This window comes from Ramlibacter sp. P4_H7, assembly GCF_056400765.1.
Map to the genome: position 1 here is coordinate 1 of NZ_JBFUKP010000028.1, position 44048 is coordinate 44048.

The 44048-nt window shown below is 69.3% G+C and carries 51 protein-coding genes; 27 read left to right on the plus strand and 24 right to left on the minus strand.

What is annotated here, in order from left to right:
- The first annotated feature begins 431 nt into the window (after window positions 1-431).
- The 5 genes from AC1DSA_RS24440 (at window position 432) to AC1DSA_RS24460 (ending at window position 2526) form a co-directional block, all read left to right on the plus strand.
- Complete coding sequence (locus AC1DSA_RS24440) at window positions 432-728, plus strand: type II toxin-antitoxin system RelE/ParE family toxin (RefSeq protein WP_477893537.1); 297 nt, start codon at window positions 432-434, stop codon at window positions 726-728.
- The gene (locus AC1DSA_RS24445; RefSeq protein WP_477893539.1) at window positions 728-1057 is read left to right on the plus strand and encodes an addiction module antidote protein; all 330 of its coding nucleotides are present in this window, start codon (window positions 728-730) and stop codon (window positions 1055-1057) included. Before AC1DSA_RS24440 ends, AC1DSA_RS24445 begins: the two co-directional genes overlap by 1 nt.
- A 77-nt stretch (window positions 1058-1134) precedes the next feature.
- Window positions 1135-1611 carry a VOC family protein gene (locus AC1DSA_RS24450; protein WP_477893541.1) on the plus strand — a complete coding sequence of 159 codons (477 nt, stop codon included), beginning with the start codon at window positions 1135-1137 and terminating at the stop codon, window positions 1609-1611.
- A gap of 34 nt (window positions 1612-1645) precedes the next feature.
- Complete coding sequence (locus tag AC1DSA_RS24455; RefSeq protein WP_477893543.1) at window positions 1646-2086, plus strand: DUF3995 domain-containing protein; 441 nt, start codon at window positions 1646-1648, stop codon at window positions 2084-2086.
- A 44-nt stretch (window positions 2087-2130) separates the two neighbouring features.
- Window positions 2131-2526, plus strand: coding sequence for a tautomerase family protein (locus AC1DSA_RS24460; protein WP_477893545.1), 396 nt, complete (start codon window positions 2131-2133; stop codon window positions 2524-2526).
- A 72-nt stretch (window positions 2527-2598) separates the two neighbouring features.
- Here AC1DSA_RS24460 and AC1DSA_RS24465 read toward each other — a convergent pair whose 3' ends face one another.
- Genes AC1DSA_RS24465 through AC1DSA_RS24480 form a run of 4 tightly spaced genes read right to left on the minus strand, consistent with a single transcriptional unit; the run spans window position 2599 to window position 7053 of the window.
- The gene (locus tag AC1DSA_RS24465) at window positions 2599-3813 is read right to left on the minus strand and encodes an ABC transporter substrate-binding protein (RefSeq protein ID WP_477893547.1); all 1215 of its coding nucleotides are present in this window, start codon (window positions 3811-3813) and stop codon (window positions 2599-2601) included.
- A 44-nt stretch (window positions 3814-3857) separates the two neighbouring features.
- A complete protein-coding gene (locus AC1DSA_RS24470) occupies window positions 3858-4631 on the minus strand; it encodes an SDR family oxidoreductase (protein WP_477893549.1) in 774 nt (257 codons plus the stop codon).
- Between the two features lie 9 nt (window positions 4632-4640).
- Window positions 4641-5465, minus strand: a complete 825-nt coding sequence (locus tag AC1DSA_RS24475; protein WP_477893551.1) for an enoyl-CoA hydratase/isomerase family protein — start codon at window positions 5463-5465, stop codon at window positions 4641-4643.
- A 37-nt stretch (window positions 5466-5502) separates the two neighbouring features.
- Window positions 5503-7053, minus strand: a complete 1551-nt coding sequence (locus AC1DSA_RS24480; RefSeq protein WP_477893553.1) for an AMP-binding protein — start codon at window positions 7051-7053, stop codon at window positions 5503-5505.
- A 106-nt stretch (window positions 7054-7159) separates the two neighbouring features.
- Between AC1DSA_RS24480 and AC1DSA_RS24485 the strand changes: the two genes are divergently transcribed.
- Entirely contained in the window at window positions 7160-7963 is an 804-nt protein-coding gene (locus AC1DSA_RS24485) for an IclR family transcriptional regulator (protein WP_477893555.1), read from the plus strand.
- A 17-nt stretch (window positions 7964-7980) separates the two neighbouring features.
- Here AC1DSA_RS24485 and AC1DSA_RS24490 read toward each other — a convergent pair whose 3' ends face one another.
- Window positions 7981-8817, minus strand: coding sequence for a PPK2 family polyphosphate kinase (locus AC1DSA_RS24490; protein ID WP_477893557.1), 837 nt, complete (start codon window positions 8815-8817; stop codon window positions 7981-7983).
- A 38-nt stretch (window positions 8818-8855) separates the two neighbouring features.
- Window positions 8856-10325: a CYTH and CHAD domain-containing protein gene (locus tag AC1DSA_RS24495; protein ID WP_477893559.1), complete on the minus strand. Its 1470-nt coding sequence runs from the start codon at window positions 10323-10325 to the stop codon at window positions 8856-8858.
- A 108-nt stretch (window positions 10326-10433) separates the two neighbouring features.
- On the opposite strand from AC1DSA_RS24495, the gene ppk1 reads away from it, so the two are divergent.
- Together ppk1 and AC1DSA_RS24505 are read left to right on the plus strand one after the other, a co-directional pair.
- A complete protein-coding gene (gene ppk1, locus AC1DSA_RS24500; RefSeq protein ID WP_477893561.1) occupies window positions 10434-12512 on the plus strand; it encodes a polyphosphate kinase 1 in 2079 nt (692 codons plus the stop codon).
- 2 nt (window positions 12513-12514) lie between these two features.
- Window positions 12515-12976 carry a SixA phosphatase family protein gene (locus tag AC1DSA_RS24505; RefSeq protein WP_477893631.1) on the plus strand — a complete coding sequence of 154 codons (462 nt, stop codon included), beginning with the start codon at window positions 12515-12517 and terminating at the stop codon, window positions 12974-12976.
- Window positions 12977-12980: 4 nt separating this feature from the next.
- Here the strand turns inward: AC1DSA_RS24505 and AC1DSA_RS24510 are convergent, their stop codons facing one another.
- From AC1DSA_RS24510 to AC1DSA_RS24520, 3 genes are all read right to left on the minus strand, one after another.
- Entirely contained in the window at window positions 12981-13406 is a 426-nt protein-coding gene (locus tag AC1DSA_RS24510; protein ID WP_477893563.1) for a hypothetical protein, read from the minus strand.
- Between the two features lie 115 nt (window positions 13407-13521).
- Window positions 13522-15006 carry a Ppx/GppA phosphatase family protein gene (locus tag AC1DSA_RS24515; RefSeq protein WP_477893565.1) on the minus strand — a complete coding sequence of 495 codons (1485 nt, stop codon included), beginning with the start codon at window positions 15004-15006 and terminating at the stop codon, window positions 13522-13524.
- Window positions 15007-15108: 102 nt separating this feature from the next.
- Window positions 15109-15357, minus strand: a complete 249-nt coding sequence (locus tag AC1DSA_RS24520) for a DUF6582 domain-containing protein (RefSeq protein ID WP_477893567.1) — start codon at window positions 15355-15357, stop codon at window positions 15109-15111.
- Window positions 15358-15638: 281 nt separating this feature from the next.
- Between AC1DSA_RS24520 and AC1DSA_RS24525 the strand changes: the two genes are divergently transcribed.
- The 7 genes from AC1DSA_RS24525 to AC1DSA_RS24555 all read left to right on the plus strand — a co-directional run bounded on the left by AC1DSA_RS24525 (window position 15639) and on the right by AC1DSA_RS24555 (window position 19629).
- The gene (locus AC1DSA_RS24525; RefSeq protein ID WP_477893569.1) at window positions 15639-15833 is read left to right on the plus strand and encodes a hypothetical protein; all 195 of its coding nucleotides are present in this window, start codon (window positions 15639-15641) and stop codon (window positions 15831-15833) included.
- A 124-nt stretch (window positions 15834-15957) separates the two neighbouring features.
- A complete protein-coding gene (locus tag AC1DSA_RS24530) occupies window positions 15958-16254 on the plus strand; it encodes a plasmid stabilization protein (RefSeq protein ID WP_477893571.1) in 297 nt (98 codons plus the stop codon).
- Window positions 16255-16370: 116 nt separating this feature from the next.
- Entirely contained in the window at window positions 16371-17024 is a 654-nt protein-coding gene (locus tag AC1DSA_RS24535) for a glutathione S-transferase family protein (RefSeq protein ID WP_477893573.1), read from the plus strand.
- Window positions 17025-17163: 139 nt separating this feature from the next.
- A complete protein-coding gene (locus tag AC1DSA_RS24540) occupies window positions 17164-18198 on the plus strand; it encodes a purine-nucleoside phosphorylase (RefSeq protein WP_477893575.1) in 1035 nt (344 codons plus the stop codon).
- Window positions 18199-18326: 128 nt separating this feature from the next.
- Entirely contained in the window at window positions 18327-18575 is a 249-nt protein-coding gene (locus tag AC1DSA_RS24545; protein WP_477893577.1) for a hypothetical protein, read from the plus strand.
- Between the two features lie 32 nt (window positions 18576-18607).
- Window positions 18608-19276, plus strand: coding sequence for a DUF1345 domain-containing protein (locus tag AC1DSA_RS24550; RefSeq protein WP_477893579.1), 669 nt, complete (start codon window positions 18608-18610; stop codon window positions 19274-19276).
- 32 nt (window positions 19277-19308) lie between these two features.
- Complete coding sequence (locus tag AC1DSA_RS24555) at window positions 19309-19629, plus strand: hypothetical protein (RefSeq protein ID WP_477893581.1); 321 nt, start codon at window positions 19309-19311, stop codon at window positions 19627-19629.
- Here AC1DSA_RS24555 and AC1DSA_RS24560 read toward each other — a convergent pair.
- Window positions 19622-19957, minus strand: coding sequence for a hypothetical protein (locus AC1DSA_RS24560; RefSeq protein WP_477893583.1), 336 nt, complete (start codon window positions 19955-19957; stop codon window positions 19622-19624). The two genes, AC1DSA_RS24555 and AC1DSA_RS24560, sit on opposite strands and share 8 nt — an antisense overlap.
- 28 nt (window positions 19958-19985) lie before the next feature.
- Window positions 19986-20585 carry a M15 family metallopeptidase gene (locus tag AC1DSA_RS24565; RefSeq protein ID WP_477893585.1) on the minus strand — a complete coding sequence of 200 codons (600 nt, stop codon included), beginning with the start codon at window positions 20583-20585 and terminating at the stop codon, window positions 19986-19988.
- A 300-nt stretch (window positions 20586-20885) separates the two neighbouring features.
- On the opposite strand from AC1DSA_RS24565, the gene AC1DSA_RS24570 reads away from it, so the two are divergent.
- The 3 genes from AC1DSA_RS24570 to AC1DSA_RS24580 all read left to right on the plus strand — a co-directional run bounded on the left by AC1DSA_RS24570 (window position 20886) and on the right by AC1DSA_RS24580 (window position 24344).
- Window positions 20886-22442: a phospholipase D family protein gene (locus tag AC1DSA_RS24570; RefSeq protein ID WP_477893587.1), complete on the plus strand. Its 1557-nt coding sequence runs from the start codon at window positions 20886-20888 to the stop codon at window positions 22440-22442.
- A gap of 88 nt (window positions 22443-22530) precedes the next feature.
- Window positions 22531-23499, plus strand: a complete 969-nt coding sequence (locus AC1DSA_RS24575) for a threonine dehydratase (protein WP_477893589.1) — start codon at window positions 22531-22533, stop codon at window positions 23497-23499.
- 188 nt (window positions 23500-23687) lie between these two features.
- The gene (locus AC1DSA_RS24580; RefSeq protein ID WP_477893591.1) at window positions 23688-24344 is read left to right on the plus strand and encodes a hypothetical protein; all 657 of its coding nucleotides are present in this window, start codon (window positions 23688-23690) and stop codon (window positions 24342-24344) included.
- 24 nt (window positions 24345-24368) lie between these two features.
- On the opposite strand, the gene AC1DSA_RS24585 is transcribed toward AC1DSA_RS24580, so the two are convergent.
- Window positions 24369-25259: a LysR family transcriptional regulator gene (locus AC1DSA_RS24585; protein ID WP_477893593.1), complete on the minus strand. Its 891-nt coding sequence runs from the start codon at window positions 25257-25259 to the stop codon at window positions 24369-24371.
- A 218-nt stretch (window positions 25260-25477) separates the two neighbouring features.
- On the opposite strand from AC1DSA_RS24585, the gene AC1DSA_RS24590 reads away from it, so the two are divergent.
- Entirely contained in the window at window positions 25478-25753 is a 276-nt protein-coding gene (locus tag AC1DSA_RS24590) for a cupin domain-containing protein (protein ID WP_477893595.1), read from the plus strand.
- A gap of 13 nt (window positions 25754-25766) precedes the next feature.
- On the opposite strand, the gene AC1DSA_RS24595 is transcribed toward AC1DSA_RS24590, so the two are convergent.
- A complete protein-coding gene (locus AC1DSA_RS24595; RefSeq protein ID WP_477893633.1) occupies window positions 25767-26552 on the minus strand; it encodes a YecA/YgfB family protein in 786 nt (261 codons plus the stop codon).
- Window positions 26553-26675: 123 nt separating this feature from the next.
- Between AC1DSA_RS24595 and AC1DSA_RS24600 the strand changes: the two genes are divergently transcribed.
- Window positions 26676-27386, plus strand: a complete 711-nt coding sequence (locus tag AC1DSA_RS24600) for an SgcJ/EcaC family oxidoreductase (protein WP_477893597.1) — start codon at window positions 26676-26678, stop codon at window positions 27384-27386.
- Between the two features lie 4 nt (window positions 27387-27390).
- On the opposite strand, the gene AC1DSA_RS24605 is transcribed toward AC1DSA_RS24600, so the two are convergent.
- Window positions 27391-28119 (minus strand): GntR family transcriptional regulator, encoded by a 729-nt coding sequence (locus AC1DSA_RS24605; protein WP_477893599.1) that lies wholly within the window; start codon window positions 28117-28119, stop codon window positions 27391-27393.
- A gap of 126 nt (window positions 28120-28245) precedes the next feature.
- Between AC1DSA_RS24605 and AC1DSA_RS24610 the strand changes: the two genes are divergently transcribed.
- Both AC1DSA_RS24610 and AC1DSA_RS24615 read left to right on the plus strand, forming a co-directional pair.
- The gene (locus AC1DSA_RS24610; protein WP_477893601.1) at window positions 28246-29235 is read left to right on the plus strand and encodes a Bug family tripartite tricarboxylate transporter substrate binding protein; all 990 of its coding nucleotides are present in this window, start codon (window positions 28246-28248) and stop codon (window positions 29233-29235) included.
- 20 nt (window positions 29236-29255) lie between these two features.
- Window positions 29256-30422 carry an enolase C-terminal domain-like protein gene (locus AC1DSA_RS24615; protein ID WP_477893603.1) on the plus strand — a complete coding sequence of 389 codons (1167 nt, stop codon included), beginning with the start codon at window positions 29256-29258 and terminating at the stop codon, window positions 30420-30422.
- Window positions 30423-30451: 29 nt separating this feature from the next.
- Here AC1DSA_RS24615 and AC1DSA_RS24620 read toward each other — a convergent pair whose 3' ends face one another.
- The 4 genes from AC1DSA_RS24620 to AC1DSA_RS24635 form a co-directional block, all read right to left on the minus strand.
- Window positions 30452-31861: an MATE family efflux transporter gene (locus AC1DSA_RS24620; RefSeq protein WP_477893605.1), complete on the minus strand. Its 1410-nt coding sequence runs from the start codon at window positions 31859-31861 to the stop codon at window positions 30452-30454.
- A complete protein-coding gene (locus tag AC1DSA_RS24625) occupies window positions 31858-32559 on the minus strand; it encodes an SDR family oxidoreductase (RefSeq protein WP_477893607.1) in 702 nt (233 codons plus the stop codon). Before AC1DSA_RS24625 ends, AC1DSA_RS24620 begins: the two co-directional genes overlap by 4 nt.
- Window positions 32560-32633: 74 nt before the next feature.
- Window positions 32634-33230, minus strand: a complete 597-nt coding sequence (locus tag AC1DSA_RS24630; protein WP_477893609.1) for a TetR/AcrR family transcriptional regulator — start codon at window positions 33228-33230, stop codon at window positions 32634-32636.
- A gap of 102 nt (window positions 33231-33332) precedes the next feature.
- Window positions 33333-35399, minus strand: a complete 2067-nt coding sequence (locus AC1DSA_RS24635) for an amidohydrolase (protein ID WP_477893635.1) — start codon at window positions 35397-35399, stop codon at window positions 33333-33335.
- On the opposite strand from AC1DSA_RS24635, the gene AC1DSA_RS24640 reads away from it, so the two are divergent.
- Together AC1DSA_RS24640 and AC1DSA_RS24645 are read left to right on the plus strand one after the other, a co-directional pair.
- Complete coding sequence (locus AC1DSA_RS24640; protein WP_477893637.1) at window positions 35280-36851, plus strand: winged helix-turn-helix domain-containing tetratricopeptide repeat protein; 1572 nt, start codon at window positions 35280-35282, stop codon at window positions 36849-36851. The two genes, AC1DSA_RS24635 and AC1DSA_RS24640, sit on opposite strands and share 120 nt — an antisense overlap.
- A gap of 174 nt (window positions 36852-37025) precedes the next feature.
- Complete coding sequence (locus tag AC1DSA_RS24645) at window positions 37026-37553, plus strand: DUF4148 domain-containing protein (RefSeq protein WP_477893611.1); 528 nt, start codon at window positions 37026-37028, stop codon at window positions 37551-37553.
- A 156-nt stretch (window positions 37554-37709) separates the two neighbouring features.
- On the opposite strand, the gene AC1DSA_RS24650 is transcribed toward AC1DSA_RS24645, so the two are convergent.
- The 4 genes from AC1DSA_RS24650 to AC1DSA_RS24665 form a co-directional block, all read right to left on the minus strand.
- The gene (locus AC1DSA_RS24650; protein WP_477893613.1) at window positions 37710-38738 is read right to left on the minus strand and encodes a porin; all 1029 of its coding nucleotides are present in this window, start codon (window positions 38736-38738) and stop codon (window positions 37710-37712) included.
- 172 nt (window positions 38739-38910) lie between these two features.
- Window positions 38911-39297, minus strand: coding sequence for a cupredoxin domain-containing protein (locus AC1DSA_RS24655; protein ID WP_477893615.1), 387 nt, complete (start codon window positions 39295-39297; stop codon window positions 38911-38913).
- Entirely contained in the window at window positions 39294-40193 is a 900-nt protein-coding gene (locus AC1DSA_RS24660; protein ID WP_477893617.1) for a metallophosphoesterase family protein, read from the minus strand. Before AC1DSA_RS24660 ends, AC1DSA_RS24655 begins: the two co-directional genes overlap by 4 nt.
- Window position 40194: 1 nt before the next feature.
- Window positions 40195-40602, minus strand: a complete 408-nt coding sequence (locus AC1DSA_RS24665) for a c-type cytochrome (protein WP_477893619.1) — start codon at window positions 40600-40602, stop codon at window positions 40195-40197.
- Window positions 40603-40722: 120 nt separating this feature from the next.
- Between AC1DSA_RS24665 and AC1DSA_RS24670 the strand changes: the two genes are divergently transcribed.
- The 3 genes from AC1DSA_RS24670 to AC1DSA_RS24680 are packed head-to-tail and all read left to right on the plus strand — an operon-like array spanning window position 40723 to window position 42415.
- A complete protein-coding gene (locus tag AC1DSA_RS24670; protein ID WP_477893621.1) occupies window positions 40723-41244 on the plus strand; it encodes a sigma-70 family RNA polymerase sigma factor in 522 nt (173 codons plus the stop codon).
- Window positions 41241-41912: an anti-sigma factor family protein gene (locus AC1DSA_RS24675; RefSeq protein ID WP_477893623.1), complete on the plus strand. Its 672-nt coding sequence runs from the start codon at window positions 41241-41243 to the stop codon at window positions 41910-41912. Before AC1DSA_RS24670 ends, AC1DSA_RS24675 begins: the two co-directional genes overlap by 4 nt.
- Window positions 41913-41932: 20 nt before the next feature.
- Complete coding sequence (locus AC1DSA_RS24680; RefSeq protein ID WP_477893625.1) at window positions 41933-42415, plus strand: cupin domain-containing protein; 483 nt, start codon at window positions 41933-41935, stop codon at window positions 42413-42415.
- Window positions 42416-42578: 163 nt separating this feature from the next.
- Here the strand turns inward: AC1DSA_RS24680 and AC1DSA_RS24685 are convergent, their stop codons facing one another.
- Window positions 42579-42800, minus strand: a complete 222-nt coding sequence (locus tag AC1DSA_RS24685; RefSeq protein WP_477893627.1) for a hypothetical protein — start codon at window positions 42798-42800, stop codon at window positions 42579-42581.
- Window positions 42801-42989: 189 nt separating this feature from the next.
- The coding region (locus AC1DSA_RS24690; protein WP_477893629.1) for a serine/threonine protein kinase at window positions 42990-44048 on the minus strand (1059 nt) is incomplete at its 5' end.

The window sequence follows — 44048 nt, forward strand, 5'->3', positions numbered from 1 at the left end:
CTTCCATCACGACTTGTGCGGCCGTGCGGTTGCCAAAGAAGCGCTCGAACTGCGCGCGGGTCAGCCGATGCGAGCCAACGAGGCGCCCTTGCGCATCAGCCTCGGCCACCTGGAAAACAGTCTTTGCAAGATCGACGGCGACGGTTGTAGCATCCATGTCGGACTCCTTTCGTTGAAGACCTGATCCCCACGCCAATGAAGACCAGTGCGCCAATCTGGCGCGAAAAACGAGAGGAGTCCATCCCATCAATCGACACGGACGCGGAGCTTGTATCGGTTTAGTGGACACCTTCACCTAACGGAGGTGCACATGCCCAAAGCGGGAAAGCAGAGGATTCAGAACTAGTCCGCCGGTCTTCGCCGACGTTCGACCGCAAATCCGAGCTCCAGTCGAGTTTGACGGCCTGTATCCCATGGGATACACTCCGCGCATGCGCGTGGAGATGACCGAGGTCTACCGAGATTGGATCAACTCCCTCCGAGACAGAGTCGGTCGCGCGCGAATTCAGGTTCGAGTGGATCGGTTGGTCCACGGCAATCCTGGACAACACCGGGCTCTGACGCACGGCGTGTGCGAGCTCAAGATCGATGTGGGGCCGGGGTATCGGGTCTACTACACAGAACGTGCTGGAGTTCTGATCGTTCTTCTTGCCGGAGGCGACAAGTCATCGCAGCAAAAGGACATAGAGACTGCGATCTCACTGGTGAGTGGTCTGAAGGAGTCGTGATGGTCAAGGCAGTAGTGAAGTCGAAGGTGGCCGCGGCCCCGCGAACGAAAACGGTCACATACGACGTTGCGGAGCAACTTCGTACGCCCGAAGAGATGGCAGCGTATTTGGACGCATGGCTTGAGGAAGCGCCCGAGGACGTCGCGGGTATCACACGCGCACTCGGAGACATTGCCCGCGCCAAAGGAATGAGCCAGGTGGCGCGAGATGCTGGGCTGAGCCGCGAGAGCCTCTACAAGGCCCTGAGCGAGGATGGCAATCCAAGCTTCGCCACCGTCCTGAAGGTGGTCCGAGCCCTCGGCGTGAAGTTCCATGCGGAGGCCGCCTAAGTTGCGGTCGACCAGGTCGTTCGGCACGGACGTCCTGCCTGCCGGTTCACTCCAACGTTAGACGCCAAGGAGCCCTCATGACAGTCAAGCGCATGGACAACGTCGGCATCGTGGTGGAAGAACTCGATGCCGCCATCGAGTTCTTCACCGAACTTGGTCTGGAGCTCGAGGGGCGGGCTCCCGTCGAAGGAGACTGGGCTGACGGCGTCACCGGACTGCGCGGCATGCGCGTCGAGATCGCCATGATGCGCACGCCGGACGGTCACAGCCGGCTCGAGTTGTCCTGCTTTCTCGCGCCGCCCGTGGTCGCCGATCACCGAGTCGCCCCAGTGAACGCTCTCGGCTACCTTCGCGTCATGTTCGCCGTGGAGGACATCGACGATACGCTCGTCCGGCTCGGCAAACGCGGCGCGAAGCTCGTCGGCGAAGTCGTGCAGTACGAAAACATGTACCGGCTCTGCTATATCCGTGGTCCCGAAGGAATTCTCATCGGACTCGCCGAACAGCTGGGGCAGCAGGCTTCCCGGGAGGATCCCATGGGACGTGACCGTTGAGAACCCGAGAATTGGCGGCTAAGCCGGCAGGCGCATGACCACCGCTGTTTCCAGTGCCGTGTCCGTCATCTTCGTGATCCTGGCGCTGTGGCACTTGAAGATGGCGCTGTCCACCGGCGCCAGCAGGTCGGGCTCGGAATCAGGGGCAGTACCCAGCCTGGCGGGTCGGCCCTTGTTCGTTCCCTCGCGGACCTCCACCCTGCTGGTTGCAGTGGCCTTGTTCGTCTTTGCAGCCCTGGTCCTGGCGACGGCGGGGCTGCTTCCCGTCGCGGTGCCTCGTCGCGTGCTTTCCTGGTCGTCCGGCTTGCTTGCGTTCGGGCTCCTTGCGCGCGCCATCGGCGATTTCAGGTACGTGGGCTTCTTCAAGCGTGTGCGCGGGTCGAAGTTCGCGCGGCTCGATACGCTGGTGTATTCCCCGCTGTGCCTCCTGTTGGCGCTGGGGGTTGCTTTTGTGGCCTATGCCGACGCCATCTAGGCTGGCTGTCATCATTGTCACGTCGCCCAACCAAGGAACCCACGATGCCGAGTGCCGTCGTCGAGATCCGACGCAGCTATTCACCTGAACACGAGACGTACCTGCTCGAGAGCGTGCACGACGCCATCGTCCGCGGGTTCAAAGTCGCTCCCGCACATCGGAACGTCACGCTCGTCGTTCATCAACCGCATCGCTTCCTGGGTCGCACCGACTGTCGAAGCCCGGAGTGGCTCACCAACGTCAGCATCTATCTTCTGCCCGGCCGCTCCGTCGAGGCGAAGCGCAGCCTCTATCGCTTCATCACGGAGGCGTTCTCAGTCGTCGGCATCCCCCCGGACTGCGTGCTCATTCGCCTCTTCGAACTGCCCGCCGAGAACTTCGGTGTGCGTGGAGGCCAGGCCCTCTGCGACGTCGAGCTGGGCTACCCCGTCGGCGTGTAGCGACTGCGGGCATGGACCACAGCTCCTGGGCAGCCCAGGCGCGGCCTGACCCCCGCGCCCGCTGCAAGGGCCTCAGCGCTTCACCAGGGGACACGCAGAGCGTGCGAGCGGCTGGAAGGCTTCGTCCCCGGGGATGGTGGCGACGACCTTGTAGTAGTCCCACGGATAGCTCGACTCCTGCGGCCGCTTGACCTGCACCAGCAGCATGTCGTGCACCATGCGGCCGTCTTCGCGGATGGTGCCGTTGCGGGCGAAGAAGTCGTTGATCTTCATGCTCTTCATCTTGGCCATCACCGCCGGGGTGGCGTCGGTTCCGGCTTCCTTCACGGCGCGCAGGTAGTGCAGCGTGGACGAATAGTTGGCCGCCTGGATGGCGGTCGGCATCTTCTTCATGCGTTCGAAGAAGCGGCGCGACCACTGGCGGGTCTGCTCGTTCTGGTCCCAGTAGAAGGCTTCGGTGAGCAGCAGGCCCTGCGCGGCCTTCAGGCCGGCGCCATGGATGTCCGTGATGAAGACAGCCAGGCCCGCGAGGTTCTGCTTGGCCGGATCGACGCCGAATTCCTGCGCGGCCTTGATTGCGTTGATCGTGTCGGCCCCGCCGTTGGCCAGGCCGATGATCTTGGCGCCCGAGGCCTTCGCGCTCACGATGAACGAGGAAAAATCGCTGGCACCGAGCGGGTGGCGCACCGACCCCAGCACCTTGCCGCCCGAGGCGTTCACCACCTCGGTCACGTCCTTCTCGCTCTGCTGGCCGAACGCGTAGTCGGCGGTCAGGAAGTACCAGGTGGTGCCGCCCTTCTTCACGATCGCCTTGGCCGTGCCGTTGGCCACCGCGTACGTGTCCCAGGCGTAGTGCACGCTGGTGGCGGTGCAGGCATCGTTGGTGATGCGGGTCGTGCCGGCGCCGTTGACGATCGCGATGCGGTTCTTGTCCTTGGCCACGCCGATGGCCGCGAGCGCGACGGCGGAGTTGGTCAGGTCGGTGATCATGTCGACCTTCTGCACGTCGAACCACTCGCGCACCTTGCTGGCGGCGATGTCGGCCTTGTTCTGGTGGTCCATCTCCAGCACTTCGATCGGCTGGCCCAGCACCTTGCCGCCGAAGTCCTCGACCGCCATCCGCACCGCCATCGCCGAGCCGCGGCCGGACAGGTCGGACAGCGCACCGGTCATGTCGGTCGCGACGCCGATGCGCACCACGCCGTCGGACACGCCCTGCGCGGGCGCGGCCGATGCAAAAAGCAGGCCGAGCGCGGCCGAAAGCACCTTCAGGTGGAATTGCCTCATGTCTTGGTCTCCAGTGTTTTGATTACGGATCGGGGGCGGCTCGCTCAGATCGTGGAGCGGGTCAGTCCGCCGTCGATGCAGATGTTCTGGCCGGTGATGTAGGCCGCCAGGTCCGAGGCGAGGAAGGCGCACAGCGGGCCGAAGTCCTCCGCCGTGCCCAGGCGCCCCATGGGAACGCCCTGCGCCATCTGCGCCTTCACCTGGTCTTCGGGAATGCCCTGGCGCTGGCTGCGGTCGCGGAACACGCGCTGCAGGGCGCCCGTGTCCATCAGCCCCGGCAGCATGCCGTTGACGGTGATGCCGCTGGCGGCCACTTCGCGCGCCAGGGAACCCATGGCGCCGGTGAGCCCCACGCGCAGGCTGTTGGACAGCGCCATGTTGGGATACAGCTCCTTCACGACGAAGGAGGTGATGTTGATGATGCGGCCGAAGCGCTGCGCGCGCATGCGCGGCAGCCAGTGGCGCACGATCTCCAGCGGGCCGATCAGGTTGGTCTCGTAGCCCTGGCGCCATTGCGCGAGCTCGGTTTCCTCGAAGGGCGCCGCCGGCGGGCCGCCGGCGTTGGTGACGATGATGTCGGGCGCGCCGAGGGCATCGACCCCCGCCACCAGCGCGGCGCGTTCCGCGTCGTCGCCGATGTCGCCTGCGACGAAGGCGCCGCGCGGCAACTGCGCCGCGGCGGCCTGGCCGTGCGCGGCGTCGCGGCCATTGACGATCACGCGCGCACCGGCCTCGGCGAGCGCCTGGGCGCAGCCCCAGCCCAGCCCGCGCGTGCCGCCCAGCACCAGGGCCGTCCTGCCTTGCAGTTGGATGCGCATGCGGCGTTCCTAGAACGGGCAGCCCGGTTCGAAGTTGGGCGGGCGCCGCCCGCGCAGCGAGGCGATGCCTTCGTGCACGTCGGGGCCGGCGAAGCCCATGAACTCCAGCGCGAGCGAGGTGTCGAAGTTCGGGCCCGCCATGCGCAGCCAGTTGTTCAGCGCGTACTTGGTCCAGCGGATGGCGGTGGAGGATCCCTTGGCCAGCTGCTCGGCGACCTGGAAGGCGCGCGGCACCAGGTCGGCCTCGTCCACGGTGAGGGACACCAGGCCGATGCGCTCGGCCTCCTCGCCGGACACCGCCTCGCACAGCAGCAGGTAGTACTTGGCCTTGGCCATGCCGCACAGCAGCGGCCAGACGATCGCGGCGTGGTCGCCGGCGGCGACGCCCAGGCGGGTGTGGCCGTCGATGATGCGGGCGGTCTTGCTGGCGATCGAGATGTCGGCCAGCAGTCCGGCGACCAGGCCGGCGCCGACCGCGGGCCCGTGCATCGCGGACACCACCGGCTTGCTGCAGTTGATCACGTTGTAGACCAGGTCGCGCGCCTCGCGCCAGACCCGCGCGCGCACGTGGAAGTCGCGCGCCATCTCCTCCACCAGGCCCAGGTCGCCGCCGGCGGAGAAGCCCTTGCCTTCGCCGCGGATGAGTGCCACGCGCGTGTCCGGGTCCTTGTCGATGTCCAGCCAGATCGTGGACAGCTCGCGGTGCATGCGGTCGTCGGCGGTGGACAGCTTCTTGTTGGCGCTGCGGGCCGCGCCCATCACGATTTCCAGGATGCCGTGGTCGTGCCGCTTCAGTGTCAGGGCTTCATAGTGTGCGTAGCGCTCGTCGTTCATATGCGTTCGGTCCGGAGGATGAAAAAAATGCCGCGCGTCAGATCTTCTTGCGGCCTTGCCAGTACGGCTCCTTGAGCACGTTCTTCTGGATCTTGCCGATGGGGGTCTTGGGGAAGCCCTCGACGAATTTCACGAGGCGCGGGCGCTTCAGGCGGGCAAGCTTCGCCTCGCACTGGGCAACCACCTCCTGCTCGGTGAGCGTGGCGCCCGCCTTGAGCTGCAGGTAGGCGGCCGGCACCTCGCCCCACTTGTCGTCGGGAATGCCGAACACCGCGCATTCCGCCACCTGGGGCAGTTGGTACAGCACGGTCTCGATCTCCTTCGGGTAGACGTTCTCGCCGCCGGAGATCAGCATGTCCTTGGCGCGGTCCACCAGGGTGAGGAAGCCGTCGGCGTCCATGACGCCGATGTCGCCGGACAGGCCCCAGCCGCCGCCCACGCGGAAGAACTCCGCGGTCTGCTGCGGCTCGTCGAAGTAGCACATCATGAGGTTGTCGCCGCGCGAGGCCACCTCGCCCAGTTCGCCGGGCGCCGCGCGGCTGCCATCCGACCGCAGCACCGTCACGTCGATGTTGAACGGCTGGCGGCCGACGCTCCCCAGCTTGGCGGGCAGGCAGGCCGGCGGCAGCGCCGCGATCACGCCCATTTCCGACTGGCCGTAGATCTGCGTGAGTTGCAGCGCGGGCAGGCGACGCATCAGCTCGGTCTGGACCCAGTCCGGCATGGGAGCGCCGGCGAAGGACAGCTTGGTCCAGCTGGAGAGATCCCGGCGACCGAGTTCGGGATGGGTGGCCAGCGCGTTCGCCTGCGTGGGCACCATGAAGGCGGCGGTGATGCGTTCCAGTTCGACCGCGTCGAGGAAGGCGTCGGGCGACCAGGGCGTGACGAACACCGAGGTGGCGCCCACCAGCACGGCCGGCTGGAACATGATGTTCAGCGCCGCCACGTGGAACAGGGGGGTGACGATGCCCACCACGTCCTCGTCGGTGAGCCTTTCCTCGAAGGCCACCGTGTGCGCCGTGATCGCCCGGGCCCGGTGGTTCATCTGCACGCCCTTGGGCCGGCCGGTGGTGCCGCCGGTGTAGGTCATGCAGAAGGCGTCGCGTTCGTCGATCACCAGCTCGGGCGGCGTGGGAGCGCCCTGCGCCAGCAACTGCGCGAACGGCAGGGCATCCACCTGCGGCGCGTTGCCGATGCAGACGAAGCTGGTGATGCCGGGGCAGTCCTTGCGGATCGCCGCCACCTTGTCGGCGAACTGGGCATCGAAGATGAGGACCTGCGTCTTCGACTTGTTCAGCACCCACGCCAGTTCCTCGGGGGCATAGAGCACCGAGATGTTGTTCTGCAGGAAGCCGGAGCGGGCGACGCCGAAGAACACGGTGCCGTACTCCGCCAGGTTGCGCGACAGCATGGAGACCGTCGCGCCCTTGGGCAGGCCCAGCGCGAGCAGCGCGTTCGCCAGGCGGTTGGCGTCCTCGTCGAGGGCGCGGTATGCGATGCGCCGGGCGCCTTCGGGCCCGCGGTAGACGATCGCCGGCTTGTCGGGGAAACGTTCGGCGGAGCGCCGCAGCATGTCGCCTGTCAGCATTGTTTCCGTCCTGCAGAAATGATTTCCGCCAAATGTAAAAATCTCGGAGGCCCGTTGTCAAGCGAGCAAACACCCGGCCGGCCTTCGCTTACAGTGGCGAGCAGCCATGACACCAACCGCATCCAGGAAGAAGAAAACCGATGTGCAGGGCGGCGTGCAGTCGCTGGAGATGGGCCTGGCCCTGATGCTGGTGCTCGCGCACAACCGGCGGCCGATGAAGCTCACGGCCGTGGCGGACCAGGCCCGCGTCTCCCCCGGCAAGGCCCACCGCTACCTGGTGAGCTTCACGCGCGCCGGATTCGTGACCCAGGACCCCGAGACGGGGCTCTACGGCATCGGCCCCGTGGCGCTGGAATTCAGCCTGTCGTGCCTGGCCACCATCGAGCCGATCTCGTTGGCGTCGCGCGAGGCCGAGCGCCTGTGCGCGGAAACCGGCCACACGGTCGCCGTTTCGGTGTGGGGCAGCTTCGGCCCGACCGTCGTGCGCTGGGAGCAGCCCGCGCATCCGGTCATGGTCAACGTCGGCCTGGGTTCCGTGTTTCCCCTGTACCGCTCGGCCACCGGCCGCATCTTCGCCGCCTTCATGCCGCAGGAACTGGTGCGGGACTACGCGGCGCGGGCCGGCCAGGAGGAAGAGGGGAGTTCGGACGACCTGGAGAGCATCGAGCAGGTGCGCCAGCGCGGCATCGCCCGCGCCCAGGGCGACTTCATGCAGGGCATGAGCGCCTTCGCCGCGCCCGTGTTCGACGATCGCGGCCGGCTGGTCCTGAGCCTCACGGTGCTGGGCTACAAGGGCAGCTTCGACCACCGCTGGACCGGCCCCGTGGTGAAGGCCTTGCGCGAGGCGGCGAACGGCCTGTCGCGCACGCTGGGCCACGAGCACGAGCGGCTGGTGAGCGGCGCAGCCTGAACCGTCGGGCGCCGGCTTCAGACCACCTTGATCGAAGCGATGGTGGGGTCGTCCGGGAAGGACAGGTCCATGCCCTGCAGCACCTGCCGGAGCACCGTGGCGATCATCAGGTTGCGGTGGGTCTTGGAGTCGGCGGGCACCACCGTCCACGGCGCCCAGGGCGTGCCGGTCATCGAGATGGCGCGCTCGTAGGCGCGCTGGTATTCATCCCACTTCTTGCGCACCTCGAGGTCGTCGCGCTGGAATTTCCAGCGCCGGGTCGGGTCGTCGATGCGCTGCTGCAGGCGCTTGCGCTGTTCGTCCGAGGAGATGTGCAGCATGAACTTGACCACCGTGGTGCCGGTCTCGGTGAGCATCCGCTCGAAGTCGTTGATCTGCGCATAGCGCTGCAGCAGCTGCTCTTCCGGCAGGCTGCCCAGCACCCACGGCACGAGGACGTCCTCGTAGTGGCTGCGGTTGAAGACGACGATCTCGCCGGCGCGCGGCACCTGGGCATGGATGCGCCAGAGCAAGTCGTGCGCGCGCTCGGTTTCGGTCGGCGCCTTCCATGCGACCGTGCGCACGCCCAGCGGCGTCATTCGGCTGAAGACGCCCCGCAGCGTGCCGTCCTTGCCGCTGGTGTCGGTGCCCTGCAGCACCACCAGCAGCTTGTGCCGCGCGTCGGCGAACAGCAGGTTCTGCAGGCCGTCGAGTTCGACCGCGAGTTCCTCCACCTTCTGTTCGTCCGCCGCTTTCTTGCCGCTGGAACAGGGCTTGTCGCCGGGGTCGATGGCGGAGAGGTCGAACGGCCGGCCGGGGTCGGCGTGCCGATAGCGGTCCTGGGTCTTCGTGCTCGGCCGTTTGTTCTTGCTCATGCCCCATCCTAGGTCAAGGCATGGCCGCGCGGGGACGGTCAGTCCCAGAAGGGGCGGGCCTTCTTCTCCATCCTGCGGCAGGCGCGGGCACAGTCGCGGGCCAGTTCCTCCTCGCGCAGGGTGAGCCAGCCCACCGCAAACCAGGCGCCGGCGTCGTCCGCGGCGCGCGCCTCGAACAGCGCCCGGCCGGCGCAGGCATCCTGGTAGCGCCCCAGTGCGTCCTGCAGCTTCTTCAGCGACCCGACGTACCGGTCCACCTCGCGGCCGCGGAACAGGGGCCGTGTCAGTTCCGCCAGGTAGCGCAGGCGTTTCAGCCGCTTGCGCACGCGGTGCCGCTGCGCCTGGGCGAGAGCCACGAAGCGGCTGCCATCTTCCGCGCACCGGTCATGCAGTTTCGCCAGCCGCTTGCGCACCACCTTGCGCAGGCCCTTGGTCCCCGCAGCAGCCGTCCCGCCCGCGGCCTCCCGCAGCGCTTCGATGCGGGCCAGCAGCTGGAGCCAGGCCGCCTGCACGGCGGGGCCGCGCACGGCTGCGCCTACGTCGGGGAGCTCGGGCTGCCAGGGGAGGGCGGGGCTGCCCTGCGCCGCGAGTTCCCGCTGCAGCTGCGGCAGCAGCGTCGCGCCGTCCCGGTGCGCGCCGAGCGTCGAGAACAGTTCCTCCAGCGTGCCTTCCACCGCCGGGTCCAGGGGCTCCATCCGCGTGTGCTGCCCCAGTTCCCGCAGCGCGGTGCGCAGCCGGCGCAGGCCGACACGCAGCTCGTGAATGTGTTCGTCGCCGCCGGTGCCCGCGGCCAGTTCGCGGGCGTTCCAGAGCGCCTGCTGCATGGCGGCATCGAGGATGGCCGCTGCCAGACCCTGGGCGGTGTCCGCCGGTGGCACCGCACTCGCTTCCTGCGGCGGCCCGCCTGCGTCGCCGTGCGCGAGCCGCCGGCCGGCACCGGATTTCGACAGGGGGTCCAGCCAGAGGCCGTGCTTCTCGCACCAGGTTGCCGCCAGCTCGAACAGCGCGGACGGGTTGCCTTCCTTCAGTTCGAATTCGACCTCCAGCACCAGCAGCGTGTTGCCGCCGGAGCGGATCTCGCCGCGGTCGAAGGCGACCTCGACGGCGCTGCCGGCTGTCTTCATCGTGCGAGCCAGCCGCGTCACGTCGGTCTCGAACGTGGCCTGCAATTCACCCCGAACACCCTTCAGTGCCGCGCGCAACGCAGCACCGACCGCGTGGCCGTCGTGGCGGGCCGGGTCCGGCTGCGCCGTCTCGCCATCGGCGACCGGTGCGTTGTGCTCCAGCCGGTCGAACGCGCTACGGCCGGGGCCCTTGGCCGTCTGCACCCACTGGCCGCCCTCCTGCCGCAGGCGCAGGACCAGCGCCTTATCCGCCAGAGCCTCGTCGGGCGTGTCGAAGTAACGCGCGCGCAGGCGCTGGCTGTCCGCCTTGCCACGCCGCAGGGCCGCCTCGACCTGGTCGGCCTGGTCGGGCGGAACCTGGAACTTGAGCTCGAATTCGGCCATCGGTCTGCGAGTTTCGCGCGATTCGGCGCCGCAGGGGGCCCTGTCACGATCCTGTCATGACGATGCTCAACACTGTCACGTGTACGTCACAATTCCCACATCTCCCCCATGTGCGACGCCGCCGCATCGGTTGTGCCCTTTCTCGATCGCGATCACAGCATCCTCGCCTTCAACGAGCGGGTGCTCGACTGGGCCCAGCGGCCGGGGGTGCCGCTGCTCGAGCGCCTGCGCTTCCTGACCATCGTCTCGTCCAACCTGGACGAATTCTTCGAGGTCCGTGCGGCGGAGCACCTGTCGGCCGCGATTGCCGGCGGGCTGACGGGCACCTACAGCATCCGCAGCTTCGAGAAGATCTCCGCCACCGCCCACCGGCTGGTGGAACGGCAATACGCGCTCTACAACGACGAGCTCATGCCGGCCTTCGCCAGGGAGGGGATCGAGATCGTTTCGCACGGCGACCGCAACGTGCGCCAGAAGGAATGGGTGGAGGAATACTTCGAGCGCGAGGTGCGGCCCTTGCTGGTCCCGGTCGCGCTCGATCCCGCGCACCCCTTTCCGCAGGTCGCCAACAAGTCGCTCAACTTCATCGTGCGGCTGGCCGGCAAGGACGCCTTCGGGCGTGAAAACGAGATCGCGATCGTCAAGGTGCCGCGCGTGCTGCCGCGCCTGATCCCGATGCCGGCCAAGGTGGCGGGCAAGAAGCATCTGCTGGTGTCGCTCTCCAGCGTGATCCGCGCCCACCTGGACCTGCTGTTTCCCGGGCGCAGCGTCGGCGAGTTCTCGCAGTTCCGGCTGACGCGCCACTCGGAACTCGCGGTCGGCGAGGAAGACGTGCGCAACCTGCGCACTGCGCTGCGCCTCGGGCTGCAGCAGCGGCACTACGGCCAGGCCGTGCGGCTGGAAGTCTCCGCCGGTTGTTCGGAATACCTGTCGGATTTCCTGATGGCGCAGTTCGGGCTGCCGCCGGCGGCGCTCTATCGCGTGCACGGGCCGGTCAACCTGGTGCGGCTGCAGCAGATGATCGACCTGGTGGACGCGCCCAAGCTGCTGTTTCCGCCCCATGTCCCCGTGTACCCGCGCGACCTGGTCCCCGGCCGGCCCATCTTCGACCAGCTGAAGAAGCAGGACGTGCTGATCCACCAGCCGTTCGAAAGCTTCGAGGGCGTGCTCGCCTTCCTGCGCGAAGCCGTGCACGACCCGCAGGTTCTGGCGATCAAGCAGACCATCTACCGCACCGGCAAGGACTCGCAGCTGGTGGACCTGCTGCTGGAGGCGGTGAGCCGCGGCAAGGAGGTCACCGTGGTGGTGGAACTCAAGGCCCGCTACGACGAGGAGGCCAACATCAACTGGGCCGAGGCGCTGGAGGCGGTCGGCGCGCAGGTGGTGTACGGCGTGGTCGGCCTCAAGACGCACGCCAAGATGCTGCTGGTGACGCGGCGCGAAGGCGACGCGCTGGTGCGCTATGCCCACCTGTCCACCGGCAACTACAACCTGGGCACCGCGCGGCTGTACACGGACCTGAGCCACCTGACGGCGGACCCGCAGCTGACGGCCGACATCGACCAGGTGTTCGTCCACCTGGCCGGCCAGAGCAAGCTGCCGAAGCTGAACCACGTGTGGCTGGCCCCCATGCTGCTGCAGCGGCGGCTGGTCGAAGAGGTCGACCGGGTCGGCGCCGCGGCCGGTGGCGCCGTGGAGACACGCATCATCCTGAAGATGAACGCGCTGACCGACGAGCCGCTGATGCAGGCGCTGGTGCGTGCCGGCAAGCGCGGCGTGCGCATCGACCTGATCGTGCGGGGGGCCTGCACGCTGCCCGCCGGCGTGCCGGGGCTGAGCGAAAACATCCGCGTGCGCTCGGTGATCGGCCGCTTCCTGGAGCACACGCGGGTGTTCTACTTCCGCGCGGGCGACCAGGAGGAGGTCTATCTCTCCAGCGCCGACTGGATGAACCGGAACATGCTGCGGCGGGTGGAGCTGGCGTGGCCGGTGAAGAACCCGAAGCTGCGCCAGCGCATCGTCGAAGAGTGCCTGCAGCTTTACCTGAATGACAACCGGGACGCCTGGGACCTGCAGCCGGACGGAAGCTACAGGCGCGTCAAGGGCGCGGAAGAGGCGGGTGGACACGGTGCGCAGGCGACCCTGGTGGCCCGCTATGCCGCGGTTGCCGTCGTGGAAGAGGCATGACCATGGACCTGGTCTTCTGGCGGCACGCGGAAGCGGAAGAACAACGCGGGGACCAGGCCGACGTGGACCGCGCACTCACGCCGCGCGGTGAAAAGCAGGCGGCCCGGATGGGCGCATGGCTGGATCGCCACCTGCCGGCGGACACGCTCGTGCTGTGCAGCCCGGCGCTGCGCTGCCAGCAGACGGCGCTTCGGCTCGGTCGCAGCTTCCTGCTGAGCGAGGCGCTGGCCCAGGGTCGACTGCCTGCCGACCTGCTGCGGGCGGCGCAATGGCCGCATGCGAAGCAGCCGGTGATGGTCGTCGGCCACCAGCCGGTGCTGGGCCAGGCGCTCGCGCAACTGCTGGGGATGCAGGGTGGCGAATGCGCGGTCCTGAAAGGCGCGGCCTGGTGGCTGCGCCGGAAAGACCAGGCCGGCGGGCCGCAGACCCTGGTGTGGGCGGTGCGCTCTCCCGACCGGGACTGAAAGCTCAGGTCTTCGCGGGGCGCCCGGTCTTGACGGCGGGGACGGAGCCCACGCAGGCGAGGAAGGCGGCATCGCCCATCGCGGCCAGGGCCTGCACGCCGGCGCGCAGCACCTCGCTCTTCTTCGTGGGACGGCCCAGCTTGGCGGCACGCAGCTTCATCGCCTCCAGCACCGCGTATTCCGCCTTCGGGATGGTGAAGCTGTCACGCACCAGCTTGAGCTTCTTCGCCTTGTCGGCCTTGTCGGCGCCGGCTTCCTGTTGCGGAACCGGGGTGGTCTTCGTGACGGGCTCCGCCACCGTCTTCGCGACGGGCTTCGCAGCGGCCTTGCGCGCCGGTGCGGCCACCGCGCGCGCGCGGGTTGCGGTCTTCACGGGTTTCTTGCCCGGCTTGCCTGCGGCGGGCGCCGCCTTCTTGGTGCTCGTTGCCATGCTCCGGTCCTCTCGGGTTTCTGGGTAAAAACCGTATATACGGTATAAATAGTATAGGCAGCTTTCGTACCCAGCTCAACCGCGTGACAGCGAGGCGGGCAGCGCCAGCGCCGCGTCAGGCGAGGGTGAAGCTCCAGGGCATCTTCTGCCAGGCCACCGCTTCCTCGCGCAGCAGGTGCAGCGATTGCGGATAGGCAGCGGCCCACTTGTCCGGCACCGTGAGCGAGAACGAGCGCCCGGCCAGCGCCAGGCGCAGTCCGCGCAGGTCGGGGTCGCGCCGCGCGTGGCAAAGGATCACGGCCAGCCGCAGGCACGCCAGCTGCTGCACCAGCAGCACGTCGTCGAAATCCGCCTCCAGCTTGCGCAGCTTGCCGCGGTGCCCCAGCACCAGCAGGCCCAGCCGGTGCAGTTCCGCCTGCGAGAAGCCGGCCGCGTCCGCGTTGTCCAGGATGTAGGCGCCGTGCTTGTGCGAGTCGCTGTGCGAGATCAGCGTGCCGATCTCGTGCAGGCGCGCCGCCCAGCCCAGGTCGCGTTCGTTCTGCTGCTGCTCGCCCTCGGGTCCGCCCGGCCGCAGCTGGCGCAGCAGCTTGCAGGCGACGTCCACGACCCTGCGTGCCTGCGCCGCATCGACGGCGAACTGCCGCGACAGGCGTTCGACCGTGGCCGTGCGCACGTCGGTCTCGGCATGCTCGCGATCGAGCAGGTCATAGAGCGCGCCTTGCCGCAGGGCGCCCTGGGCCGGCTGCATGCGATCGAGTCCCAGCACGGAGAACACGGCGCGCAGCACGCTCAGTCCGCCGCCGATGACGGGGCGGCGGTCGTCTTTCAGGCCCGGCAGCCGCACGCGGTCGGCGTTGCGGGCCAGCACCAGTTCCGACAGGAGCCAGTCCAGGCCGGCGCGCGTGATTTCGCCGTTGCCCCGTCCGGACGCGGCCAGCACGTCGGCCACCGCGCCGATGGTGCCCGAGGATCCGTACGCCACTTCCCAGCTGCCGGCCGTGAAGGATCCGAGCGCCTCGTCCAGCACGGCCTGGGCCGCGATCTCGGCGCGCTCGAACGCAGCGGGGCTCAACTGGCCGTCGGGGAAATAGCGCATGGACCATCCCACGCTGCCCACGCGGTAGCTCGCGGTGACGTCGGCGCGGTACTGCTGGCCCAGGATCAGTTCGGTGGAGCGGCCGCCGATGTCGACGACCAGCCGCTTCTCGTCCGATTGCGGCAGCAGGTGGGCCACGCCCTGGTAGATCAGCCGCGCTTCCTCGCGCCCGGAAATCACGTCGATCGGGAAACCGAGGATCGAACGCGCACGGATCAGGAACACCTCGCGATTGCGCGCCTCGCGCAAGGTCTGCGTCGCCACCGCGCGCACCTGGCCGGGCTTGAAGCCGGAGAGCCGCTCGGCAAAACGCGCCAGGCAGGCCCAGCCCCGTTCCATCGCTTCCATGCGGAGATTGCGGTCCTCGTCCAGGCCGTTGCCCTGGCGCACCGTTTCCTTGAGGTATTCAACCCGGCGGATCTGCCCGTGGTCCAGCCGCCCGATTTCCAGGCGGAAGCTGTTGGAGCCGAGATCGACGGCAGCGAGCAGGGAACCGTTTTGCATGCGGGGGTGGGTGGTCGGCCCAGCATAGCACCGGCGATCTTCAGTCGAGGCAGCGATGGGGGCCGAAGCTACATCGCCGCCGTGACCGCGTCATGACAACGCTCAGGTCTTCTTGCGGCCGATGTCGCGCCAGCTGGTTTCGTGCAGCTCGACGTTGAATTTCTTCGCGGCGCCCTGGATGCGCTTCCACGCGGCATCGCGCTCGGCATCGGTGACGCCTTCCACCTGGTTGAAGCGGGCCACCGCGTTGCGGACATGGCTCGCGTTTTCCAGCGGTTCCTTGCGCTGCTTCTCGAACGCGAACTGGGACTCGGCAAGGCTGTCGCGGTCCTTTTCGTTCAGCTTGGTCATCGCTCTCTCCTGAATGCGGGGCACGGACTGCCCCAGCACCAGATTGGAGATCTCGCGGCCAGGACCCACGACGGCGATCCCGCGATTTCGGGTGGCTCCGGTCCTACACCGCAGCCCTTGCTGTCCAGCGGGTCGACCGCATGCGAGCCGGTCGCATGGCGCCGCTGCGCGACCCCCGTCGCGCCTTCTTGCTACCGCGAACCTTGTACGGCGCTGATGAGGTTGTAGCCCTCGAGGTACCCGCCTAGGCTGCAGGCCCATTCGCAGCAGAGGAGTCCGTCATGCATACCTTCACCGCACTGGTTTTGTGCGCCACGCTCGCTGGCTTGGCGGGCTGCATCACGGACGCCGCGGAAGCCGTCGACACCCATCCGGTGGCGTCGTCGCCGCAGCCGCTTGCAGGACAAGAGATCTCCACGATGTTCTCGGACGAGAAGGCGCGAGCCACCACGTCGGACCTGCCCGGACAGTTCTGATCTGCATGGCCGGCGTGTCGGCAACGGCCCACAGAGGGTTGCGCCGCTCGACCGACACTCGGCCAAAGCGCTCCGCCGCTACAAAGGAGCTCCCCAGTTCCGTTGCAGTGAAAGGAGACAGACCATGCCACGCGGAGACAAGTCGTCCTACTCCGACAAGCAGAAACGCAAGGCCGAGCACATCGAGGAGAGCTACGAAAGTCGCGGCACCTCCAAGGGCGAAGCGGAGCGCCGTGCCTGGGCCACCGTCAACAAGGAAAGCCACGGCGGCGAGAAGAGCGGCTCGGGCCGCGGCCGGGCGTCCAACAAGAGCTCGTCGACCCAGGGCGGACACGCCGGCGCTGCGGCGCAGTCGCATGCCAAGCGCTCCGCCGCTGCCAAGAAGGCGGCCGCCACGCGCAAGCGCAACGCGTCGAAGTAAGGAGTTCGCGGCCGTTGGCCGCGTGGCCGCTGCCGGCGAGGGGCGGCCGCTTGCGGCGGTGTGCCGCACCGGAGCGTGCCGCACAATGGCGTCACGTCACGGTGCGGAGACTGCCAATGACCCCGACCATCACCGCGTTCAAACAGTCGCCGGATCGCGGCCGGGGGCTCGCGCGCGACATGCGGGTGCGCTGGGCGCTGGAAGAGGTGGGCCAGCCCTGTGACGTTCACCTCGTTTCGTTCCAGGAGATGAAGCAACCCGCCTACCGTGCGCTGCATCCCTTCGGCCAGATCCCCACCTACCGGGAAGGTGACCTCGTCCTGTTCGAGTCGGGGGCGATCGTGCTGCACATCGCAGAACGGCATGGGGGCTTGCTGCCGGCGGATGCCGATGCGCGGGCGCGCGCGATCATGTGGATGTTCTCCGCGCTCAACACGGTGGAGGCGCCGATCGTCGAGCGCGAGGCCGCCGTGCTGCTGGAGCGCGACAAGCCCTGGGCCGCGCAGCGGCAACCCATGCTCGACGAGCGCGTCCGGGGGCGGCTGCGTGAACTCTCCAATCGGCTCGGCGATGCCGACTGGCTGGACGGTGCCTTCAGCGCCGGTGACCTGCTGATGGTGACGGTGCTGCGCCGGCTGGGTGGATCGCCCCTGTTGGCCGAGCATTCGAATCTGTGCGCCTACGTCGCGCGCGGCGAGGCGAGGCCGGCGTACCAGCGGGCGTTCGCGGCGCAACTGGCGGTGTTCACGGACGGGGCCGCGACGGGTTGACGTGGCCGCTTGCCCCCGGCCCGTAAGCGCCGATCTTGATGAACGCCAAGTCGAACGGACCGAGCCGCGCGCCGATCTCCTTGAATAGCTTTGCCTGCTGCAGCTGCGACCCGCGTGGACCGCGACGTATCATCCGCGGATGCCCGCGTCCTCATTCGCCCGCCGCGTCGCGGCCCTGCTGCTGGTGGCGTCGCTGCTCGGCGCCTGTTCCACCACGCCTTCTGCCGTCGGCTCCGCCGCGTCCCGGCCGATCCCGGTCAAGGTGTTCGTGGCGGCCATGTTCGAGATCGGCCAGAACACCGGTGACCGCGCCGGCGAGTTCCAGCACTGGTACGAGCGCTACTGGCGCAACGCCACGCCCATCACCGTGCCCGGTGCGATGGGCCCGGTGTATTGCAATGCCGACGGCGTGTGCGGCGCGGTCCTGGGCATGGGCAAGGTCAACTCCTCCTCGTCGATGCAGGCCATCCTGGTGCATCCGGGGTTCGATTTCTCGCAGGCCTACTACGTGATCTCCGGCGTCGCCGGGACTCCCCCATCGCGCGGCACCATCGGCGAGGTGGTGTGGGCGACGTGGCTGGTGGACTACGACCTGGGCCATCGCTGGGCGCCGGAGGAGAACAAGCCCGGCGAGCCGACCTTCATGCCGCGCAAGGGCTACGAGGCCTATCGCGTCTTCCGCCTCAATCCCACCCTGGTCGGCTGGGCCATGCAGTTGTCGGCGGACACGCCCTTGAAGGACTCCGAGCCGGCGCGCAAGTACCGGCAGCGCTATCCCGATGCGGCCGCGCGGCGCGCGCCCTTCGTGGGCACGGGCACGCACATGACCGGCGACACCTTCTTCCATGGGCCCGGCATGTCGAAGCAGGCGCAGTACATCGCCAAGCTGTATGGCGCGGACGACTACGTGATCACGGAGATGGAAGCGGCGGCGATCACGCTGGTGATCAAGCGCACGCACGGCACCGACCGCGTCATGAGCCTGCGCGGCGCGGTGAACTTCGACCAGGGCAACCCGAGCGAGACCACGCTGCAGCACCTGGATCCCGCGCCGGGCGAAACGGCCGGCGGCTTCGCCGAGACGGTGGAGAACATCGAACTGGTGGGTTCGCGCGTCGTCGACCACATCGTGGGCCACTGGCCACAGTGGAAGGACGGCGTTCCCGCGCGCTGACATCGGTCGCCCTCCAGCCTGGCCGCGGCCAGGGCCGGGGTCTGCCGACCTGTGCTTCCAGGCATTCCGGCTATCCCTGAAATCCCCTACTTGCCTTGCCACCCGTGTCCTGCCGTATGCTGGGTCCCATGGTCATAGGGTCTGTCAAGCTGGTTGCCGGGGTCGCAGTTGCCGCGGTGGTCGCGCGCATTGCGTACGGCATCGGGGGAATGTCTCTGGTGGCGACCGGGCTGGGGCTGCTTTGCATTGGCGTCATCGCCTTTCGCTCGCTGAGTGCCTCGCGCCAGCGCGCGGACCTGCTGCACGATCCGGCCGTTTCGACGCTGGTGTTCCCGCCGGAGTCGAAGGTGAGGCAGGCGGCACGGCCGCCACGCTGAACGTCTGAAGCACGGGTGGTAACCTCGAACCGGTGAGTACCTTTGCCAGTCGCTTCCGCCAGGCCGGCCTGCACCGCCCGCGCCTCCTCGTTGCCGCCCTGGTGGCGACCGCCGCATTCTTCTTTCTGCCCGAGGAGTGGACTTTCACGGCGCGGGTCCTGGTGGCCTGGAACCTGGGCGTCTGGCCTTACCTGGTGGCACTCGTGTGGCTGATGCTGCGAAGCACGGCCGAAGGCGTGCGCGGCATCGCCAAACAGGAGGACGCCAGCAGCGCGGGGCTGATGGTGCTGATGTGCACCGCCGCCATCCTGAGCGTGGCGGCGATCATGGTGGAACTGGCCCATGGGCGCGAGGGCGGGGAAGCACCGGCCTTCGTGTATGGCATCACCCTGCTGACGGTCACGGGCTCCTGGCTGCTGCTCGGCGCGCTCTATACCTTCCACTATGCGCACCTGTATTACTCCGCGCCGCCCAACCGCCTGCCGCTGGTGTTTCCCGAGGCGCTGAAATCCCCGTCCTACCTGGACTTCATGTACTTCGCCTTCACGATCTCCGTGGCCGCACAGACCTCCGACGTGGCGGTGCGAACCACCTCCATGCGGGCCACGGTGCTGGCGCAGTCGGTGCTGTGCTTCTTCTTCAACCTGGCCATCCTGGGGCTGTCGATCAACATCGCGGCCAGCCTGGTCGGCGGACGTTGAGCACACTCCCGACGCTGCGCTAGAGTCGCCGCATGAAGTGGCTCCGCTCCCGCATCGCCCGCGCTCCCCGTCATGCCCTCGTGCTCGGCAAGACGCTGTTCCTGGCCGGCGCCATCCTGATCCTGGGCGCGGTGTTCGCGCGGGCCGCGCTGATGAACGTCAACGCACAGCGGGCGCAAGCCAAAGTGGCTGGCGTCCACACGCTGGCCGAGGCGTATCCGCAGTACCCCACCTGGATCGTGCCGGAGGGCCCGGTCGGCTATGCGGTCTCCGCGCTGCTGGTGCTGGTGGGCATGGGCCTGACCGTGCTGGCTTCGGAGGCGGTCAGGAAGGCGCAGGCGCGGCCTACCTGAACTCCTCGCACTTGCGCGTCATGTCGGGCGTGCGCTGCAGGCGGGTGTTGGCGCAGACCGACCGGGCCGCCGCGTAGCAGGCCGTGGCGGCAAGGTCCTGCTCCTCGCGCGTCTGCCGCTTCAGGCCGGGGATGACGAAGGGGCGGAAGGTCCTGGCGCATTCGCCGCCGATGCCCGGGTCCCGGTTGTGCCGTGCGATGTCGGTCACGGCGTCCCACGCGCGGTAGGCCACGTCGAAGGCGGGAGCGGGCGCTGCAGGCTGTGCGGTAGCGCCATGGCAGACGATCGCCGCAAGGACGGCCGACGCGGTTCTGCGCAAGGACTTCATCGGCATGGACATCGGTGCGGCAGTCGCGTCACTCCACGCGGGTGAACCGTTGCCGCACGTGCTGGCGATCCAGCATCTCGAAGTGCCACCATTCGTTGGGGATGCCGTGGAAGCCGCTGCTGCCCAGGACGTGGCGCAGCAGCTTGCGGTTGCGATGCTGCACCGGCGTCAACTCGCCGGTGGCCAGGTGCTTGGCCTCGAGCTGCGGGTGCGACAGTTCCACCATCTCGTCGAAGCCCGTCCCCATGTCCAGCTCGCGGCCCTGCGGGTCCACCAAGGTCGCGTCCAGCGCCATGCCGAAAGAATGGATGGACCCGAGCGCCGGATCGGCCACGTACTGGCGCAGGTCGGTGCCGTCCAGGTGGTCCCACAGCTGGATCTGCACGCGGTGCGGCCGCAGCGCGTCCAGCACCAGCAGGCGGTGGCCCGGCGCCTCGCGGGCAAGCAGCGTCACGGCGCGCTGCAGCCCGGTGGCGGCCAGGTGATGCGCCCACGCGCAGTCCAGCGCACCGTACAGGTCGCGTCCGACGAAGTTGTCGGTGCCCGCATAGCGCAGGTCCACCGCGATGTCGTGGAGGGTGGACAGTCGCCGGAAGTCGGCGTTGGAGGCGATGTCTTCGCAGCGCATGGGATGGAGTGAACGGGGAGGGCACGCGCGCGGCGTGCAGCCTCCGAAAGGTTTGACGCAAGTGTGCCCCAGGCCGAGGACGTCGATCGGGACATGGGGCGCAAGACCTCGGGCCAGCACCAGGGACGACGCTTGACAAAGATCAACCGCGAAGCCGCATCGCACGCGGCAAGTTGCGAACCCGCAGACAATGGCTGCGCCAGTGCGCCCGCCACTGGAGCGCCCGAACCTGGTGATCGGATCCCGACGATGCAATGCCTGACGCCTGAGCAACCCTGCGCGCCCCATACGGAGCCTGCCGTGCTGCCATGCCGGTGGCGGGACCTCGGCGCGCGCGCGGCGCGCGTGGGCGCGGCCTTGCTGGTCGCCGCGTTCGTCGCCGGCTGCGCCAGCCTGCCGTCGCTGGAGGGCCGTCCGGACACCCACGCGCTGCCGCCGTCCGCCGACAGCCCGATCGGCCGCGTCCTGCTGCCGCAGGCCCAGGCGCATCCCGGACTGACGGGGGTCATCCCGATTTCGGACGGCCGCGCGGCACTCGGGGTGCGAGCCTCGCTGGTGCGCCTGGCCGCCCGCTCGATCGACATCCAGACCTTCATCTGGCATCCCGATGCCACGGGCACGCTGATGTTCGAGGAAGTGATGCGCGCCGCGGAGCGCGGCGTGCGCGTGCGCCTGCTGCTCGACGACCTGAACACCGCGGGCACCGACCCGACGCTGGCGCTGCTGGCGTCGCACCCGAACGTCGAGTTGAGGCTGTACAACCCCTTCGTCATGCGCGGCTCGCGCGGGCTCGGCTACCTGGGCGACTTCACGCGGTTGAACCACCGCATGCACAACAAGTCGTTCACGGTCGATGGCGCGGTTTCCGTGGTGGGCGGCCGCAACATCGCCGACGAATACTTCGAGATCGGGGCGGAGGGCCTGGTCGACCTGGACGTCGTCACGATGGGCGACGCAGTGAAGAAAGTGTCCGCCGAATTCGACCTGTTCTGGAACAGCCCCTCGGCCTACCCCGCCCGGATGCTCATCGCCCACGTGGTGCCCGAGCCGCGCGCGGCCCTGGCGGGGCGCGCGCTCGCGATTGCTGACAGCCCCCAGTCGGCCAAGTACATCGAGGTGATCGCGAACGACCAGCTCGTCAAGCAGGTGCTCGCCGGCACCCTGCAGCCCGAGTGGACCACCGCCCACCTGGTGTACGACGACCCGGCCAAGACGCTGAGCGATGTCGACCGCCAGGACCTGCTGTTGCTGCCCAAGCTGCAGGCCGCTTTCGGGGAGCCCGTGAAGTCGCTCGACCTGATCTCGCCGTATTTCGTTCCCGGCGCTGCGGGAACCGAAGCCCTGACGGCGTTGGTCCGGCGCGGCGTTCGGGTGCGCGTGCTGACCAATTCGCTCGCGTCCACCGACGTGAAATCGGTCCAGTCCGGCTACCTCAAGCGCCGCGACGACTTGCTGCGCGCCGGCGTGCAACTGCTGGAGCTCAAGCCCGACGCGAGCTCGATCAAGGGGCGAGCCGGTGAGATCGGCCACGGTTCGAAAGCCGGGCTGCACGCCAAGACCTACACGGTCGATGGCCGGGCGATCTTCGTCGGCTCGTTCAACCTCGACCCGCGCTCGGCCAGGCTGAACACCGAAATGGGCCTGGTGATCGAGAGCGGCAAGATGGCCGCGCAGCTTTCTTCGGCCGTCGACAAGGCGTACCCGGATCTCGCCTACCGCGTGTCGATCGGCCCGGACGGCAACACCGTCTGGGAAGATGGCACCGGAAAGGTCCATGACACCGACCCGGGCAGCGGATGGCTGGAGCGCGCGCTCGTCCGCTTCGGCTCGTGGCTGCCGATCGAGTGGATGTTGTAGCCACCATCCTGCCACGGCACTGACCGGCCTCGGTCCGTCGCACAATCGATGCGTCGGCCGATGGCCATGCCCCGTCGAAGGAAAGGTGATGCGATTCAGCCCCGCGGACATCGAGAGTGCGCAGCGCGTCGTCTATGCGGCCATGCCGCCGACGCCGCAGTACGCGTGGCCGCTGCTGCGCGAGCGTCTGGGCATGACGGTGTGGGTCAAGCACGAGAACCACACGCCGGCCGGCGCCTTCAAGGTGCGCGGCGGCCTGGTGTATTTCGAGGAGCTGGCCCGCGCACGGCCGCGGCCTGCCGGTGTCGTCGCGGCCACGCGCGGCAACCACGGCCAGTCGGTGGGCTGGGGTGCGCGCAAATACGGCATGGACGCGACCATCGTGGTGCCGCATGGCAACTCCCTGGAGAAGAACGCGGCGATGCGGGCGCTGGGCGTCGAACTGCTCGAGCATGGCGAGGACTTCCAGGCCGCACGCGAGTTCGCCATCGCGCTGGCGCATGAAAGGGGGCTGCACATGGTGGCCTCGTTCCACCGGGGCCTGGTGCAGGGCGTGATGACTTGCTGGATCGAGTTCTTCGAGAGCTTCCAGCGCGGTGAAGAGCCGGCCGTGGTGTACGTCCCGATCGGCCTGGGGTCGGGCTTCTGCGCGGCCGCGGCGGCGCGCGCCCACACCGGGGCCAGCAGCAAGCTGGTCGGCGTGGTGTCGGCCCATGCGACGACCTACCTCGATTCGTTTCGCAGCAAGCACGTGATCGCGTCGCCCGTGACGACGGAGCTGGCCGACGGCATGGCCTGTCGGGTTGCCGAAGAAGAGGCGCTGGCGATCGTGCTGCGCGAGGCGGAGGACATCGTCGCCGTCACCGACGACGAGGTGGCCGAGGCGATGCGCATCCTGTTCACGGACACGCACAACGTCGCCGAGGGGGCTGGTGCGGCCGGCCTCGCCGCCGCCATTCGCATGCGCAGCCGCTGGCCCGGTGCCGCCGTCGGGTTCGGATTGACCGGAGGCAATGTGGACCGGGACGTCTTTGCGCGGGTGCTCGCTTCGACTTGAAGAGCTGGGGCCCCCGGGACACGGCTGCCGCGCGCCTGTCGGTGGCTCAGCCACGCGTCCTGCCTCCCCATGCGCAGACGTGCCCCCCGATCCGTCGGCGAAGTCCGACCCGCAAAGCGGATGCCGGCGGACAGGGTGCATGCCATGGCTGACCTCACAGTGCGGCTGGTCCCCTGCGTCGTCACCCCATGCACTTGCTGCTCCGCTTTCCGCTCCTGCCCGGCCTGCTGCTGCTCGCCGCGGCGCCGCTCGCCTTGGCCGAGTCGCCGCTGCCATTGCCGGAGCCGGTACCGCCGGCGGTACTCGGCCGGCCGCTGGAACAGATCAAGCCGGCGCGGCCCGTCCGTCCGAAGCCGCTGACGGTGAAGCCGGCTCCGTCCGCGCAAATCGCGACGCGGCCCGCCGCGGCGCCCCAGGCCATGAACCCACGCGCGGCTGCGCCGCAGAAGCCGGCCGCCCTGGCGCAGAGCGCGACGGCCAGCGCGCGCCCGGCGAAGAAGGCGCTCGACGATCGTGCCGATCCGCGCATGCGGCTGGACGACGTGGGCACGGGCACGCACCTCGCGCGCAAGCCGCTCGGCCCCGGCGTCTTCTTCGGCGACAAGCACATGACCGCGGTGCGCAAGTACTACGCCGAGCATCCCGCGTCAGCCGCTGCCGCGCACTGGCAGATCGGCGAGCCGCTGCCGCGCGGTGCGGCGCAGGCGGCGGTGCCCCGGGGCCTGCTGGCCAGCCTGCCCAAGCTGCCGCCCGGCTATCGCTACGTCGAGCTCGGCGGTGAGGTGGTGATGGTCGCCGCCGCATCGAACCTGGTGGTCGACGGCATCAGCCGCAGCCCGCGCTGAGCGCGACCCGATCCCTTCCGCGCATCAGACCTCGATCGTCTTCAACTCCTGCAGGAAGGCCCGCACCCGCGCCGGCACCAGCCGCGCCCCGGGGTACACCGCGAGCACCGGCATCACCGCGGGCCGCAGCGACTTCAGCACTTCCACCACCTCGCCGCTGGCGAGTTCGCGCCGCACGAAGTACTCCGGCAGCTGCGCGATGCCGAGTCCCAGCCGGACGGCGGCGACCAGGCCTTCGCCGTCGTTGATGCGGATGCGCGCGGGCGGATGCAGCTCCACGTCCTTGCCGCCCTGGCGGAAGTGCCAGGGCCGGTCGCGGCCGGAGGTGGGCATGCGGAACACCAGCGCCTCGTGCACGTCGAGGTCCTCCAGGCGCCGCGGGGTGCCGTTGCGCGCTATCCAGGCGCGGCTCGCGACCAGCACCATGGACTGGCTCGCGACCCGCTGCGCCACCAGCGTGGAGTCCTTCAGCGGGCCGAGGCGCAGGGCGACGTCGATGCCTTCCTTCACCAGGTCGGCGTAGCCATCCTGCAGCCGCACGTCCAGCTCGAGGCGGGGATGGCGCTGCGCCATGCGTGCCAGCACCGGCAGCACGAACTCGAGCCCCATCACGATCGGCAGGTCCACGCGCAGCAGGCCGGCCGGTTCCTCGCGGGTGCCGCTGGCTTCGGCCTGCAGCGCCTCCAGGTCCGCCAGCAGGCGCTCGCAGCGGCCGTACAGGCGCTCGCCGTCGGGCGTGAGGCTGACCTGGCGGGTGGTGCGATGGAACAGCTTCACCTGCAGCGACGCTTCGAGCCGCGCCACCGCCTTGGCCAAGGTGGAAGGCGCGCTGCCCAGCTCGCGTGCCGCCGCCGCGAAGCTGCCGTGGCGGGCCGTCTCCGCGAAGGCGGCCATCTGCTGCAGGGAGTGCTTCATGGGGTGGATCGATTGAGGAAGGAATGTCGGCAATGTAATGCCATTGCCGCATCTTGTGCGCAGGCATCCGTCGCCGGAAACTGCGGGCTCCGCACCACCCATTCACCCGGAGCTTCCATGTTCATCCACGACCAGCAGCAGCCCGCCGCCACCCCGATTCCCGGCGTGGCCCACGTCACCCTGGCCGGCCAGGCCGAGGGCCTGCGCCACCTGAGCGTGTGGCGCCAGTCCATGGCGCCCGGCGGCTGCACGCCCCGCACTCGCATGCCTGCGAGGAGATCGTGCTGTGCGACGCCGGCGAGGGCGAGGTGCACATCGCCGGCGCGGTGCATGCCTTCCGCGCCGGACAGACCCTGGTGCTGCCGGCGGGCGTGCCGCACCAGATCTTCACCACGGGCAAGGAACCGCTCGTGACCACCGCCGTGTTCGCCGCGACGCCGGTGCCGGTGACGCTGCCGGACGGGCAGGCGCTGGAACTGCCCTGGCGAACCTAGGCTGCGTCGGCCGTCAACCGGCTCCGTGGCACTTCTTGTACTTCTTGCCGCTGCCGCAGGGGCACAGGTCGTTGCGTCCCGGCTCGGCGGCCTTGCGCAGGGGGTCGATGCGGGGCCCCAGGCTGCGCCACAGCTGGCGCAAGGCGTACACCGCCCAGATGCCTTCGGCGAGCGCGTCGAGGCGCTCGTTGCTCACGCTGGCCGGACCGTCCTCGCTGTACATGGACACGGCCGGGACGCCCGGGTCGTCTTCGGTCAGGGCGACGATGTCGTGGAGCGCGGCCTCCAGCATGTCCGCGGCCTCGGGATCGCGCGGGGGCAGCCAGTCGTCGGGCCAGCACTCCACGGCGTCCATGAATCCCAGCGCCCACACCTGCGCGTAAGCGGGCAAGCTGGCGAGGTCGCCCTCCTTGCGCTCGCCGGCGGGCAGGCACAGGACGGCTCCGCGCGTGTCGAGCGCCTCGGGGTGGTAGGTGCGCTCGTCCTCCAGCAGTTCCACCGGCTGGTCGAGCGCGAACGCGATCTCCTGCCAGCGGCGGTGCCAGCGCCAGGCGAACTCCATGTGTTCCATGGGACGGAAGTTCTCGCCCAGCAGCACGGGCCAATACTCCTCCGGCGGCACCTCGCGGCGCATGCAGACCAGCGCGGCGAGGAAGCCCTCGCAGAACTCCCACTGGGGAATCTCCTCGTCGTCCTCGCGCAGCAGGTCGAGCTCGGCGTCGAGCGCATCGAAGTCTTCGAGCGTGAGGGGCTCGTGCCCCGTGGAGGGCGGGGCAGGGGGCTGGGATGGGGTCACGATGCGGGATCCGGGGCAGCAGGGGCGGGGCAAGGATTATCCGCCCGCCATCGGGAACGCCGGCCTTGCCGGCTCCGCCATCTGGGGGTACACCTGCCGGTCACCTGCCCCCATCAGGAGCATCCGATGATCCAGACCGTTCTCGAGGCGAGCGTGGCCGAGGAGCGCGCGCCTGCGCTGCAGGCCGCCTACGCGGCCGCCGGTGCGGGGCGCCTTCCGCCGGGCCTGGTGTGGACGCAGCTCGTGCGGGACGCACGCGAGCCGCAACGCTGGCGGATCCAGACCTGGTGGGCGAGCCGCGAAGCGCTGGAAGCCATGCGGGGCGCCGGGACGCCCGCGGGCGTGCTGATGTTCCGGGCCGCCGGCGCCGAACCGACGCTGTCCGTGTTCGAGGTGGCGGCCTCGCTGCCGTCCGGTGACGGTGGCGAGCTGTCCGAGGCGACGCAGCTCGTGCACGCCTTTGCCCGCTGCTGGAACGCGCACGACATGGCGGCCTTCGCCGAGCTGTTCGCCGAGGACGCGCAGTTCGTGAACGTGGTCGGGCTGTGGTGGCGCGGTCGCCAGGAGATCCACGAAGCGCATGCGTTCAGCCACGCGACGATGTTCAGTCAGAGCACCTTGCGGATCGAGGAAACGTCGGCGCGCTTCGTCGCCCCGCAGCTGGCCCTGGTGCGCGCGCGCTGGACCCTGCGTGGTCACGTGTCGCCCGACGGAACCCCCTTGCCCGAGCGCGGCGGCCTGCTGCTCACCACGCTGTCGCGTGCCCGGGGCCGGTGGGAGATCGTCGACTCCCAGAACACCGACATCGTCGAGGGCGTGCTGTCCCGGCCGCAGTAGCGCCTCACGCGCTGCGCACCAGCGTCGTCGTCATGGAATAGCGGTTTTCCGGGTAGAGCGACTTCGTCACCACCACCAGGTTGCGCGCGGCATCGCGGTAGTGCCGCAGGACCCGCAGCGCGGGCGTGCCTTTCGCCACCGCCAGCACCTGCGCCATGTCCTGGCTGACCGCGCACGACGACACCGTCTGCTCCACGGTTTCGATGCGGCGGCCGTACGCGGTCTCGATCAGGTCGGTGAACAGGGCGCCCGGGTGCTTCTCGGCCAGCTCGCGGATCTGCCGGTAGTGCGGGTCCACGTAGGCATCGGTCCAGCCCAGCGGGCGGGGCTTGCCCGCTTCCCTGCGCACCAGGTAGATGTGCTGCCAGCGCGAGCCGGGCGGACACTGCAGCGTCTTCGCCGTCGCGGTGTCCAGCACGACGGTGTCCGAGCCCAGGATCTCGCGCTGCGCGGTGCTGGCCAGCGTGACCAGTCCCTCCAGCGAGGACAGCGATTGCGTGAAGGTGGCGGCGCCGCCGGGCAGCGCCTCCACCATCGTGCCCCGGTTGCGCCGGCGCGAGATCAGGCCGCGCGCCTGCAGCTGCTGCAAGGCCATGCGCACCGTGTTGCGGCTGGTGCGGTAGCTCTCCATCAGCGCCATCTCGGTGGGCAGCAACGTGCCCACCGGCAGCGCGCCGGCGCTGATCTTCTGCAGCAGGTCCTCGGAAATCCTCTGGTACAGGGCAATGGACAAGGGCGGCGCTCCGGATATGTTCCCGATATGTTCATCGTATATGTCCCTACATATCGGCGGTCGGTACAAATCTACCATGGCGCGTCCCCGGACTCCGTCCGCACGCACCCACCACAGGAAGCCCCGATGCACCGCCGACCCCTGCTCTCCGCCCTCGCCGCCGTCGCTTTCGCAGCCGCCTGCGCGCCCGCCACCACGCTGGCGCAGGCGCGCCCCGCGGGCTATCCCACCAAGCCGGTGACGATCATCGTTCCCTTCACCGCCGGCCAGAGCGGCGACGTGCTGGCGCGCGTGCTGGGCGATCCGCTGTCCAAGCTGTGGGGCCAGGCGCTGATCGTGGACAACAAGGGCGGCGCCGGCGGCACGCTGGGCAGCCGCGCCGCTGCCGCCGCGCCGGCCGACGGCTACACGCTGCTGCTGGGCTCCAGCGGCCCGCTGGCTTCGGCGCCTAACCTGTACACCAACACGGGCTACAACCCGCGTGAGTTCACGCCGATCATGAACGTCGCCGGCGTGGCGCAGGCGCTGGTGGTGCCGGCCAACTCGCCCTACAAGACGCTGGCCGACCTGCTCGCAGCCGCCAAGGCCTCGCCCGGCAAGCTGAGCTATGGCTCCGGCGGCGTCGGCTCCTTCCAGCACCTCACCTTCGAGCTGCTCAAGCAACGCACCGGCGTGCACATCACGCACATCCCGTACCGCGGCAGCGCTCCGGCCTACACCGACCTCATCGCCGGCCAGCTGAACGCGATGTTCGATTCGCTGCCGGCCGTGCTGCCGCATGCGAAGTCGGGCAAGGTGCGCGTGCTGGCGGTCTCCACCTCGCAGCGCGTGCCCCAGCTGCCGGACGTGCCGACGGTGGCCGAGAGCGGCGTGGCCGGCTTCGACGCGCTGGGCTGGCTGGGCATCGTCGCGCCCAAGGGCGTGGACCCGGCCATTCGCGACCGCCTGAACGCGGACCTCAAGACCGTGCTGGCCGACGAGGCGGTGAAGACGCGCCTGACCACCCTGGGGATGATCGTCATCGGCAGCTCCGCGCCGGAGTTCGGCAAGTTCATCGACAGCGAGCTCGCCAAGTGGGGTTCGGTGATCAAGACCGCGAACATCGTGGCCGAGTGAGCCGGAAGGAAGCAGCCCCCATGCGCATCGTCGAAGTCCGCGAACTCGCGGTCCCGCTCGAAGGCGGCGTCGCCAACGCGGTCGTCAATTTCTCGGAGCACACCGTCTCGCTGGTGGCCGTCGTCACGGACGTGGTCCGCGGCGGCAGGCCGGTCACCGGCATCGGCTTCAACTCGATCGGCCGCTTCGCCCAGAGCGGAATCCTGCGCGACCGCATGATCCCGCGGCTGCTGGCTGCGCCGCCAGCTTCGCTGCTGGCTGAAGGCGGCGCGCGCTTCGATGCCGCCCAGGTGCTGGCCACGATCATGCGCAACGAGAAGCCCGGCGGCCACGGCGACCGCGCGGGCGCCGCGGCGGCGATCGAACACGCGATCTGGGACCTCAACGCCAAGCTGGCCGACGAGCCCGCCTATGCCACCATCGCGCGCGCCTTCGGCCGCGAGCCCGTCGCCACGCCGGTGGAGGTCTACACGGGCGGCGGCTACTACTACGCGCCCGGCACCGGCCAGACGCTGCGCGACGAGTTCCTGGGCTACCGCGAGATGGGCTTCGAGAGCTTCAAGATGAAGATCGGCGGTGCGCCGCTGGCCGAGGACATGAAGCGCGTGGAAGAGGCGCTGCGGGTCGCCGGCGGCGGCGCGCACCTGATGGTGGATGCCAATGGCCGCTTCGACCTGCCCACCGCGCTTGCCTATGCGAAGGAGCTCCGGCCGCTGGGCCTGCGCTGGTTCGAGGAGATCGGCGATCCGCTGGACTACCAGCTCAATCGCGAAGTGATCGAAGCCTATGGCGGCGCGGTGGCGACCGGCGAGAACCTGTTCTCCGCGATCGACACGCTCAACCTGGTGCGCTTCGGCGGCATGCGCCCGCAGCGCGACATCTTCCAGATGGACAGCGGCCTGAGCTATGGCATCACCGAGTACGCGAAGATGCTGCAGGTGATGGAGTCGCATGGCTTCGACCGCAGGCAGGCGGTGCCCCACGGGGGTCACCTGATCAACCTGCACGCGGTGGTCGGCCTGGGGCTGGGCGCTTGCGAAGCCTACCCGGGCGTGTTCCAGCCCTTCGGCGGCTATTCGAAGGAGTGCGAGATCCGCAACGCGAAAGTCCGGCCCAGCGATGCGCCGGGCTTCGGGCTGGAGCAGAAGGCGGAGCTGGCGCCCTTCATCCGGCAGCTGACGCAGTAGCGCGGGATGCGCGGCACCTTCGCGAGCCGCTAGGCGCGCACCGTCCCGCGGGCCCAGTCGGCGCCGTGGATGGCCGCGGCGAGCGTCAGTCCGAGCGCCGACAGGCTCAGTGCCACCACGGCATAGAGCGCTTCGGCCGGTGCGCCCGCCACGTGCACCGCGAGCCAGCCCCCCACTGCGACCACGGCCAGGCGCAGGCCGCTGGCAACCAGTGGCCACATCAGGCGGCCGGCGCCCTGCGAAGCGAAGAACAGCGCGAGGCCCAGGCCGAAGAAGCCGTAGCAGCCGCCGACGATGCGCAGGTAGGCGCTGCCGGCCGCGCGCACGCTGGCGTCCGCGGTGAACAGCGCCATCCAGCCGTCGGGCCACAAGGCGGCGGCGATGCCGATGGCGCCCGTGACGCCCAGCACCAGCCCCGCGCCCACCCAGGTGGTCCGCTTGGCCCGCGCCGCCTGGTCCGCGCCCATGTTGGTCGCCACCATGGCGGTCAGTGCGCTGCCCATGCCGAAGGCGATGGGCACCAGGATGTATTCGAGCCGCGCCGCGATGCCGTAGGCCGCGACGGCCAGGCTGCCGAAGGTGCCCACGTAGGTGGTGGCGAGGGCGATCGATGCGTTGCTCAGCACCGGGTTCGCCGACGACGGCAGCGCCAGGTCCAGCACGCGCCGGAACATGGCACGCTGCAGCTGCCAGCGCGTGCCGAGCAATCGCACGGGCGCATCCCGCCGGCTCAGCCACGCGAGCAGGGCGAGGGCGGACACCGCGTTGCACGCGACCGTGCTGGCTGCGGCGCCGGCGACACCGAGCGGAGCGATGGGGCCGGCGCCGAAGACGAGCACGGGGCACAGCAGAAGGTGCATCGCCGTCGTTCCGACCAGCGCGAGCGAGGCAGCCAGCATGTTGCCGGTGCCTCGTGCCACGCCGGCCAGGACGTTGACGGACCAGATCGCCGCGGCGCCGGAGAACAGCACCGTCGCATACCGCATGGCCTGCACCAGCGCGCCGCCGCTCGCGCCCATCGCTGCGTAGAGCCCGGGGCGCGTGGCGAGCAGCGTGAAGAGCACGGAGACCGCGAGGCCCAGCACCAGCGCATGCCGCGCGAGTCGCGTCGCCAGCGCCGCATCGCCGGCGCCGAGCGCCCGCGCCACGACGGCCGTGGTGCTGCCGCCCAGCGAGCCGGCGGACATCTGCAGCATCAGCATGGCCAGCGGCAGCACCATGGCGACGCCGGCCAGTGCGTCGGCGCCCAGCCGGCCGACGACGTAGCCGTCGAAGCCGATCATCACGGTGGTGGCGAACAGCCCGATCACGTTGGGCGTGGCCAGGCGCAGCAGCGTCGGCAGGACGGGGCCGGCCAGCATCCTGTGCGTGGCGGCCGAGGCGACGGTGTTGGCCGAGCCGACGGTGGCCGCCGAGGCGACGGTGGCGGCGGCGCTCATGCGGCCGCCAGGTAGGCCGGTGCTGCACTCGACAGCGACTGCTTCACCTGCAGCGTCGCCTCGTCGGCCAGCACCTCCTCCGCGCCGGCCTCGAGACCGTCGAAGGCCAGGCGCACGATCTGTTCGGGGGTGGACTTGGGCGCGGGGATGTCGCGCGTCAGGTCCGTGTCCACGAATCCCATGTGGAGCGCGGTCACCTGCGTGCCCTGGGCCCGCAGCTCGTGGCGCAGCCCGTTGGTGAGGGCCCAGGCAGCCGACTTGCTGGCGCCGTACACCCCCAGCAGCGGCCGGTTGATCCAGCTGGCGATGGACAACACGTTCAGGAGGGCGCCGCCGCCATTCGCGGCGAGCACCGGCGCGAAGGCCTGGGCCATGTGCAGCGGGCCGAAGAAGTTGGTCTCCAGATGCCGGCGCGTGGACGCCAGGCCGGTGTCGGCCAGGAAGCCGCCGGTGGCGGCGATGCCGGCGTTGTTGACCAGCACGGTGACGTCGCCGCACTCGCGCGCGACGCGCTCGACCTGCTGCGGGTCGGTGACGTCGAGGCGGATCGCCTGCACGCCGGGAAGCTGCACGCTGGCGGGGTCGCGCGCGGCGGCAACCACGCGGCGGGCGCCGCGGGCGAGCGCCTCGCGGGCGAATGCGAGGCCGATGCCGCGATTGGCACCGGTGATCAGGACGACGGCGTTGGCGAGTTGCATGGAAGGCTCCTGGATGGATATGACGATCGTCATATTTTGGGTCGAAGGAAGACAGGCCGGCTGGCTCGGCGCGCTCAGCGGCGGGAGGACGGTCGGGGTTCGAACTGCTCGAGCAGGAAGCGGCGCGCGTTGGCCAGGTGGCGGCGGCCCTGCGCGTTGTCGCCCAGCGCCCGCGCCAGTTGCAGGGCGCCGACCAGCTGGCCGGCGATGGCGGCGGCCGCACCTTCCGGCTGCCCTTCCGGCAGGGTCGCCTCGACGGTGGCAAGCAGCGACTTCACCCGGGTCGCTCCTGCCTCGCGCACGGCCTCGGGCTGCCGCGGCATTTCGGAGGCAAGGGCGGCGACGGGGCAACCGCTTTCCGGCGACTTCAGGTGGCGCTCCGACAGGTAGCCTTCCACCAGCGCGCGGAAGTGACTGAGTCCCCGTGCTTCACCGGCGGCGATCGTGCGCTGCATCCGGTCGCGGCTGTCCTGGCCGGCGCGTTCCAGCGCCTCGGCCAGCAGCACGTCGCGGGAGGGAAAGTGGGCGTAGAACCCGCCGTGGGTGAGCCCGGCCTGCTTCATCACGTCCGCGACCCCGACACCGTCAAAGCCGGTGCTGCGCAGCGCGCGCGCCGCGGTGTCGACGATGCGGTCGTGCGTCAGTTGCTTGCGGCTGGGCGGGGTGTCCATGGCTTCTCGATTGCTGCTGGAATGGAGCGCACGATACCCTAAATATGATGGCCATCATATTGGCGGGGTCATGCCGGGTACACGGCCGCGTTGGCACGGAAGTCATTGGGACAGCGCAGTGCCGGCCAGCGCGGGATCCTCGAACACGATGTCGCCATCCACCAGGGTCAGCAGGCTGCGGGTCGCGGGCAACGCGGCGGCAGGCACCGCCAGGATGTCCTGCGACAGCAGTGCAAGGTCGGCCGCCAGTCCCGCCATGATGCGGCCCTTGCGGCGCTCCTGCTTTTCCGCATAGGCTGCACCGGAGGTGTAGGCCAGCAAGGCCTGCTCGCGCGACAGCGCTTCACCGGGTGAGGCGGAATACGTGCTCGCGAGCATGATGTTCAGGAAGGGGTTGGCCTCCTCGGCGCCGCCATCCGAACCGAGCGCGATCGGCACCCCTGCCGTCACCAGGCTCTTCAACGGGGAGTAGGGATCGGTGGGGCGCCGCGGCGCGTCCGCCGGCGGAAAGTGGGTCGGGTTCTGGATCACGACGACCCCGAGCCGAGCGGCCTGTGCCAGCGTGTCGGAGCGAATGCCGTCGCCGTGCTCGATGCGAACCCGCTTGTCCCGCCACGCCGCTGCCGGCGCGAGCGATTCCATCATCGCGAACAGGCGGTCGGTTTCGGCGCTGCCGACCACATGCAGCGCCATCTGCTCCGGCCGGCGCAACGCCGTCTGCAGGATTTCGCGCAGCTGCGCGTCGCTGTGATTCGAACGGCCGCGCCATTCGGGCCGACCTGCATACGCCTCGCGCTGCAGCGCGTTCTGCTCGACCGGCGTGCCATCCAGCATCCACTTCGGGCCGTCGATCCGCACTCGCTGCGGCAGCTTCTTCGGTGCCGCATCCATGGCCGTCCACGCTTCGGCGATCGATGGCACGGCGCCCGTGGCCCACGAGTAGACCGTCCATTTCTGCGGCGTGTTCGCCAGGACGAGGGTGTCGAGCGTGACCTGCAGCGACTTGCCCGAGTTCATCAGGTGGATGCTGGTCACGCCCCAGCGCGCATAGCGTTCCCCGGCGTTCCGGAACGGCACCGCCAGCTTCGCCGGATCGGGCGGCGTGGCGCGCATCTCGGGGATCGGCGAAGCGCCTTCGTCGGCGCGGCCGTCGAGGCGTCCGTTCGCATCGCGGCCCCATTGCCCGCCGATCGGGTCGGCCACGTCCTCGGGGATGCCGATGCGCTTCAGAGCAGCGCTGTTGACGATGGCCGTGTGGCCCCAGAAGCCGCGCAACAGCACCGGCCGGTCGGGAGCGACGGCATCGAGCGCCACGCGCCAGTTGCGCTGGTCGCGCGCGACGATCGGGCCGATCCAGGCGCTGATCCAGTCGCCGGGTGCCTTCGCAGCGGCCGCGACGGCGGCCAGCGCCTGCTCCGCCGTCGGGCCGGGAAACGGCAACCCCGGCATCGCCAGCGGCGGCGAGGGAAGGCCGCTGCCGAGATGGACGTGGCTTTCGATCAATCCCGGCGTCGCCAGCCGGCCACCGGCGTCGATGACCCGGGTGGCCGGCCCCGCAAGCGCGCGGATCTCGGCGTTGCTTCCGACGGCGCTGAACCGTCCCTCCTCGATCGCCACGGCCTGGGCGCGGGGGCGCGCCGGATCCGCAGTGAACACGTCGGCGTTGACGATGATGAGGCGCGGCGCGGCGAAGGCCGCGTTGCAAAGCAAGGCGAGGGTGACGGCGGCGAGCTGTCCGGAATGCATGGTGGACCTCCAGGGCTTTCGGTCACCCGACCTTCGGCCCGCGTGCCGGGAAAGTCCCGAAAGCGCGACGAAAACGGACGAAATCCTCCGAACGGCCCGAGCGCGGGCGGCGCAAAATGGTCCGCGCGCCTTTCCGCACGAGGACATCCCTTGGATCGAGCCGTACCGAACCCCGTCGACGCGCCGGCCCGCTTGCCGCTCGCCGGACTGCTGCTCGACTTCGGCCAGGACGCCTTGCTCGATCCCGGCGGCCGGCCGGTCGAGCTGCGGCCGCAGGCCTGGCAGGTGCTGCGTCACCTCGCACTGAATGCAGGACGGCTGGTCACCAAGGACGAGCTGATGGCCGCGGTCTGGCCCGGCGTCGTGGTGACCGACGATTCCCTGGTGCAGGCGATTGGCGACGTGCGCCGGGCCTTGGGTGATGCGGGACATCGCTTGGTCAAGACGGTTCCGCGCCGCGGCTACATGCTGCTGCCCGGCGCAACGACTGCACAGGCGCGGCTCCTGCCTGCCGGGAGCGAGAGTCCATCCCCGAATCCGGCACGCTCGTTGCCATGGCCTGGCGGCGTCCTGGCCCTGTTGCTGGTCCTGGCCCTGTTGTTGGCGGGCGCCGCGTTCTGGATCGCGCGTTCCCGAACCGACGCGCCGTCGACGGCCGATGTGCGTGGCGGGCTGCCGTCGATCGCGGTGCTCGCCTTCAAGGGACCGCCCGGTGATGCCGACGGCGCGGTGCTTGCGCGGGACGTGGCCGCCGACCTGGTGTCGGAACTGGCGCGCAGCGCCGACCTGCGCGTCGTCTCCAGCCAGTCGAGCTTCCAGTTCGCCGACGGGAAGACGCCGCTGGCGGAGATCGGGCGGCGCCTGCGCAGCCGCCACATCGTCGACGGCAGCGTGCGCCGCGACGGCGAGCAGCTGCGCATGGTGGTCGAGCTGGTCGACAGCGAGGACGGGCGGGTCGTCTGGTCGTCGTCGGAGGTGGTCGATCGGACCACGCTCGGCGCCGCGCAGCTGGCGCTGGTCGGCCGGATTGCGGGAACGCTGCAATCGAAGGTGGCGCGCAACGAACAGCGGCGCGCGCTGGCCCAGCCACCGAAGACGCTCAATGCCTATGTGCTGGTGGCGCATGGGCGGGCGATGCTCGAGCGTTACAGCGCGCACGGCATGCGCGAGTCGCGTCGCTATTTCGAACAGGCGCTGGTGGTCGATCCCGCCTACGCCCCGGCCTGGGCGTACCTGGGCATCACGAACACCGTCGACATCGGCCTGAAACTGACGGGCGAGTGGGACCAGCAGCGCATCGGCGAGGTGCTGGCGCAGATCCGGCAGGCCATCGCGCTTCAGCCCGACCTGCCGGTCGCCTACGTTGCGCTGTCGCAGGCGCACAGCCGCGAGGGCAACCTCGACGCCGCGCTCGCTGACGCGCAGCAAGCCTGCCGACTCAGCCCCAATGACGCGGGCTGCTTCTACATCCTCGGTGCCGCGCAGCTGCAGCTCGGCCAGGTGGAGCCGGCGCTGCGCAACCTCGAACAGGCGATGGACCGCAATCCGGTTCCGCCCGCCTACCTTCCGGCCTTTCATGCCACGGCACTGTGGGCGAGCCGGCGCTTCGACGAGGCGCTGCGCATCGCTGACGACTGCCTTGCCAAGGCGCCGGACTTCTGGCGCTGCCACCAGGATCGGATCGTTTCGCTGGTGGAGATGGGACGCTTGCCCGAAGCGCGCGCCGAGGCCGCCCAGCTGCGCGTCAAGGTCCCGCAGATGACGGCGCAAGGGTTCGGGTCGACCTTTGGCCAGGCCGGCCTCCCGCTGCGCGAGCGGCGCATCGCGGCTGCGCGTTCGGCAGGCATGCCGGACAGCGCCGTGGCTGCCCCTTGATGTTCCGGAAACCGCCGCCGTTCGCTACGGGAAAACGGACAGCCGCGCGCCGATGATCCCCGCTGCGCCTGGAAATCGGGTAAGCGCCGAGCGGGAATTTTCCGCCGCCCCGGGGGATATCCCTTGGTACGCAGGTCGTCATCCCGACGCCGCGAACCCGAAAGGATCTCCATCATGTCTTCGCCCCGCGCTTTCACCATTTTCGTGCTCGCTGCCGCCATGGCAGCGGGCGCCCACGCGCAAACCGGCCGCACGCGTGCGCAGGTCCAGGCCGAACTCGCCGAGGCGATCCGCACGGGCAACATCATCGGCACCGGCGAATCCGGCCTGACGCTGCGCGAGCTGAACCCGCAGCGCTATGGCGCAGCTCCCATTGCGCCTTCGACGCTGACGCGTGCGCAGGTCACCGGCGAGTTCGAGCAGGCCCGGATCGCCGGCGACACGGTGACCATCGGTGAAGCCGGCCTTCCCGCGAACCAGATGCAGCCCGGCAACCATGCCGCCAGGCCGGCAATGGCGGGGAAGAGCCGCGCACAGGTGCAGGCGGAACTGCGCGAAGCGATCCGCACCGGCAACATGATCGCGAACGGCGACTCGGGCCTGCGGCTGAAGGACCTGAATCCCCAGCGTTATGCGAACGTGCAGCCGATCGACCCGGCGCAGATGCAGGCCGCAACGCCAGGCGCCCCGCAGGCGTACTGAGCCCACGCACGCGTCCGCTTCCGGGCGCGTGCGCCATCCCCTCCCGCATCCTCTTCCCCGGCATCGCCGCCCCCATGGGGCGCGATGCCGTTTCGCATGCACTCTCTCGGGAAAAGGGGGCCGTCGCGAAGACGGCCCCGCAGCCTCCCCACCCGATCAGAACGAGTGCCGCATCCCCACCTCATAGCCGGTCGAGTTCTGTCCGGCCAGCAGGGTCGGATTCTTGTCCACGGCGATCGCGGACGCCCCCTTGTTCACGACGTGCGCGATGTTGGCGTACAGCGCGGTGCGTTTGGTGAGGCTGTACAGGTAGCCCAGGGCGACCTGGTGCGCGTCGTTGGCATCGGTGCTCACGCCGGCGTGCGTGTGGCCGGACAGGTTGGAGTTGAGGTACGACGCCCGCACCAGGCCGCTGCCCACCGGAACCTGCAGGCCGATGTAGGCGTTGGCCACCTTCAGATCCAGCCACCTGGACTGCACGTAGTAGCTGGAGACCTTGGCGATGCCGAAGTCGTACGCCGCTCCCACCTCGAAGGTCTTGAACTGGTCCTGGCCATCGACGGGAGCGACGTTGGTTTGGCCGACCGTGGCCGATACGTCGAGCGGACCGCTGGCATAGCCCGCGCGTGCGGCGACATAGCGCTTGCCGTCGGTGCCCTCGCCCGGCGCGAATCCGAGCCGGCCGTAGAAACCCCCCAAGGTCGCGGGCGTGAAGTAGGCGACCTGGTTGTCGGCGCGCACGGCGGTATCGCGCGCCGTGCCCAGCGAGGAGTCGAACTTTCCGACGCTGGACAGGCCGATGTCGGACCAGACGTCGTAGTCCTCGTAGCCCAGGTAGGTGACGCTGTAGTCGCGACCCACGCGCAGCTCGCCCAGGCTGCCGATCAGGCTCAGGGTGGAGCGCCGGTTCCAGAAACGCGTCGCGTCCGAGGAGGTGCCGGTGTCCGGGTTCAGGCCCGACTCGAGCTGGAACCCGACCTTCAGGCCGCCGCCCAGGTCCTCGACGCCCTTGAAACCGATGCGGCTGGTGTTGTTGCCGTTGGAGCTGACCGAGGACGTCGAGGCCTCTCCGTTCTTCACGTGGCGCAGCCCCAGGTCCACCACGCCGTACAGCGAGACGGAGGATTGCGCGGCTGCGCCCAGGCACATCGAAGCGGTGCCGGCGAACATGGCGAGTTTTTTCACGGGTGTTCCTTTCAGGATGGGTCGGACCGGCATGGCGAACCTGCGCATGCGTCCCCCACACCAGTACCGCCGCCATCGGGGAAATAGTCCCGTTGCATGCACTGCGCGCGCGGCTGATCGCGCACGAAAAAAAGCCCGCCGGAAAGGCGGGCTGGTTCGCGCAGAGGCTGGCTCACGCTTCGACGATCATGCGGCCGTGCATCTCCTCGTGCTGGTCGCCGCAGAAGTTGTCGCACACGAAATCGTAGGTGCCGGGTCTTGCAGGCGGAAGCGACACGCGCGTGACCCGGCCCGGGACCAGGTCGGCGCGCACCTTCAGGTCGGGCATGTTGAAGCCGTGCACGAAGTCCAGTGAAGTGAACTCCAGCACCACCGGCCGGCCCGCCTTCACGCGGAACTCACCGGGGGTGTAGTGGAAGCGCTGCGCGACGATCTTCACCACCTGCGCGTCATCCGTCTGCGCGGGCACGCGACGTGCCGCGGCGAGCAGGATCGGCGCTGCGCCGAACGCCAGCGCACGCTGCATCCAGCCGCGTCGACTGAGTCCCTGCGCGTTCATGCCTTGGCCACTCCGAATTCGTGGATCTTGTACTGCGCGGTGTCCGGTTCCGCCTCCACCTCGCGGAAGCCCAGCCCGCGGTTCGGCTGCGAAGGATCCCAGGGCAGCGGAGTGCGCGCGGGCTGGCTGCCCGGCGCGGGCAGGGGAAAGATCAGCGACTTGGCCGAGTGGTGCGCGATCTGCCCCGTCATGTGGTGATGCTCCTGGTGGATATGGCCATAGAAGACCGTCACCTTCGGGTACTGCTTCAGGATGTCGATCGCTTGTGCGCCGTCGCGCGTGGCCCAGTCCCACTTGGGCTCCAGGTCGAACAGCGGCCGGTGCGTGAGCACGACGATCGGACTGTCGGCGGGCCGCTTCGCGAGGTCGGCCTTCATCCAGGCCAGCTGCTCGTCGCCGATGCGCGCGCCCGGGTCCGAGACGTTGTCGATGGCGATGAAGTGCACGCCCTTGTGGTCGAACGAATAGAAGGTCTCGCCGAAGAATTCCTTGAAGGCGGCGCCCCGGTCCAGCGATGCATCGTGCTCGCCCGGCATGAAGCGCACCTGCTTGACCTTCAACGCGGACACGATGTCGCGGAACTCCGCCATGCGCCGGCGCCGCTCGGCCGGATCGTCGGTGGTGTGCGTCAGGTCGCCGGTGAAGACGATGAATTCCGGCGGTTCGGACAGCGCGTTCACGGTCGCGACCGCCTTCTTCAGCGTGTTGGCGGCGTCCGGGTTCGGCGCACCCGAGAAGCCCCAATGGGAGTCCGACAGCTGCACGAAATAGAAGTCCTCGTAGGGCGTCGCTGCGGCCTGGGTCCCGGCGGCAAGGGCGGGTCCGGCCAGGCCGGACACGTACACGGCGCCGCCCCCGAGGGCGGCCAGTTTCAACAGTTCACGGCGGTTCTTCATGTCATTTCTCCAGTTGGGCGGGGGTGGTGGCCTGCGGCCCGGCGACGAGCAGCAGGTAGGCGACGATGTCCGCGCGCTCCTTCGCGTCCGGAATCGAGATGAACATCCTCTGGCCGGGGATGAACTTTTCGGGATCGGCGAGCCAGCGCGACAGGGTGTCCGCGCCCCAGACCACGGACGACTCCTTGAGCGCCGGGGAATAGGCGTAGCCCGGCGCCGTGCCGGCCCGGCGGCCGAGCAGGCCCTGGTGGGTCGGTCCGACGCTGTTGAATTGGAGGGAATGGCAGCCGGCACAGCGCGCCGCGTACAGCGACTTGCCCGCGGCGGCGTCGCCCTCGGCGTGCGCGGCAGTGAGAGGCACGAGGGCGAGTGCCGCCGCGGTGAAAAAGTGGCTAAATGGCTGGTTCATGCTGCGGGTACCGGTCCACCCGCGCGGAAATTCCCCGGGGCTGCCGGCGAAGAGAAATTTCCACGGGCCGGGAATAGAAGGTCTGCGTCCCCGGTATGGGACAGATCAAGGTGGACCGATGTGACCGAACCCAACGCCCGATTCGACGCCGAAGTGCTGCCCTACCTGGACGCGGCCTACAGCCTGGCACGCTGGCTGGTGCGCGACGAACACGTCGCCCAGGACATCGTGCAGGACGCCTTCCTGCGCGCCTTCCGCTATTTCGGCAGCTTTCGCGGATCGGATGCGCGCCCCTGGCTGCTGGGCATCGTGCGCAACTGCTGCTACACCTGGTTCGCGCAGCAGAAGCGATCGCGCGAATTCGAGATCGACCTGGAAGATGCCGACGCCCCCGCGCTGGACGGCCACAGCCGTCCCGAGACGCCGGAAACGCTGCTGGTGCAGAAGATGGAACGCGCGCACGTCACCACCGGCATCGCCCGGCTGGCCTTGCCGTTCCGCGAGGTGCTGGTGCTGCGCGAGATGGAAGACCTCAGCTACGAAGAGATCGCGAGCGTGCTGGGGATTCCGAAAGGGACGGTGATGTCCCGCCTGTCGCGCGCACGCCGGCAGCTGCAGGAAGAATTGAGTCAATACCGATGAGGCCCGACGACATGGACAACGATCCCATGGCCGAACTGCCGGCCGACGTGAAGCAGCACATGACACGCTACAAGGCACCCCCCGGGCTGGAGCGCCGCATCCGCCACATGATCGCGCAGGAGGCGCGCGGGCCCGGCTGGCTGGACCGGCTGCGCGCCAGCGTCGCCGGCTGGTGGCCGATGGCCGCAAGCTTCGCCTGCGGCCTGCTGGTGGCGGTGTCCGCCACCACGCTGATCGGCACGGCGCGCAACGAGGACGACTTCGAGCAGCAGCTGGTGTCCGCGCACGTCCGCTCCCTGATGCCCAACCACCTGATGGACGTCGTGTCCACGGACCAGCACACCGTCAAGCCCTGGTTCACCGGGAAGCTGGACTTCTCGCCCCCGGTGGCCGACCTGGCGGCCGAGGGCTTTCCGCTGGTGGGCGGCCGGCTCGACTACCTGCAGGACCGCGCGGTGGCCGTGCTGGTGTACCAGCGGCGCGGCCATGTGATCAATGTCTTCGTCATGCCGGTGTCCGACGACCGCGCGACGGCGCTGAAGCCGGTGCTGCACCATGGCTACCACGTGGCCGAATGGCGGAAGTCGGGCATGCGCGCGTGGGCGGTGTCCGACCTCTCCCGCGACGAACTCGACCAGTTCGCGCAGCTGCTGAAGACGCGCGAGTAAGCCACTCCACCATCCTTTCCATGAAGCCGATGCCCTCCACCCCCGTTGCCGTCGAAGCGGCGGCAGCCGAGCCGCGCCGCCGCAACACCAACTATCCGGACCCGTTCGCGAGCCTGATGGCCGGCCGCATCAAGCGAACCCTGGGCGACCTGTTCGGGCTGAAGAACTTCGGCGTGAACCTCACGAAGCTGCAGCCGCGCGCCATCTCCGCATTGCGTCATGCGCACACCCGCCAGGACGAATTCGTGTTCATCCTGAAGGGCTCACCGTTGCTGCACACCGATGCCGGTGCCACGCGGCTGGCGCCCGGCTGGTGCGCCGGGTTTCCGGCCGGTACGGGCAACGCTCACCAGCTGGAGAACGACACCGGCGACGAGGTGGAATATCTCGAAATCGGCGACCGGACACCTGGAGATGCGGCGACCTATCCCGATGACGACCTGCAGGCGGTGTCCCACGACGGCGCCTGGACGTTCCTGCACAAGGACGGCCGACCCTACTGAACGGCCGCCAGGCGCACTCAGGCCGCCCCGTCCTCCTCGGCAGACCCGACCCAGGCTTCATCCAGCCGCTGCATGTTCTGCCGAGTCCGTGCAGGCGATCCGAGCAGGACGGGGGTGACGCCGGCGGCCCGGTGCCGGTGAGGTCGCACCGCTCGTGCAGGCGTCAGCGGTGGGCGAGCTGCTCGCGCTGCTGTTGCTGCTGCTTGTGCTTGGAGTGCAGGTGGCCCGCCGCACAACCGGCGGCCGCGCCGATCGCGCCGTGATGGCCCAGGAAGTGGCCGCCGACCGCGCCCGCGGCGGCACCCTTGACGCAGCCCGCCTGCGCGCCGGTGGAGAGCGCCGCGAAGGCCATGCAGACGGAGATGCCGAAGATCCGAGCTTTCATGCTGTGTTCCCTTTCGATGTGGTTGCGGGATCCAATGTGCATGGCGACCGCACGCTCGCCTGTCAGCGTGCAACGTCGTCGTGATGCGGTGGGTGCGGCGTTGGGCGTAGGCCCCGGTCGCGTTTTGCCTGACTGGGTGCTGACTTCGGCGGCGGTGACTTCTACAGCTTGGTCCGCGAACGCGACACCTCAGCGCCCCAGCACCCGCATCCCCAGCAACACGACGCACCCCAGGGCCAGGGCGAGCGACAGCGCCTTCCAGAACAGCACGGGATCGCGCTGCGCCAGCGGCACCCTGCGCCGCGGGCCTGAGCCCGCACCGGGCGTGCTGAGCGCGTGGACGAATTCATCCGCGTCCTCGAAGCGCTTGAACGCGTCCGGTTGCAGTGCTTTCTCCAGGGCTTCGTCCACCCAGGCCGGGACGTCGGGACGCAGGAACGCCAGTGATCGGTAGCGCATGCGCCGCTGCGCGGCCTCGCTGCGTTCGCGCGCCATGGCCACGTCGTAGGGCAGTTGCCCGGTGAGCATCTGGTAGGTGATCGCCGCCAGCGAAAACAGGTCCGAGCGCGCGGTGCCGGGGGCGCCGCGCAGGCATTCGGGCGCCATGTACTGCAGGGTGCCCGGGGGCACCGCATCGCGCTCCACCTCGTCGGCGATGCCGGCCACGTGCACGGCGCCGAAGTCGATGATGCGGGCCGTGCCGGTGGCGTCCACCATCACGTTCTCGGGCCGCAGGTCCTGGTGCACCATCTCCAGCCGGTGCAGCGCGCGCAGGCCGCGCGCGAGCTGGCCGGTGATCGCCCGCACGGCGTCCAGCGGCGGCCGCGGGTGGTCCACCATCCATTGCGCGAGCGTCGCGCCTTCCAGGTACTCGAAGGCGACGTGCAGCGACTGGCGCGGGCGGTCGATGCGCCGGGGCTTGAGGAGGTGCGGGCTGTCCACCCGGCGCGCCACCCATTCCTCCAGCAGGAAGCGCTCGCGCCAGCGTGGGTCCCTGCCGGCCTCGGTGGACGGCACCTTCAGCGCGATGGGTTCCTGGGTCTGTTCGTCCACCGCCAGCCAGACGTGGCTGCGGCTGGAGGCGTGCAGCCGGCGCACGATGCGCATTCCCTCCAGCGCCATGCGCGGCTGCAGCTCGGGCGGCAGCGGCAGGTCGGCGGCCTGGCGGGACAGCTCGCTGTGCCGGGCGTCGGGCAGCCGGTCGATGCGCAGCACCTGCACGGTGAGGTTGTCCTCGCTGCCGGCCGC

What these genes read in the sequence shown, in the direction of transcription:
- AC1DSA_RS24610 (WP_477893601.1), top strand. Translation starts at nt 28,246, where the DNA reads ATGCACCGCCGACCCCTGCTCTCCGCCCTCGCCGCCGTCGCTTTCGCA.
- AC1DSA_RS24535 (WP_477893573.1), top strand. Translation starts at nt 16,371, where the DNA reads ATGACCCCGACCATCACCGCGTTCAAACAGTCGCCGGATCGCGGCCGG.
- AC1DSA_RS24585 (WP_477893593.1), bottom strand. Translation starts at nt 25,259, where the DNA reads ATGAAGCACTCCCTGCAGCAGATGGCCGCCTTCGCGGAGACGGCCCGC.
- ppk1 (WP_477893561.1), top strand. Translation starts at nt 10,434, where the DNA reads ATGTGCGACGCCGCCGCATCGGTTGTGCCCTTTCTCGATCGCGATCAC.
- AC1DSA_RS24460 (WP_477893545.1), top strand. Translation starts at nt 2,131, where the DNA reads ATGCCGAGTGCCGTCGTCGAGATCCGACGCAGCTATTCACCTGAACAC.
- AC1DSA_RS24445 (WP_477893539.1), top strand. Translation starts at nt 728, where the DNA reads ATGGTCAAGGCAGTAGTGAAGTCGAAGGTGGCCGCGGCCCCGCGAACG.
- AC1DSA_RS24525 (WP_477893569.1), top strand. Translation starts at nt 15,639, where the DNA reads ATGCATACCTTCACCGCACTGGTTTTGTGCGCCACGCTCGCTGGCTTG.
- AC1DSA_RS24440 (WP_477893537.1), top strand. Translation starts at nt 432, where the DNA reads ATGCGCGTGGAGATGACCGAGGTCTACCGAGATTGGATCAACTCCCTC.
- AC1DSA_RS24630 (WP_477893609.1), bottom strand. Translation starts at nt 33,230, where the DNA reads ATGGACACCCCGCCCAGCCGCAAGCAACTGACGCACGACCGCATCGTC.
- AC1DSA_RS24480 (WP_477893553.1), bottom strand. Translation starts at nt 7,053, where the DNA reads ATGCTGACAGGCGACATGCTGCGGCGCTCCGCCGAACGTTTCCCCGAC.
- AC1DSA_RS24455 (WP_477893543.1), top strand. Translation starts at nt 1,646, where the DNA reads ATGACCACCGCTGTTTCCAGTGCCGTGTCCGTCATCTTCGTGATCCTG.
- AC1DSA_RS24575 (WP_477893589.1), top strand. Translation starts at nt 22,531, where the DNA reads ATGCGATTCAGCCCCGCGGACATCGAGAGTGCGCAGCGCGTCGTCTAT.
- AC1DSA_RS24560 (WP_477893583.1), bottom strand. Translation starts at nt 19,957, where the DNA reads ATGAAGTCCTTGCGCAGAACCGCGTCGGCCGTCCTTGCGGCGATCGTC.
- AC1DSA_RS24470 (WP_477893549.1), bottom strand. Translation starts at nt 4,631, where the DNA reads ATGCGCATCCAACTGCAAGGCAGGACGGCCCTGGTGCTGGGCGGCACG.
- AC1DSA_RS24555 (WP_477893581.1), top strand. Translation starts at nt 19,309, where the DNA reads ATGAAGTGGCTCCGCTCCCGCATCGCCCGCGCTCCCCGTCATGCCCTC.
- AC1DSA_RS24540 (WP_477893575.1), top strand. Translation starts at nt 17,164, where the DNA reads ATGCCCGCGTCCTCATTCGCCCGCCGCGTCGCGGCCCTGCTGCTGGTG.
- AC1DSA_RS24685 (WP_477893627.1), bottom strand. Translation starts at nt 42,800, where the DNA reads ATGAAAGCTCGGATCTTCGGCATCTCCGTCTGCATGGCCTTCGCGGCG.
- AC1DSA_RS24475 (WP_477893551.1), bottom strand. Translation starts at nt 5,465, where the DNA reads ATGAACGACGAGCGCTACGCACACTATGAAGCCCTGACACTGAAGCGG.
- AC1DSA_RS24495 (WP_477893559.1), bottom strand. Translation starts at nt 10,325, where the DNA reads ATGGCCGAATTCGAGCTCAAGTTCCAGGTTCCGCCCGACCAGGCCGAC.
- AC1DSA_RS24490 (WP_477893557.1), bottom strand. Translation starts at nt 8,817, where the DNA reads ATGAGCAAGAACAAACGGCCGAGCACGAAGACCCAGGACCGCTATCGG.
- AC1DSA_RS24615 (WP_477893603.1), top strand. Translation starts at nt 29,256, where the DNA reads ATGCGCATCGTCGAAGTCCGCGAACTCGCGGTCCCGCTCGAAGGCGGC.
- AC1DSA_RS24680 (WP_477893625.1), top strand. Translation starts at nt 41,933, where the DNA reads ATGAAGCCGATGCCCTCCACCCCCGTTGCCGTCGAAGCGGCGGCAGCC.
- AC1DSA_RS24660 (WP_477893617.1), bottom strand. Translation starts at nt 40,193, where the DNA reads ATGAAGAACCGCCGTGAACTGTTGAAACTGGCCGCCCTCGGGGGCGGC.
- AC1DSA_RS24520 (WP_477893567.1), bottom strand. Translation starts at nt 15,357, where the DNA reads ATGACCAAGCTGAACGAAAAGGACCGCGACAGCCTTGCCGAGTCCCAG.
- AC1DSA_RS24600 (WP_477893597.1), top strand. Translation starts at nt 26,676, where the DNA reads ATGATCCAGACCGTTCTCGAGGCGAGCGTGGCCGAGGAGCGCGCGCCT.
- AC1DSA_RS24510 (WP_477893563.1), bottom strand. Translation starts at nt 13,406, where the DNA reads ATGGCAACGAGCACCAAGAAGGCGGCGCCCGCCGCAGGCAAGCCGGGC.
- AC1DSA_RS24645 (WP_477893611.1), top strand. Translation starts at nt 37,026, where the DNA reads ATGTCTTCGCCCCGCGCTTTCACCATTTTCGTGCTCGCTGCCGCCATG.
- AC1DSA_RS24665 (WP_477893619.1), bottom strand. Translation starts at nt 40,602, where the DNA reads ATGAACCAGCCATTTAGCCACTTTTTCACCGCGGCGGCACTCGCCCTC.
- AC1DSA_RS24620 (WP_477893605.1), bottom strand. Translation starts at nt 31,861, where the DNA reads ATGAGCGCCGCCGCCACCGTCGCCTCGGCGGCCACCGTCGGCTCGGCC.
- AC1DSA_RS24675 (WP_477893623.1), top strand. Translation starts at nt 41,241, where the DNA reads ATGAGGCCCGACGACATGGACAACGATCCCATGGCCGAACTGCCGGCC.
- AC1DSA_RS24655 (WP_477893615.1), bottom strand. Translation starts at nt 39,297, where the DNA reads ATGAACGCGCAGGGACTCAGTCGACGCGGCTGGATGCAGCGTGCGCTG.
- AC1DSA_RS24465 (WP_477893547.1), bottom strand. Translation starts at nt 3,813, where the DNA reads ATGAGGCAATTCCACCTGAAGGTGCTTTCGGCCGCGCTCGGCCTGCTT.
- AC1DSA_RS24625 (WP_477893607.1), bottom strand. Translation starts at nt 32,559, where the DNA reads ATGCAACTCGCCAACGCCGTCGTCCTGATCACCGGTGCCAATCGCGGC.
- AC1DSA_RS24545 (WP_477893577.1), top strand. Translation starts at nt 18,327, where the DNA reads ATGGTCATAGGGTCTGTCAAGCTGGTTGCCGGGGTCGCAGTTGCCGCG.
- AC1DSA_RS24485 (WP_477893555.1), top strand. Translation starts at nt 7,160, where the DNA reads ATGACACCAACCGCATCCAGGAAGAAGAAAACCGATGTGCAGGGCGGC.
- AC1DSA_RS24505 (WP_477893631.1), top strand. Translation starts at nt 12,515, where the DNA reads ATGGACCTGGTCTTCTGGCGGCACGCGGAAGCGGAAGAACAACGCGGG.
- AC1DSA_RS24515 (WP_477893565.1), bottom strand. Translation starts at nt 15,006, where the DNA reads ATGCAAAACGGTTCCCTGCTCGCTGCCGTCGATCTCGGCTCCAACAGC.
- AC1DSA_RS24565 (WP_477893585.1), bottom strand. Translation starts at nt 20,585, where the DNA reads ATGCGCTGCGAAGACATCGCCTCCAACGCCGACTTCCGGCGACTGTCC.
- AC1DSA_RS24530 (WP_477893571.1), top strand. Translation starts at nt 15,958, where the DNA reads ATGCCACGCGGAGACAAGTCGTCCTACTCCGACAAGCAGAAACGCAAG.
- AC1DSA_RS24580 (WP_477893591.1), top strand. Translation starts at nt 23,688, where the DNA reads ATGCACTTGCTGCTCCGCTTTCCGCTCCTGCCCGGCCTGCTGCTGCTC.
- AC1DSA_RS24450 (WP_477893541.1), top strand. Translation starts at nt 1,135, where the DNA reads ATGACAGTCAAGCGCATGGACAACGTCGGCATCGTGGTGGAAGAACTC.